This window comes from Domibacillus antri (assembly GCF_001936625.1).
GTDB classification, from domain to species: Bacteria; Bacillota; Bacilli; order Bacillales; family Domibacillaceae; genus Domibacillus; species Domibacillus antri.
Genome location: NZ_MSDU01000027.1, coordinates 1 through 57,671, shown reverse-complemented (window position 1 = coordinate 57,671; position 57,671 = coordinate 1). Strand labels below are relative to the sequence as shown.

Here is a 57,671-nt window from a genome sequence, read left to right as displayed (position 1 = left end):
CATAACTCAAAGAAAGGGTCCATTTATATTGTAAAGCCGAAAATGCATGGATCAAAAGAAGTTGCGTTTGCCAACGAACTGTTTGACCGGATTGAGGATTTGCTCGGCATGCCGCGCAATACGCTGAAAATTGGTGTCATGGATGAAGAAAGACGGACGTCTCTTAATTTGAAAAATTGTATCGAAGCTGTAAAAGAGCGCGTCGTCTTTATTAATACAGGTTTCCTTGACCGGACGGGCGATGAGATGCATACGTCGATGGAAGCAGGTCCGATGATCCGCAAAGGAGCTATGAAAACATCTACATGGCTTGCCAGTTATGAAAAGTCCAATGTTGTAAATGGACTTGCAGCCGGTTTCCAGCACCGTGCTCAAATCGGAAAAGGAATGTGGGCGATGCCGGATTTAATGGCGGACATGATTGAACAGAAAATCGGTCATTTGAAAGCCGGCGCCAATACGGCATGGGTTCCATCACCGACAGCAGCTGTCCTTCATGCCCTTCATTATCATGATGTAAACGTGTTTGATGTTCAAAATGAATTAAAAGAAGAGAATGCTGACTACCGTGACGATATTTTACAAATTCCAGTTGCGCAAGAAGCGAACTGGAGTGCAGATGAAATACAACAAGAGCTTGATAACAACGCGCAGGGTATTCTCGGTTATGTAGTCCGCTGGGTGGAGCAGGGCGTCGGCTGTTCGAAAGTGCCGGATATTAATAATGTCGGGCTGATGGAAGATCGTGCAACGCTCCGAATTTCGAGCCAGCATGTTGCCAACTGGCTGCATCACGGCATTTGCACAGAAGAGCAAGTAATGGAAACATTGAAACGGATGTCAAAAATAGTTGATGAACAAAATGCAGGAGATCCAGGCTATCGTCCGATGTCGCCGAATTACGATGATTCTGTTGCCTTCAGTGCCGCATGTGACCTTATCTTTAAAGGATATGATCAGCCAAATGGCTACACAGAGCCGATTTTGCATCGAAAACGTTTAGAAGCGAAAGAAAAATACAGCATCAAATCATAAAAGAAAAGGCTGGCCGCGGCCAGCTTTTCTTTATGGAAAGAAGGCGATTCAATTGGAACGTGAAAATGTAGTAAAGTCTGTTGCCCGCGCACTGGATATTATTGCGCTGGTCAGTGCTTCAAGGAATGGGCTCGGCGTTACGGAAATTGCGAATCAAATGGACATTAATAAAAGCTCCGTTTTCCGGACGCTCGCAACGCTTATGCAGTACGGATACATTGAGCAAAACGAAGAAACCGGACGGTATAGAATCGGGTACGCGTTTCTCGATGTCAGTTCCAGGCTGCTTGATTCACTTGATGTGCGTTCCGAAGCTCAGCCGGTTTTAAAGCAGCTGGAGGATGAAACAAATGAAGTGGTTCATCTTGTTGTCTATGATCGCGGGGAAGTCGTTTACATCGAAAAACTGGACGGTCATGAAGCGCTTCGAATGCATTCGAAAGTCGGAAAACGGGCACCCGTCCACTGTACATCGGTCGGAAAAGCGATACTTGCGCATTTGCCGGCAGCTGAAGTCATTGATATTCTTGACCGGAAAGGGATGCCGGTGCATACAGAACATACGATCACGTCAAAACAAACTTTTTTAGAGGAATTAACAAATGTCAAAAAGAACGGATATGCCCTCGATTTAGAAGAAAACGAACCGGGAATCCGCTGTATTGCCGCTCCAGTTTTTGATCATAACGGCAATGTCGCAGCAGCTGTTTCCATTTCCGGACCTACACTGCGCATGACAGATGATCGGATTAAAACGCTTCAGAAACGAATGATTGAAGCAGGTGCCCGAATATCGAAACGGCTCGGATTTTTTCGTTAAGAAAATATTCATATTTTGGAAAACAAGCCGATATTACTAGTAACGTTAAGAAAAGAAAGTAGTGATGATGATGACTGTGATGAATGCACTTGTGCAGGCGGCTCCGTATATCCATTTATTGATGAAAGAGGATATTAACCTTGGGATTGTTGATAAATCGTCTAATGCATTTTTATGTTATATGCCCTCTAAAGAAATTGATTTCCAGATAAAAGCGGGGGACCCGATTAATCCGGATGATCACAATGTGCAGACGGCCCTTCGCGGACAAGTCTCCCATACATACGTATCCGAAGATGTGTACGGTGTGCCGTTCGGTGCAGCAGCTTTTCCTGTATATGATGACCAAGGACAAATAGTCGGTGCCATTGCCGTCGGTTACCCGATGGACAAAGAGCAGAAATTGGATCAATATATGGAACGAATTGAACGGATTGTCACTGATTTGCAAGAGAAAATTCATACCGTTGCCTCGCATTCGGAAGAGCTGGCAGCGGCGAGTGACGAAGTAGCCGCACAATCGAAAAACGCGCTGGAAAACTCGGAAAAAACGCAGGATATCACGAATTTTATCCGCTCTGTTTCACGTCAGACAAATTTGCTTGGGTTAAATGCCTCGATTGAAGCGGCACGTGCCGGACAGTATGGTGCCGGATTTAATGTGGTCGCACAGGAAGTCCGCAAGTTGTCAAATGAAACATCCAATGCGACGGAATCCATTGAGCAGGCTCTGTCCATCATCAGTACGAACATAGGCAGTCTAATGGAAAATACTTCTCACATTCATCAGGCATCGAAACAACAGGCTGATCTTGTTCAGGATTTCAGTTATATAATGGACAGCTTGAGCACGGTCAGTGAAGAAATGAAGCAGTTTATGAAACAAGTGATGAGATCGTGAATACCGGGAAACCGTTTTTTTTTGAGAATATCAGGATATTGTGTCTATCGAAAAAAATAGTCTTGACAGTAGAGGGATTGAATGATAGATTTAATCAATCATGATAAACGTAACTTAGAACGTTTCATATAAAGAATTTTTGGCATTCTGCTAGTGTTGGTAAGGCTTATTCACACTGGAGCGGCTTCGGAGCCGCAAGGACTTAAGAGAAGGCAGGGCTTAGGTCGTTTAGGTACATCATAAACGACGATGTGGAATAGAACCGCGGCGGTTTATTTTAGATGAATGGTGTTTTCATTCTAAAAACGTTGTGAGTTACAAAATTAATGAACAAAACCGGACTGATTCATTAGTCCGGTTTTTCTATGCCCATTTTTGCATAGTATGTAGTAAAGGGGGCATGGAATGTGTACAACAGAGAGGCGGCTGTTGATTATGCACAGCAATGGTGGAACAGCTACAATCCCGGTTTTCCTCGTTTTGCAGTGGACTGTACTAATTATATATCACAATGTTTGCTGGCAGGCGGCGCACCGATGCGCGGGTATCCTAACAGAGGAAAAGGATGGTGGATCAGAGGAGGTACGTGGAGTTATAGCTGGAGTGTTTCTCATTCATTGAGGTGGTATTTGGAGGGATCAACGCTGGGCTTAAAGGCGAAGAAAGTATCATCACCGGATCTTTTAATGCCAGGAGACATTATTTTTTATGATTTCGCGGGGGACGGCCGTATAGATCATTCTACAATTGTCACGGGTAAACAAGGAAACTCTCTGCTTGTTAATGCGCATACGATGAATAGCCGCAATCGATTGTGGAGTTATGAAAATTCGACCGCCTACACGCCCAGTATCAAATATCTTTTTTTTCATATTGAAGATAACATGACATTGTAAGGCACCTTTTTCAGGTGCTTTTTTTTGTAACGTTCATGATACTATATTACAGTTTTGTTACCTCAAAAAATATGGATAAATTTTCATATGCTCTATGCGGCATTGGAGCAACGATTAGAAGGGTGGCGATTATAGGAAACTACCATTTTCAATTGGTAGGGAAATTTGCCATGCCAAAATCCATTGAGCCCAGAAAAAATTCATGCAACAATGAATGGGCAACCCGGGAAGACATTCGAATGCACCAATATAAACAACTACCTTTAGGAGGAATTTTCATCATGAAAAAGAATATTCGTATGGCCGCCATCGCCGGTGCCGTTACATTAGGACTCTTCACTGCAGGACAAGCTGAAGCTGCAGCACCTTCATGCAATGTCGACGTGTATAAGCAGACGCAAAATGTACAACAGGTCAATTTAGAAGAATTATTAAAGAAATATAATATTAAAATTCAACAGCCATCCGTACAAGCAAAAGCGCCTGCTGCTCAAGCAAAAGCACCAGCAGCACAGCCTTCACAGCCGAAAACAGAAACACAGCAGCCGCAGCCAGCTGAACAAAAAGCAGAAGCTGGCAGTGTGAGTGCTTTTGAACAGCAAGTGTTCGAACTAGTAAACAAAGAGCGCGCGAAGCAAGGGGTTAAACCGCTTCAGCTGGATAAGAAGTTGAGTGACGTTGCGCGTACAAAATCACAAGATATGAAGGATAAAGGCTATTTCTCTCATCAATCACCGACATACGGTTCGCCGTTTGATATGATGAAACAATTCGGCATTACGTACAAAACAGCCGGTGAAAATATCGCAAAAGGACAAAAAACGCCGGAAGAAGTAATGAATGCCTGGATGAACAGCGACGGTCACCGTAAAAATATTTTAAGCTCCGACTTCACACACATTGGTGTTGGTTATGTAGACGGGCACTGGACACAAATGTTTATAGGAAAATAATAACGAGGGCTCCCTTCCAATCTATTTGGAAGGGGCCTTTTTATCGTTAAAAATAGCTTCTCCAATAAGATGGACAGAGAAATTTTGAAAGACAGTATCGGGGACAAGTTTAAACAGTTCGCAGCCTGCTATCGCATTTAAAATGACTTAGTTGCGCCGGACCGATAAACCAAGATTCGTGGCGCCTGTTCCGGCAGCGAGTTCGAGGTTTGTCAAAGTGAATAGTTGATTCGGCCGGTTATCTTTAAACACGATTCGATAATCATCATGGATACGGAAGAATTTCTCATCCTCCCATTCTATTTCTTCCTTCATTGCCATCAGCCAATCCGGAAGATGTGGTTTGTATCCGGTCGCCATTACAACGCGGTCGACCGGGTATTGAAACGAAAGGTCTTCCTGCCATTGTCTGCAGTCGAGCAAATAGCCATCCCCATTACGGTGAATCCCATTTATTTCGGTCAACGGCTGTATCAGCACATCTTCCTTTTTCCCTTTAATAGACCGGTGATACATTTGATCATAGGTGGCTTTCAGCGTCGCCGGATCGACGCCATTTCGCAAATGCTCTAACTTTTCAAGCGATTTTTTGATGAAAAAGAATCCGAAAAACGTGAATCACACGTCCGTAAAGCGCTTGGCATCCCGTATGACCGCCGTATTTTAGCCGTTATCGGGATCGGTCATATCGGCGCGGAGCCAAAACAGAAAAAACATTTACCGTTTAATGAGATTGCTCATATTGGCCGCTTTGGTCATCACAATGATTAAATAATCAGAAAACCAGACAAGGCTGTCCCCGCAAGTAATGGGGGAAGGCCGATTCTGTGCGTCATTTAAGCCGATCTATCGATATGAAAGCCGGATTCCGCTTCTTGAAGACCGAATGGATAGGAATTCGGCCAAAAACTAGAAAATCCGGCCCAAAGTGTAAGAAATCCGGCTGAAAAATGAGAAAGGGGTCTGTCTCGATAATCTTTTGAGACAGACCCCTGTTTTTTTATCCGGCAGACTGTTGTTTGATTGGTTCTTTCGATGGAGTTACACGTTTCATAAAAAAAGAAAGGATCAGCGCGATAATGGCAATGAAAATGGAAATCGTGAATGAGAAGTTAATGCCGTTTAACATCGCTTTATTTGCGATATTTGCCATAGCGGCAGGGTCAGCAGCTGACTCGGATAACCTTTCCATTTCTGACTCGGTCCGATTTTGCATAAGTGTGACCAAGAAGGCAGAGCCGACCGCACCGGATACTTGCTGCAGCGTGTTATTCATCGCGGTGCCATGAGGGTTCATGCTTTGCGGCAGCTGGTTCAGCCCATTTGTCATCACCGGCATCATCACCATGGACATGCCAAACATCCGCAATGTGTAAATAAACATAATATAGCTGTATTCCGTATCCATTGTTAAATTGCTGAACATAAAGGTTGTGGCAATCATAATGGATAGACCGGTCACGGCTAAAATGCGGGCGCCGAATTTATCGAACAATTTCCCGGTGATCGGCGACATAATTCCCATTGCGAGCGCACCCGGCAGCATTAAGAGACCCGAATGAAGCGGTGAAATACCGCGGATGGTCTGCACGTAAATCGGCATTAAAAGCATCGCTGAAAACATCGCCATAGCCAGCACAACAGAAATGGCTGAAGATAAAGCGAACATGGGATACCTGTAAATGCGGAACTCAAGCAGCGGTTCGTCCAAACGCATTTGGCGCCAAATGAAGAGTACAAGACCAATCACGCCGGACGCAATCGCACCGTATACGTGAATAGAGTCCCAGCCCTTTTCACCAGCTGAACTGAATCCGTACAAAATACCGCCGAACCCGATACTCGATAAAATAAGCGAAGAGACATCTAATTTAATATGGCGCTGCGTCGTGATATTTTTTAATTTGAAAATGGCAAACAATAGCGTCATGACAGCAATTGGAATGACGACGTCAAATAATGTACGCCATGTATAATGTTCAATCAGCCAGCCGGACAGTGTTGGACCTATAGCCGGTGCTGTAATCATGACAAGACCGAAAATCCCCATGGCGGCCCCTCGTCGTTCTATCGGAAAGCTGGCAAGCATGACGTTCATTAAAAGCGGCATCATAATCGCTGACCCCGATGCCTGGATCATACGGGCTGCAAGCAAAACACCAAATGATGGCGCCAGTGTCGCGAGAACAGAGCCGAGAGTAAACAGCACCATCGCTGTAATAAACAATTTCCGATTCGTGAATTTTTGGATAAAAAATGCGCTTGCCGGAATTAAGACACCGTTGACAAGCATATAGCCGGTTGACAGCCATTGAACGGACGATGCGGATACATCAAAATCTTTCATAATCGATGGAAGTGCCACGTTCAATAATGTTTCATTTAAAAGAGAAACGAATGCGCCGACGAATAAAATGGCAATCATGGCGTATGGCGGCTTCCCCGTCATTCCCTGTGTATTCAATATAAGACCCTCCCATACCAGGTGTATAATTTTTGTACTGTTGTTTCAACAGGTACTTATATTATACCGATAGTATAAAAAAATCAACCATTAAATAAACGGATTTATCAAAGGTTGAAATAGAAGAGAATTTTAGATAATCTATACTTAGACTGATAGTCCAAATTAGAGGAAGTGTAGTCATTTGAATGAACGAAAACAAAAGGTGATGGCCGCCGCGCATGCTCTCTTTGTTGAAAAAGGGTATGCGGCGACGTCCGTACAGGATATTTTGGAGAAAAGCGGCATTTCCAAAGGGACGTTTTATAATTATTTCCCGTCAAAAAATGAGCTGCTGATGAGCATCTTTGAAAAAATCAATCTTGAAACGAATGAGCGGCGGGCTGAGGTGCTTGCAGGGCGGCCTGTTCACGATAAAGAAGCATTTGTAGAGCAAATTAAAGTGAAGCTGGAAGTGAATAAGGAGAATAATTTGTTTGTTCTTTTTCAAGGTGTGTTTGTGTCGGAGGATGCGGAACTGAAAAAATTTGTCAAACAGCATCATTTTAATGAACTGCGCTGGACGCAACGAAGACTCATTGAATTGTTTGGTGAAGATGTACGCCCGTATTCAGTGGATTTAGCCGTCACGTTGTATGGCGTTGTTCAAAACACGGTTCATTTTCTGATGGCGGCTGAAGAACAGGTGGAATTGAATGCGATTATCCGCTATGCAATGCGCCGCGTGGAAACGGCAGTAAGGGACATCGTGCAAACGAAAGACCGCCTCCTTGATTCACGCATACTCGAGAGGTGGCAGCCGGAAATGGCTTTGAACAGAGAAAAGAAAAAAAGTGTGCTGATGCAAAAAATCGGCGCCATGCAAGAAACAGCTGCAGATGATCAGCAGGAGCTTCTCTCGTTTTTGCAGGATGAACTGCGGGCGTCTTCTCCGCGCCTTAATATCATTCAAGCAGTACTTAATAATGTGACAGATAGGGAAGAACTCGTAACATTAATACACGATTTTGTAAATGATTAATGAAAAGGACGGTCCATGACGGGCGGTCCTTTCTTTTGGACAAATGACACCATCGCGCCGATAATAAATATAACGAAAGGGGAGATCGAATCATGGCTGAAATCAAGAAATCATGGAGTGTTCAATTTAATGAGAGGTCATTTCCTCATGTACAGCAGGCTTTTGTCCTGCCGCCTGATAGGATGCAGGAAATGGACCCGTTTATTTTGCTCGCAGAAGACTGGTTTAAGCGGGGTACATTCGGGGATCACCCTCATAAAGGGTTTCAAACGATTACCTATGTGATCGACGGCCGTCTTGAACATATTGACAATAAAGGCGGACGCGGCATTCTTGGTGCCGGCGATGTGCAGTATATGAATGCGGGATCGGGTGCGCGTCATGCGGAGGAGCCGGTGGAAGGTGATATCGTTCACTCACTGCAGCTGTGGCTCAATTTGCCCGCATCACAAAAAAATTCAGATCCTTTTTATCAGGACATTTATGCAGAAGATGTGCCGGTGCAAAAAATCGGCACGGCCCATGTACGCATCTTTGCCGGTGACGGTGGGCCGATGAAACCGCTTGTTCCTTTCACAATGGCCGAAATCAGCATGCCGGCGGATGGACAATATAACCATAAGTTAAATCCGGACCACAAGGCATTTGTATATATGCTTGACGGCCGCTGCGTCTTTGGAGAGAATGAAAGCGTGCTGGAAAAAGGACAGGCGGCAGTGTTAACGAAAGGGCATGCCATTCAAATGAAGGCAGAAGAACGCTCCAAAGTGCTTATTTATACCGGTGAACCGCATGGGGATCCCATTGTCGCCCACGGTCCATTTGTTATGAATACACAGGAGGAGATTCGCCAAGCTTTTTTGGACTATCAAGCTGGCAAATTTGGTCCGGAGGCAAAATAAATAAGACGGCCTGAGACAGCGGCTGTTAAAATAGCGTCGAAATTGACGCTTTTTTTACTATATTAATGGCTGTGTCGTTTTGTTTTGGAAGAAGTACTTAATTTTCACTTGTCAAACTAGTAAGTTTCCTGCTAATCTTGAACATAATAACAAAACTGCATATCGAACATTAAGAGTGCCCGGAGTGTTTACGTCCGGGATAATAGGGAAATCGGTGTGAATCCGATGCAGCCCCCGCTACTGTAAGCGCGATGAAATCATCCAATAACCACTGGCCTAAGAACCGGGAAGGGGATGAAAGTAAAGTGATACGCAAGCCAGGAGACCTGCTTTTAATGCCTGAACATCATTCTTCGGCGGGAAGAACGGGATGAATGCGCATTGCTGGCTCTTTTTTTGCGATTTATTGCCCCTGCTTCCACTGAAGAAGCGGGGGCTTTTTGCATTTTTAAAAAAGGAGTGATCGCATTGGCAACGTGGAATTTAACCGAAATGAACCGTCATGTATTAATTTGTAATGGCTCGACTTGCATGAGAAAAGGCGGCGAAGAGGTGACGCAGGCGATTCGGGATGAAATCACAAAACTCGACCTGGATGCAAAAGTACATACAACGAGAACACGCTGCAACGGGCGCTGCAAAGACGGCTGTGTCGTCATTGTATATCCGGAAGCGGACTGGTATTTTGAAATGGATGAAGAACGGTCAAAAGAGATGGTGGAAAGTCACTTGCAAAACGGCAAGCCAGTGAAAGAATGGATTGCTTATGAACGTTCAGGGGACGGCATGAAGCTGCTAAACAACCGTTTTAAAGGAACAGAAAAAGGTGAAAAGAAATGACGGGAACATTATATGTTGTCGGATTTGGACCTGGTCATGAAGACCACATAACCGATCGGGCAAAAAAAGCATTAAAAGACAGTGATTATGTCATTGGTTACAAAACGTACATGGAACTCGTTGCGCCTCTGATCGAAGGAAAAGAAGTGATCAGCACCGGGATGAGTGAAGAAGTAAGCCGCGCGCAGGCAGCAGTGAAACAGGCAGAACGCGGCAAAACCGTTTCGGTCATCTCAAGCGGCGACGCGGGGGTATACGGAATGGCCGGCCTCGTCTATGAAGTACTCGCTGAACAGGGCTGGAATCGGAAGACAGGTATTAAAGTTGAAATTATTCCGGGCATTTCTGCGATTAATTCCTGTGCATCGCTTCTCGGTGCACCTATTATGCATGATGCCTGTACGATCAGCTTGAGCGATCATCTGACGCCGTGGGAACTGATTGAACGCCGGATTGATGCAGCCGGCGCCGCTGACTTTGTCATCGCTTTGTACAACCCGAAAAGCGGCCGCCGCACAAAGCAGATTGAAGAGGCGCAGCGTATTTTACTAAAATACCGGTCACCGGAAACACCAGTCGGCCTTGTCAAAAGTGCGTACCGTGACCGAGAGGAAGTCACGATGACTACGCTGTCCGAGATGCTCGATCACGACATCGGCATGCTGACAACCGTTATTATCGGCAACTCCACGACATTCTTTTATGACGGACTGATGATTACACCGCGGGGCTACACACGCAAATATACACTGACGGAAGAAAATCAGCCGCTTCGTCCGCATGAACGGCTTCGTCCGGAAAATGAGCCTTGGGCGCTCCACGGCGGACAATCCGAATCGGCCGAAACAAAGAAGCCGTTGCAAGAACTTGGATTAAAAGCACTCGCGGCTGTTGAAAAACAAAAAAATGCGCCGCCGGAAGTGAAATCGATCTTTGAAGCGGCTGTTAGTCCGGGAGTGGTGAATAAGCACTTTTCTCCGCAGCAGTTAATCGCTTTGTCAGAAGCAGCAGGTGAACAAGGCACCATTGAATATACGCCGCACCATTACGTGATCCTGAAGACAGAAGTAAGCGATCCGGCGCCAATCATTAACAAATTACGTGAAGCTGGGCTTGATCTTGCACCGGTCGGTGATGTTGTGACGATTAAAGCATGTGATTTCTGTAACGGCGAAAAAAGCGATGCGATTCCTTATACAGAGCAGCTGCGGGAGGATCTCGGCGGCATGAGTGTGCCAAAAGAATTGCGCATCGGTGTGAATGGCTGCGGAATGGCCTGCTATGGAGCGGTTAATGAAGATATCGGCATTGTGTACCGGAAAGGCGCATTTGATTTGTTTTTAGGTGCAAAAGTCGTCAGCCGGACCGCGCATCCGGGCGTTTATGTGGCAGAAGGCATCGCGCCGGATAAAGTCGTGCCGATGCTGACGCGCATTGTTGAAGAATACAAAGAGTCAGGCCATCCGAATGAACGATTTTTCAAATACTTTAAGCGGGTTGGAGTGGTCGAAGGGTTTGAGCATAGAGAAACACCGGTGCCGGACGTTGAACCGATGCCGTGCGGTGAATAAGGGGGAGAAAAAATGAAAGCAGTACTATTTGTCGGACACGGAAGCAGAGACCCGGAAGGAAATGAGCAAATTTTACAGTTTGTGAAGGAGTTTTTGCCTGAATTGAATCCATTAGTCCTATACGAAACGTGCTTTTTGGAATTTGCGCGTCCGGGTATTGAAAAAGGCATCCAAAACTGTGTGGAAAAAGGGGCGACATCAATCGCGCTTATTCCGCTCATGTTATTGCCTGCCGGTCATTCGAAGATTCATATTCCGGCTGCCATTGATGCGGCGAAAGCGCAGTATCCTGATGTTGCCTTTACATACGGAAAACCGATCGGCATTCATTACGAAACATCGGTGATTTTGCGTGACCGCCTGCAGGATGCCGGGGTGAACCCGGATGAAGCAGCGGAAGATGATGCGGTCATTTTGCTTGGACGCGGTGGAAGTGATGCGGATGCGAACAGTGATTTATGCAAAATTGCCCGCATTTTGTGGGAAAAAACCTCCTTTGAAACCGTTGAGCCGGCTTTTTACGGTGTAACGAAGCCGTCACTTCCACAGGCGGTTGAAAAAGCAAATAAACTTGGTGTGAAAAAGATTACGATATTGCCGTACTTTTTATTTACAGGTGTGCTTATTAAAAGAATTGAAGAAGATATTGTCACATTTAACACACAATATCCTCACATCGAATTTACATTAGCGGATTATTTCGGCTTCCATCCAAAGCTGAAAACGATTATTGCGGACCGGATGGATGAAGCGCTCGGTGAGTCCGTTGCCATGAACTGTGATACGTGTCAATATCGCTTCGAAGCGGGTGAACACCACCATCACCACCATCATCATGATCACGACGGCCATGATCATCATCACCACGATCATGACCATGACCATCATCATGAGGAAGAGGCGGTTCGATGATTTTTCTTTTAGCCGGAACAAGCGATGCGCGTGCACTGGCCGTTACTCTGCAAAAAACCGGCCGGCACGTGACCGCATCGGTCGTGACGGAAAATGCGGCGGCAGAACTTGAATCAGCACGGATCAAATCCAGAACCGGCCGCTTAACGGCAGATGAAATGGCCGCGATGTTAGAAACAGGGTACACGGCTGTCATTGATGCCAGCCATCCGTTTGCAGAAGAAGCGTCGAAAAATGCGATTGAAGCAGCCAATAAAGCAGGGCTGCCGTACATCCGCTATGAGCGCGCCGGAACGGATATCGATGAGCATCCGCTTGTCACCCGTGTCGATACGTATGAGCAGGCGGCGGACGCCGCAGCGGAAAAAGGCGGCGTCGTGATGCTGACAACCGGAAGCAAAACATTGCAGGTGTTCACAGAAAAACTGCTGCCGCGCGAAGATATCCGGCTGATTGCGCGCATGCTGCCGCGTCTTGATAACATGGAAAAATGCGCGGCGCTCGGGGTCGCACAAAAAAATATCGTTGCGATGCAGGGGCCGTTTACGAAAGATCTTGATCTGGCTTTATACCGTCATTACAAGGTGACCACGACCGTTATGAAAGAAAGCGGGGCGATCGGAGCAGTCGCTGAAAAGATCGAAGCGGCCGTTTCGCTTGGAATCGAAACAATCGTGATTTCCCGCCCGCCGGTTGAATATCCGAATCAATGCGAAACATTTGAGGAAGTAATCGATACATTAACCCGTCTGGAGGAAAAATAAATGGATTTTAAAACAGCGTTTGTGCCGGAAACAGTCAAACCGATGGAAATTGAGTCGTTAAGTTTTTCAATGATTGATGAAGAATTTGGTCCGCACGATTTATCATCGGAAGAATATGCGGTTGTTCAGCGCGTCATTCATGCATCCGCTGATTTTGAGCTCGGAAAGAGTGTCTTGTTTCATCCGGATGCGATTGAATCAGGAATCCGTGCGATTCGAAACGGTGCCCGCGTCATCTGCGACGTGCAAATGATTCAGTCCGGTGTATCGAAGCCGCGCATTGAGCAGTTTGGCGGCTCTGTTAACGTGTATATATCAGATGATGATGTCATGAAAGAAGCGAAAGAACTTGGCTTAACACGGGCGATTGTGTCTATGCGGAAAGCAGCTGGACTTGGCGATGGCGGCATTTATGCAATCGGAAATGCACCGACGGCCCTTTTGGAAATTATCCGTCTGGCAAAAGAAGGACTTGCTAAACCGGATTTAATTATCGGCATGCCGGTTGGATTTGTTTCGGCTGCTGAGTCAAAAGAAGAATTGGCGAAACTTGATATTCCTTTTATTACGAATATCGGCCGTAAAGGCGGCAGTACGGTCACGGTTGCAGCACTGAATGCATTGTCGCTGCTGGCTGTAAAATGAAGCCTGTACCTGACAAACCGCTCCGTACCGGCTACACAACCGGCGCGTGCGCAACAGCGGCCGCCAAGCTGGCACTACAGACACTGATTACCGGTACCAGTCCGGAATCGGTGTCGATTTATTTGCCGGCCAAACAATGGGCCGTCTTTTCTCCGGAGTTTGTCGAAAGGAAAGAGAATAGTGTGAAAGCGGGCATAAAAAAAGATGCCGGCGACGATCCGGATGTGACGCACGGTGCGGTCATTTGTGCAGAGGTGGCATGGACGGATGAACTGGGTATTCATCTGGACGGCGGAGAAGGGGTCGGCCGCGCAACGAAACCGGGACTTGATGTGGAACCGGGAGAAGCGGCCATTAATCCGGTGCCGCGCCGGATGATAACAGAGGCGGTGAATGCACTGCTTCTTGAAAATGGAGCCGGCCGAGGGGTATCCGTCGTCATTTCGATTCCAGGAGGAGAAGAACTGGCGGAAAAAACGTTGAATGCCCGGCTCGGCATTATAGGCGGATTATCCATTTTAGGGACAAGCGGAATCGTTCGTCCGTTTTCGACGTCAGCGTTTCGGGCAAGCATTGTCAAAGCGATTGAAGTGGCCGTTGCTTCGGGATGCAAGCATGTCGCTGCCACAACAGGCGGACGGAGTGAAAAATTTGCGATGCAGCATCTATCGCATTTGCCGGAGGAGGCCTTTATTGAAATGGGTGACTTTGTCGGTTTTACGTTAAAGCACTGCAAGCGGCTTGGCATTGAAAAAGTGACACTTGCCGGTATGCCCGGGAAATTTTCAAAAGTGGCGCAGGGCGTCATGATGGTTCACTCGAAAAGCGCACCGGTCGATATGAACTTTTTAGCGGACATGGCAAAAGAAGCAGGGGCAGCGGAAGCGGAAATAGAGGCAGTAAGAGAGGCAAATACGGCGACTCATGCAGCAGATATCATGGCCGGTTATCCTGATTTTTTCACCATTTTTTGCCGAAACTGCTCGGAAAACGCGGTACGTGAAGTACGCGGGGGACTTGTCGTCGATACTTTGCTGTTTGCGATGAAAGGTCCTCTGCTCGGAAAGGCGGAATACAGTGAGTAACCTACATATTATGGGCATCGGCGCGGACGGGGCAGCGGGCCTGCACCCGCGCCAGATCGAAGTGATTAAGCAAAGCGATTTTTTAGCCGGGGGCGAGCGGCAGTTGTCGTATTTTCCGGAGTTTCAAGGAGAAACATTTGCGATTAAAGGCAATTTGCGCGAGTTAAAAGAACGGTTAAAAAAAGAAACGGGCCAGGCAGTCGTGCTCGCATCGGGCGATCCGCTTTTTTACGGAATCGGCGCTTATTTATCCGGCGAGATGAGTGCGGTCATTGAGCCGCAGCCATCAAGTGTACAGCTGGCTTTTGCCCGCATGAATGAATCGTGGCAAAACGCGAAAATCATTAGCGTGCACGGACGGCCGATGACAGGTCTGGCGCAAAAAATAGACGGGGAAGAAAAAGTGGCGCTGTTAACGGATGAAACGAACTCACCGGATACGATTGCCCGTTACATGCTCGATTTTGACATGACGGAATACGACGCATTTGTGGCGGAAAATATCGCCGCATCGGATGAGAGATGCCGTCATTTTACCCTTGATGAAATGGCGGAAGCGTCATTTTCATCTTTGAATGTCGTCATTTTGAAAAAGAACCGCCCGTCCAAAAAGTGGGCAACAGGCATTCCTGATGATGAATTTGATCAGCGCAAGCCGGATAAGGGACTTATTACGAAACGGGATATCCGCATTCTGACCATTGGCCGGATGAACATTAAACGTGACAGCGTTGTATGGGACATTGGTACATGCACCGGATCGATCGCCATTGAAGCAGCGAAAATCGCTCGGGATGGCGCTGTTTTTGCAGTGGAAAAAAATGAACCGGATCTTGCCAATGCCCGTGCGAATTTTAAAAAGTTTCGGACAGATGTCACCCTTGTTCATGCGAAAGCACCAGATGGATTGGCTGACTTTCCGGACCCGGACTGCGTCTTTATGGGGGGGACGGCCGGCAACATGGACAAGCTCATTCAAACGTGTGCGGATCGTTTAAAACCGGGCGGCACGATGGTGCTCAATGCCGTGACGATTGAAAACATGTCAAAAGCGTATCAGCTGTTAAAAGAAGCGGAATTTGATGTGGATATTGCGCTTGCGCAAGTGTCCCTTTCGAAACCGATTTTAAATATGACGCGCTTTGAGGCGCAAAATCCCGTCTACATTATTTGTGGAACGAGAAAAGAGGAACAATCATGACAGGTATTTTATATGGAATTGGAGCAGGACCGGGCGACCCGGAACTGTTGACTGTAAAAGCATTTCGCATTCTTTCCGAGAGCAAAGTGATCGCTTTTCCAAAAAAGCGCTCCGGAGAAAAAAGCTATGCAAGACAAATCATTGACGCGTATATCGACCCATCGGAAAAAGAGATGCTTGGTCTTGTCTTTCCGATGACGAAAGATCCGGTCATTTTAGATCGTGAATGGAATAAGGCCGCGGATGCCGTTGCGGAAAAACTGGAAGCCGGCCACAACGTCGCATTTGTCACAGAAGGCGATCCAATGTTGTACAGCACGTTTATTCATATGAAAAATGTGCTGCTGAAAAAAATGCCGGATGTAAAAACAGAAGTCATTCCTGGTATTTCCTCTGTAAACGGAGCGGCTTCAAGGCTGAACATCCCGCTCGCGGACGGCGACGAACACGTTGCCATTATTCCGGCAACCGATGACCGTGAGGCATTAAAAAAGGCGATTGAACAGCATGACTGTGTCATTTTCTTAAAAGTGGCGAAAGTGGCGCCGCTGATCTCCAGTGTGATTCGTGAACTCGGTCTTGAGCAGTACGCACATGCGGTCACGAAAGTAACGTCAAGTGAGGAAGTCATCTGGACATTGGATGAATTTGAACGGGCGGAACCAAATTATTTAACGCTGATGGTGGTGAAAAAGAAATGAAAATGTACATTGTCGGAGCAGGACCGGGGGCGCCGGATTTAATTACGGTGCGGGGCTTGAAATTAGTCCAGGAAGCAGATGTCATTTTATATGCGGATTCACTCGTCAATGAAGAGCTGATGAACGGCTGCAAACCGGGTGCGGTCGTGCTCAAAACAGCGGGCATGCATTTAGAAGAAATGGTCAGCACCATGACGGAATATGTGAAAGCGGGCAAAAAAGTCGTCCGTCTTCATACGGGTGACCCGGCTATTTACGGTGCTATCATTGAACAAATCGCACTCTTGCAGGAAGAAGGCATTGAAGCGGAGATCGTGCCTGGAGTCAGCTCTGTTTTTGCCGCTGCTGCTGCAGCGGGTGCCGAATTAACAATTCCAGATGTGACCCAGACCGTTATTTTAACACGTGCGGAAGGCCGTACACCGGTGCCGGAAAAAGAACAGCTGAAAGATCTCGCGAAACATGAATGCACGATCGCTTTTTTCTTAAGTGCGACACTGACAAAAAAAGTGACGCGTGAGCTTGTGGAAGCAGGCTGGTCAGAAGATACCCCGGTTGCTGTTGTATATCGTGCAACATGGCCGGATGAAAAAATCGTCCGCACAACGATCTCGGAGCTTGATACGGCCATGCGCGAAAACGGAATCCGCAAGCAGGCGATGATTTTAGCGGGCAAAGCACTCGATCCGGAAATCGGCCAATCAGGCCATCGTTCGAAGCTGTACGATAAAACATTTACGCATGGCTACCGGAAAGGCGTTTCACAATGAAGACCGCGATTGTGTCCATTACAAAACATGGAACGGAAACGGGCCGGAAACTAGCAGCGTCTATTTCAGATGCGGATCTGTATTACATGTCTAAATTTGAACATGGTGATGAAGCTGAAAAAGGAATTACACTGTTTGAAGGATCGGTCCGCCTTATTTTGCCTGAACTTTTTCAAAAATACGACGGTATCGTGCTCATTATTTCACTTGGTGCCGTCGTGCGGATGATTGCGCCGATTTTAAAGGATAAAAAAACCGATCCGGCTGTTGTTGTACTTGATGACCGGGCCGAACATGCGATCAGCGTCCTGTCTGGCCATATTGGCGGGGCCAATGAGCTGACACACAAGGTTGCGGCATTGACAGGAGCGCGTCCAGTTATTACAACCGCATCGGACGTGCAAAAAACAATCCCTGTTGATATGTTCGGCCGGGAATTTGGCTGGAAATTTGAATATGACCGGTATTTAACACAGGCGGCAGCGGCAGTCGTAAATGAAGAACCAGTACTGGTTGTGCAGGAATCGGGCGAAAAAAATTGGTGGAAGCACGAGAGAAAGATGCCGGCTCACATCGGCACCGTTTCATCCGTTGAAGAAGCGATTCGCACGGCTCATAACGCGGCACTGGTCGTCACGCACCGGCTATTGACAGAAGAGGAATTAACATCCCTTCGCTATCCTGTTGTCTACCGCCCGAAGTCGATTGTGATCGGCATCGGATGCAACCGCGGGACGGAGAAAGCGGAAATAGAAGCGGTCATTCATGAAGTGCTTGATACGTTATCATTTTCAAAAAGCAGTGTGAAAACACTCGCGTCCATTGAGTTGAAAAAGGATGAAGCAGGTATTTTAGAAATGGCAGAGCAAAATGGCTGGCCATTTGTCACGTACACACCGGAACAATTGAATGAGGCGCCAATGAGCGAAAAATCGGACACGGTCTATAAATTTACCGGTGCATACGGTGTGAGTGAGCCGGCCGCTTATCTTGCATCAAACGGCGGTGAAGTCGTTCTGCCTAAGCAAAAAAGCGGCAACGTGACGATTTCTGTCGCGGTGTATAAGGGGGACCCTGTAAGATGACAAAACGCATAGTCATTGCTGGAACGGGGAGCGGCTCGGGCAAAACGACGGTGACGCTTTCGCTGCTCGGCGCATTAAAACGGCGCGGGCTTGCTGTCCAGCCGTTTAAATGCGGGCCAGACTACATTGACCCGACGTATCATACGGCCATTTGCGGCCGTCAGTCACGCAATCTCGACAGTTGGATGGGAGATGCGGATACGATGACTGCTGTTTTTCAGCGTGCGTCGATCGATGCGGATATTTCAGTTATTGAAGGGGTAATGGGCATGTTTGACGGGAAAAATCCGTTGAAAGATGACGGGAGTACCGCACACATCGGCCAAATTTTAGATGCGCCGGTATTGCTCGTCATTGATGCGTCCGGAGCAGCGAGAAGTGCCGCCGCCGTCGTCAAAGGATTTCAATCCATGGCCCCGGGGCGCATTAAAGGTGTTATTGCCAACAAAACAGGCAGTGACGGTCATTTTAAAATGATCAAGCAGGCTGTTATGCAGGAGTGCGGCATTCCGGTTATCGGTCATTTAACGAAAATGCCAAATGTCAGCGTGCCGGAACGTCACCTCGGTCTTGTACCGGCTGTGGAACGCGGCGATCTTAATGAGTTGTTTGACACGCTGGCAGAAGCGGCGGAAAAATCAATTGATCTGGATCAGCTTTTAACCATTGCGCAGGCTGCGGAACTATCGCCCGCCCAGTCTTCTGTTTTCAGCCATAAACTTGGGTCCCCTGTCACGATTGCTGTCGCCAAAGATGCGGCTTTTCATTTTTACTATGAAGAAAATTTTGAGGTGCTTCGCTCATTAGGCGCAGACATTCACTTCTTTTCACCGCTTGCAGGAGAATGTGTGCCCGAAGAAGCGGATGCCCTTTATATTGGAGGCGGGTTCCCGGAAGAATTTGCGCCGGCACTCGCTGCGCAGTGTGCTGTCCGTAAATCGATTAAACAGGCCATTGAATCCGGCATGCCGGCACTCGCTGAATGCGGCGGCTTTATGTTTTTAACAGAAGAACTCATAACTGTCGACAATCACGTTTATCCGATGTGCAGCGTTATTCCGGGCCGCACAGTCATGAAATCGATACGCGCAGCGCTTGGTTACCGTGAACTGACGGCGCTTACCGGCGCTTGGCTGACGGATGGCCTGCAGGTAAAAGGGCATGAATTTCACTATTCCATCTTCAAGCCAAATTCAAACGTCGTTCCGGCTTTTCAATCAGCGGGACGGTTTGGAGCGAAACCGGACGGCTGTATTGCCCATAATGCCGTGACTGGCTACGCGCACTTTTATTTTCCGTCCAATACAGAATTTGCGGCCGCATTCGTTGAAGCTGCCCGCTTATTTAAACAAAAAGAGGTGACAGTTTGAATAAAATCATCCTTATTTTTTCGCTTTCTGTCTTTTTCTGGATTAATTCCTTCACCGAACCTGCAGCGATGCACATCATGGAAGGTTTTTTGCCGGTCTGGTGGACTGTTTTCTGGTGGATTGTGACCATTCCATTCATTATATGGGGATTCAAAACATTAAAAAAGGCTGTTGATGAAAATCCGGAAGCAAAGCTTATGATCGGCTTTGCCGGCGCATTTGCCTTCGTTTTATCCGCATTGAAAATTCCATCTGTGACCGGCAGCAGTTCACATCCGGTCGGAACGGCGCTTGGAACGATGTTATTCGGTCCCGCCGCGATGACGGTGCTCGGTACCATTGTATTGTTGTTTCAGGCATTGCTGCTGGCACATGGCGGTATTACAACGCTTGGCGCCAACGCTTTTTCCATGGCGGTTGCCGGTCCATTTGCGGCGTATGCGGTGTACCGTTTATTGAAAAAAGCGGGGGTCAAGCCGGGTGTAAACGCGTTTTTTACCGCATTTGCAGCCAACATTGTCACATACACGGTCACATCGCTTCAGCTGGCGCTCGCGTTTCCATCTGAAACGGGAGGAATTTATGCATCGTTTCTCGAATTTGCCGGCATTTTTGCGGTAACTCAAGTTTCGCTGGCCTTTTGTGAAGGGTTATTAACTGCGGTTGCAGTGAACTGGCTTGAAAAGCACCGCACATCGCTAAAAGGAGTGAATTTTTCATGAAAAATTTGTCATTAATTCTTTTAGCTGCGGCGATTGCCATCATTCCGCTGTTTATGTGGCAGGATAGCGAATTTGGTGGAGCGGACGGCCTTGCTGAAGAGAAAATTACCGCGATTCAAACAGACTATAAACCGTGGGCAGCTCCTATTTTTGAACCGCCCGGCGGCGAAACAGAAAGTCTTCTGTTTTCCTTGCAGGCGGCCATTGGAGCGGGCGTGATCGGATATGTGATCGGAACCGTTCGTGCGCGGTCGAAAAGGGATAAGTCATGAACGTCATTGACCGCACAGCGTATAATAGCCGGTTTGCCCGCATTCACCCTGCTGAAAAAGCAGCTGTTTGTCTGCCGCTGCTTTTTCTTTCAATCATATGGAGAGAACCGGAAGCGGCTTTTTTTACGGTGATAGCGGCCTCGTTATTTGCTTTTTTAGGCGGTGTATCGCCTTTTTTATATATTCGTCTTTTATTAGCGCCGGCCGCCTTTATTTTGGCCGGCGTTTTGCCGATTGCTTTCTCATTTGCCGGCTGGCTGTCTGTTTATGCTGACAGCTATTCCATTGATAAAGCAGTCACGACGGCATGTGCGGCATTTGCCGGTGCTGCTTCTCTTTATGCGTTTATTTTAACGACACCTTTTACACAAATCATCTGGCTCATGAAAGCATGCAAACTGCCTGCACTCTTTATCGACATTCTGGCACTTGTGTACCGGTTTATTTTTCAGCTCTGGGAAAAAAAGAACGAGGTGATCATCGCTCAGACACTTCGTTCGGGCCGTCCCGGTGTTCAAATGGCTGCAAGAACCGCTGTCCATATTTTTACCCAGACTTTAATGGAAATGAATGAGCGTCAGCACGCCGTGGATATGCGGGGCGGTCTTGACTATATCGCAGCGGCTGAGTGGCAATCGTTTTGGAGGAAAAAGAATGATTGAACTAAAAAACATCCACTCTTCGTATCCGGATGGTACGGAAGCGTTGAAAAGAATTGATTTAACCATCCAAGCAGGCGTCAAAATAGCGCTTCTTGGTGCGAGCGGCTCTGGAAAATCGACCCTTTTTCATCATTTAACCGGTTTAATGAAACCGGATGAAGGCACGATTTTCATGAATAAAGAGCTGCTCACCTACAAAAAGAAGCAGCTGCGGGAATGGCGGAAAAAAATCGGCTTTGTCATGCAAAATCCGGATATGCAGCTGTTTGCACCGTCCGTAGAGGAAGACGTCATGTACGGGCCGCTTCAGCTCGGATGGTCGATGAACGAGGCGAAAAAAGCTGCACAGGATGCCATGGATAAGTGCGGAATTTTACCGCTTCGCCATAAACCGCCGCACGCGCTCAGCATGGGGGAAAAAAAGCGTGCGGCGATTGCGGGTGTAGCCGCGATGAATCCGGACGTGTTTATTTTGGATGAACCGGAAGCTGGACTGGACCCGGCTAACGTAAAAAAGCTTATTGCATTGATCAATGATTTTCACAGCAGGGGTAAATCGGTTATTGTCTCCACACACCATGTTGATTTTGCATATGAGTGGGCGGAGGAATTTATTATTTTAGACAAAGGGGAACTTGTAAAACATGCAAATTCCGCTGTCGTATTCAACGAGCCGCTTCCAAACGGACTGGAGGTTCCATGGGCATTTGAAATCGGCCGTCTCACTGGAACAAGACCTTTTACAAAAAAGGACGCTTTTCGTATTTTCGGGGAATTAATGTCCAAAATGTAACATTATTTTTATAAAAAGGGTTGTGCTCTTCTTCATGTTTGATTACACTTAATAAATGGAAGTAACCACCAATATATATGCTTATTAGCAGGGGATACAACATGAAGCAGAGAAAAATGGTTTTTGCTGTGCTTGCTAGTCTGACCATGTTTATCCTTGTTCTTGCGGTCAATTTGATGGTGACTGCGGTGAACAAGGATGATCAGACGATTGTATGGGCGACGGATGTAAAAAAATCAAAGTATAATGGTGTAGACATTAAAACAAGAGTGGCAGAAGAAGCGCTCTATAATATGGCTGTTCATTATCCGGTTTTTTCCGAAGCGGAATTAGATGAGCAAATTGAACGGTATGTACGGACAAAAGAAACACAGTTTTTTGCGGAGTTGGACTCCATCGGCACAGAAGCATTGTCACAACAGCCGGCATCGTTTTCACTCACGTTTCGACTTATCCCGGCGGGTGAAGGGTTTTATTGCATTACGTTCATGACCGATACATATACGGGAACCGGAGAAAACAGCGTTACACAGGATACAGTGATGGCTGATGCGGCGTCGAAAAGGTTTGTCTCCGGGCGCGAGTTGTTTATCAATCCCGACAAAGCGGCCCGTGCTTTGCAAAAGCCGGTATGGGATTCACTTTCGGAGGAGGAAAGTGAAAATGAACAAATAGCCCAACATTTTATGGGAGAACAGGCCCTTTCAAACGTGTATATAGAAGAAAATAATGTGATATTTGCGTTTCCTCATGGCCAGACAAAACAAGTAAGGCTGCCGCTTAAAAAAATATCGCCTTATATGAAAAAAGAATGGCGGGAGCGTTTTGCATCGAATGTGACAAAAGAGAAGCCACAAGCACCGGAAACAGCTGAGGCATCAAGCAGCGGCCAAAAGAAAAAAGCTGCCCTGACTTTTGATGATGGACCGAATCCGGACAGTACAGCCGCTATTTTAAACGTCCTGAAAAAATATAATGTAAGAGCAACATTTTATGTGCTCGGCAGCCGCGTTGACTTTTATCCGGATCTGGTCGAACGAATGGTACTCGAAGGACATGAAATTGGCAGCCATTCGTGGAGCCATAAAGATTTTACGAAATTGTCACCGGAAGAGATCAAAATGGAACTTGACAGGACAACTGCGGCAGTTGAAACAGCGGCCGGTGTTTCGCCTTTATCCGTCCGCCCGCCTTATGGGGCGACAAACGAACGTGTCAATCAAATCATTGGTACATCGCCGGTTCTCTGGTCAGTGGATACACTAGACTGGAAAAACCGTGACCCAAAAGCCATTACGGAGATCGTCAAACAGAATGTACGAAACGGCTCTGTTATATTAATGCATGATATTCATAAAACAACGGCCGATGCGCTTGAAGAAGTGATTATCTATCTTCAAAAGCAAGGATACGAACTTGTCACCGTAGATGAACTTTATTAACCGTCCGGTTCAGCATGTGCTGAGCCGGACTTTGTGTTAAATGGAAAACGAACGTGGTATGATAAGAAAAAAAGCCTGTTTATTTCTACATATAGGAGGTGTTTGCTCCGTTTAATCGGAGCTGGCCATTGGAGATCATCAATTTACTCGGTATTGTCTTATTAATTGCGCTGACAGCTTTTTTTGTGGCGGCGGAATTTGCCATTGTAAAATTACGTTCATCGCGAGTGGATCAGCTTGTCGCAGAAGGAAAACCGGGGGCATCGGCTGTGGAGCGCGTGACAACGCACCTCGACGAATATTTATCGGCCTGTCAGCTTGGGATTACCATTACCGCTCTTGGGCTTGGCTGGCTTGGAGAGCCGACTGTGGAACGGCTGCTACATCCGCTGTTTGAACGATTTGAACTGGCTTCCTCCCTGGCGGCTGTTTTGTCGTTTGCGATCGCCTTTTCCCTCGTCACGTTTTTACATGTGGTCGTCGGTGAATTGGCGCCTAAAACCGTTGCGATTCAAAAAGCGGAAGAAGTGACCTTGGCGCTCGCGGTTCCGTTAATCTGGTTTTATCGCATGATGTATCCATTCATTTGGCTGTTAAATGGTTCGGCCCGTGTTTTTGTCGGCCTGTTTGGGCTGAAGCCGGCATCTGAACACGATGTCGTTCACACGGAGGAAGAGTGGCGGCTGCTGTTATCAGAAAGCTACAAGAGCGGCGAAATTAATCAAAATGAGTTGAAATATGTCAACAATATTTTTGAATTTGATGAGCGGACTGCAAAAGAAATTATGGTGCCGCGGACGGAAATGGTCAGTCTCTCGATTGAAGATGCGAGGGCGGATGTATTTTCGGTGATTAAGGAAGAAAAATATACGCGCTATCCGGTCATTGACGGCGACAAAGATAACGTCATCGGGATGGTAAACTTTAAGGAGATTTTAACGGCTGCTGTGAGAGAAGAACGGCTTCCGGACATGGAACCGCTCCGTCAGTTTATAAAACCTGTTATCCGTGTATTTGAAAACATCCTTATTCACGATTTGCTTGTGAAAATGCAAAAAGAACGGACACATATGGCGATTTTGATTGATGAATACGGCGGCACATCCGGCCTCGTTACGGTTGAAGATATTTTAGAGGAAATTGTCGGAGAGATTCGTGATGAATTTGATGCAGATGAAATTGCCGAAGTGCGCAAAGTGAAAGATGGACATTATTTATTTAACTCCAAAGTACTGATCAGCGAGGTGAACGATCTTCTCGGAACGAATTTGAATGATGAAGATGTTGACACGATCGGCGGATGGTTTTTAACAAAGAACATTGATACGAAAGTGCATGATGTGATAGAAATAGATCAGTGGCTGTTTGAAATTTTGGAAATGGATGGTCATCACATCCTGTATATAGAAGCAAAAAAACTCGCATAATGCGGGTTTTTGTTTGTTCACGGCGCAAATTGTCCCGGAAACGGTTGCCGGAGCGCGTAAAAAGGTGTAAGATGACAAGAATGAAGTGCGATGGAAAAGCAAAGGGAGTATAGAAATATGTCACGATATGAAGACGACAGTCTTGCCTTGCATACCGACCTTTATCAAATTAATATGGCTGAAACGTACTGGCACGACGGCATTCATACAAAAAAAGCAGTGTTTGAATTATATTTTCGTAAAATTCCGTTCGGTAATGGGTACGGTATTTTTGCAGGACTTGAAAAAATTGTGGATTATTTGGAAAATTTTCGTTTTACAGAAAGTGATATTGAGTATTTACAGAGTCTTGGATATGAAGACGATTTTTTGTCGTTTTTAAAAGAGATGCGTTTTACCGGGACATTGAAGAGTATGAACGAAGGTGAACTCGTTTTCGCAAACGAGCCGATTTTACGTCTCGAAGCACCATTGGCAGAAGCGCAGATTATTGAAACGGCACTTTTGAACATTGTGAATTACCAAACATTGATTGCGACAAAAGCATCGCGGATTAAGCAGGTGCTTGGTGAAGAACCAGCGATGGAGTTCGGTTCCCGCCGTGCGCATGAAATGGATGCGGCGGTATGGGGGACAAGGGCGGCATACATCGGCGGTTTTGACGCGACAAGCAACGTCCGCGCCGGTAAACTATTTGGCATTCCGGTATCTGGCACGCACGCTCATGCATTAGTACAGACGTATAAAGATGAATATACGGCGTTTCATAAATATGCACAGCGGCACCGAGACTGCGTTTTTTTAGTCGACACATATGATACGCTGAAGTCGGGTGTTCCGGCTGCTATCCAAGTTGCCAAAGAACTTGGTGATCAAATCAATTTTATCGGCATTCGGCTTGACAGCGGCGACATGGCCTATTTATCAAAAGAAGCCCGAAAAATGCTGGATGAAGCGGGATTTCCCGATGCACATATTGTCGCATCGAATGATCTCGATGAATATACGATCATGAATTTAAAAGCGGAAGGCGCAAAAATTGATATTTGGGGAATCGGTACAAAGGTGATCACGGCTTACGATCAGGCGGCACTTGGTGCAGTGTACAAACTCGTGTCGATTGAAGACGAAGCGGGGGAGATGAGCGACACCATTAAATTGTCAGCGAACCCTGAAAAAGTGACAACACCGGGGCTGAAGCGGGTGTACCGCATCATAAATAAACTAAACGGGAAAGCGGAAGGCGATTATATTGCGCTCGATCATGAAGAGCCGCAAAAAGCGGACAAGCTTAAAATGTTCCATCCGGTGCATACATTTGTCAGTAAATTTGTGACAAATTTTGAAGCACGCGAACTGCACGATCTTATTTTTATAAACGGTGTCCGCGTGTACGATCTGCCGAATATTGAATCGATCCGCCGGCTCGTCAATGATAACCTCGAATTGCTTTGGAATGAATATAAACGAGCATTAAATCCGGAAGAATACCCGGTTGATTTAAGCCAAAACTGCTGGGATAATAAGATGAAAAACATTGAAGCTGTCAAAGCGAAGCATCAACGTCTGGTGTAAAAAAAATGACCCCTTGTGCGGGTCATTTTTTTGTTGTAACCTTTGCCGATATAAGCGGTAACGATTATAATAGAAGATATTCACGATTTAGGGAGGTGCTTGTTGTGCAACAAGAATTGAGTGAATTTCACAGCATTTTCACCGGAACAAAAAAAGACATCGAAAGCTTTATGGAGATGTTGGATCCGGTCATTCATAATGCGAGTGACGACCATGAACGGCTTTATTATCACCATATTTATGAAGAAGAAGAACAGCGGCTTGCCCGCCTTGCCGAGCTTATTCCGCTTATTGAAACATTTCAGGCAGGAAAAGGCGGTGATTTTTCCCCATCCAATAACACATTTAACCGGCTGCTGCAGGAGCTGAATTTAGAAAAGTTTGGTCTGCACAATTTTGTCGAGCATCTTGACCTGGCTCTGTTTCAATTTAAAGATGCCGAAAGACAGGCGAAATTGTCTGAAATGCGCGGAGCGAACCATACGAGTTATCAATTCGTAAAAGAGAAATTAGCCGATATTAATGAACGGTTTGATACCGGTTACACAGATCCGCACGCACATCACGATGAACATGGTGATCATTTAGCCGAGCATTCTCACGCAGCACCGGCCGCAAAAGCAGTTATTCAAAAACCAAAACGTTCATTTACAGTTGGATCACTCATTTCAAAATAAGGAGAGATTTTTATGAATAAAGCTCAATTATATCCGGATGCGCCACTATCAGCAGGTGATTTTGACGAATTGGACCGCGTCATTATCGATGCGGCGAAAAAACAGCTGACAGGACGACGCTTTATTGAATTGTACGGTCCGCTCGGCCGTGGCGTACAAAGCATCCACACAGATATTTATGCTGAAAAAAGCGAAGCCCATATGGACTTTCAAGGATCGTTTGATACGGAAATCGAATCAGCGAAACGCGTTAATTACACGATTCCGCTTTTGTATAAAGATTTTGTTTTATACTGGCGCGATATTGAACAGGCAAAAACGCTGGATATTCCGATGGATTTTTCCTCCGCTGCGAACGCGGCGCGCGATGTGGCTCTTCTGGAAGATGAAATGATTTTCCACGGCGCAAAGCAGTTCGATATTCCGGGACTGATGAATGTAAAGGGCCGCCAGACACATTTAATCAGCAACTGGTATGAATCCGGCACTGCATTCCAGGATGTCGTAGAGGCGCGTGGAAAGCTAATGGAAATGAACCATAACGGCCCATATGCGCTCGTGCTGTCACCTGAGCTATATGCATTGCTGCACCGGGTTCACCGCGATACGAATGTGCTGGAGATTGAACATGTGCGTGAGCTTGTGACAGACGGGGTTTTTCAGTCACCTGTGCTGAAAGGCAAGACAGGTGTACTGGTAAACACAGGCCGTAATAATCTTGACCTGGCGATTTCAGAAGACTTTGAAACAGCTTACCTTGGCGAAGAAGGAATGAACCATCCATTCCGCGTGTTTGAGACGGCTGTCCTTCGCATTAAGCGTCCGTCTGCGATCTGCACATTCGCTGATCCGAAAGACGATGAATAAAAAATGGACGGTCGGCTCCCTCATCCCAGGAATGGAAACAGTGAGAGAAATGACCGATCACGCTGTTATAACAGATCATGTGGCGCCTGCAGCTGCTGCGCCGGAAAAGACGGCTGTTGAAATCCGGCAGGGAACAGTCACTTGTTCTTTCCCGGTTCAGACAGGTGTCCTGCTCCTCGATGCCGCTCTTGAACGGGGATGCGGCATTCAGTATAAGTGCCGGAAAGGAACGTGCGGCGCCTGCACAGTCGATGTTGTGTCAGGCAGTGAGCATTTATCGGCCCGTAACCGTGCCGAGCAAAAAAAGCTTGGGGCGGCTGCGAAACGACTCGCCTGCCAGGCTGTAATGAAATAAAGAAAATCCGCCTTTTTTACCCGGGCGGATTTTTATGATGATGAGGAAAAGATCAAAGGCTAAGAAAACGGCGTCCTGATCATTAAAAAAAAGCCCCCAAATTGGCGGCTGTCAGGCATATCGGCGTTTATCCATTATGACGAGATTGTTCTCGATCGTAAATGGAAGGATGACTTCCCGTTTTTCAATTTCACGGACACTCACATCGCGGACGATTTTAAGCGCTTCTTTTTTGAAAGATGATGTAACAAATCCTTCATTCACCTCGCAAAGCTTGCGCAAGTACCGGAGTGTTTCTTCTGTCATCATTTCACGCACAGACACGTTCTCAAGCTGGCAAATGAGCTTGTGACGAAGCCCTCTCATCACACCAATTTGATCCACGTGCGCCGTGACATTTTCGCCATTATCATCAATAAAGCTGAACGAAATGTATCTTCCCTGTGACAAATCGACATTAGTAAAGACCGGATTCTTGTATGTTTCACCGGATGCAAGTGTGATGGACTCGGCTTCCGCAGCACCGCCCAGCTTGCGGCTGTTCGCAATGACCATGTGGATATCCTTGAGTCCGTGCAGCATTCCATTCATCAATCTTCCCTCTTTCCTCGTCGTTGTTACCCTTATTTTAAAGGGAATGAGAATCATTGTCAACAAGAAAAAAAGAAAGGCATAGCATACTTTATTCTTCAATAATATCTTTTAGAACGGTTACATTTGCTGAATGCATAGAACTTCAATATAAAATAAACAGTGAATCACGTTTTTCACTGCTTGTTTTTTCATAAACCTGTTATTCGTTCCGGGTCTGAGAAATGTTGCGAGCTGCCTATAATCAACATGTGTTACAAGGGATGCAAGGATAATTTCTTCATATAAAAAGGCGGCAGGCAATAGATTTCGCCGCATGGCTCCACTATTCTGCCGTTCTTCCATACACTTCTCAAATTCATTATTTTTTGCTAATTATGCTTGTATTTCCCTTTTATTATTTATTAATCTGAAAATTCCTTCTTTATTCAAAAGTTTATTCAATTTAACACAAAAAATCACGAAAATATGTCGATAATCATGAATATTAATGCATAAAAATAAATTTTTCGACAAAATCTATTGAAATTCGATTGGCAGCACGCTATTATCTTAGTATATAAAAAAGCAGAGGAGTTTTTATCATGACATTTACAATCAAAAAAGCGGCAGCTGCTATGGCTGTCAGCTGTGCACTGCTTTTATCTGCCTGCGGCGGCAGCGGAGAAGAACAAAGCACGGGTTCTGAAGATAAAAAAGTATTAAACGTTGGTACGGAAGCGACTTTTGCACCGTTTGAATTTATGGATAAAGGAGAAGTGTCCGGTTTTGATGTGGATCTTCTTCAGGCAGCAGCGGCAGAGGCAGGTTATGAAGTGAATATTCAAAATACAGGCTGGGATGCCATGCTTGCCGGTTTGCAAAGCGAACAGCTGGATATCGGGATGTCCGGTGTGACCATTACCGATGAGCGAAAAGAAACGTACGATTTTTCCGTTCCTTATTTTGAATCAGTGAGTATGATTGCTTTCAAAGAGGGTACAGATATAAAAACAGCAGAAGACTTAAAGGGCAAGAAAATCGGTGTTCAAAATGGGACAACAGGTCAAATTGCGGCAGAAGCGATTGTCGGCAAAAATGACAGCTCGATTTCCAAATACAAAACATCCGCACTTACGTTCCAGGCTCTTCAAAGCGGTGATGTCGAAGCAGTTGTAACAGATATTGCCGTAGCGTATGAATTTGCGAAAAACAATCCGGATGCGGGCATTCAAACTGTCGGCGATGACCAATTTGTCCCGGAATATTACGGAATTGTGTTCCCGAAAGGCAGCGAATTGAAAGCGGAATTCGATGAGGCATTAAATACCCTTTATGAAAATGGAACATACGCAGAGATTTATAAAAAATGGTTCGATGAAGAACCGAACATCGATTCATTAAAAGCGGCACAATAAAAAATAAAAACGGCTGTCCGATGATTAAAGGACAGTCGTTTTTCGCGAAAGGAGAAATATGTTATGGATTTTCATTTTGAAATCGTCCAGGATTACATGCCGTTTTTCTTAAAAGGGATGGCGTTAACCGTTGGTGTGTCACTTGCGGGCGTTCTCATCGGTCTTCTTTTGGGCTTGCTGATCGCCCTTGGAAAAATGTCGTCGAATCAATGGGTTCGTCTCCCGTTCAACATATATATTAATGTTTTCAGAGGTACGCCATTACTTGTTCAACTTTTAATCATTCATTTTGGTATTGTCCCGTTATTTATGGCGCAGTCCAATCCCGTCGTATCGCTTGTAATTGGACTTTCATTGAATTCAGCAGCTTATATCGCCGAAATTTTCCGTGCCGGTATTCAGTCGATTGATAAGGGGCAAATGGAAGCGGCTCGCTCTCTTGGCATGACACGTGTGCAGGCAATGAAGCTCGTTATTTTGCCGCAGGCGGTCAAGCGAGTCATACCGCCGCTTGGAAATGAGTTTATTGTGCTATTAAAAGAATCATCGCTCGGATCGGTCTTGGCAGCACCTGAATTGATGTACTGGGGACAGGCGGCGGCCGGTCAGTATATCCGGGTATGGGAACCGTATTTGACAGTCGCGCTCATTTATTTAGTATTAACACTTTCACTGACGTATTTGATGAATTACATTGAAAGGAGAATGAAGACTGATGATCTCCGTTAAACATTTGAAAAAATCGTTTGGTGATAATGAGGTATTAAAAGATATATCCATTGATGTCAACCCGCAGGAAGTCGTTGTGGTCATCGGGCCGTCCGGTTCGGGGAAATCAACGTTCATCCGTTGTTTGAATATGCTGGAAAGCATTAATGGAGGGCATGTCGTGATTGACGGAAAAGATTTGACAGATAAAAAAACCAATATCAATGAAATCCGCACGAATGTTGGGATGGTCTTTCAGCATTTTAATTTATTCCCGCATAAAACCATTCTTGATAATATCACATTGGCCCCGATAAACGTTCGTGGCATGAATAAAAAAGAAGCGGAAGAAAAAGCAATGGTTCTCCTCGCCAAAGTTGGCCTTGCGGAAAAAGCATCAGCCTATCCGGATTCGCTTTCCGGCGGGCAGAAACAGCGTGTAGCGATTGCCCGCGCGCTGGCAATGGAGCCGAAAGTAATGCTGTTTGACGAACCGACATCTGCTCTTGATCCGGAAATGGTCGGAGAAGTTTTGGAAGTCATGAAGCAGCTGGCGAAAGATGGCATGACGATGATTGTCGTCACCCATGAAATGGGTTTTGCGCGTGAAGTAGGCGACCGTGTTGTATTTATGGACAACGGCTATATTGTGGAAGAAAATGAACCGAAAGCGCTGTTTGATGATCCAAAGCATGAGCGGACCAAAGCTTTTTTAAGTAAAGTATTATAATTAACATTCAGCAGAATTGGCGGAGGCTGTCCCGAAACTCAGTGGAAATGGACGGCGGGGCAGCCTTATTTTTGCACACACAAAAACCGCCGGACCGTAACAGTTCATCATATGCAGGATCATCATGGCCGGTTTTAAAGAAAAATAATTGTTGTTCTTATATAAAATAGATTGACTTAAAACCTACTTAACATATAGGATTAATATAGGTGTCGAAAGCATAATCGTTAAATGTTGTTTTGCAGAGTAGTTTCCTCTTGTTTCAGCGTTCAGTAAAATGGTAAAACAATGATGTCAAAAGATCAAGTATCGATCCGCTGGCTGCCATAAACAGAAGCAGTATGGATCAACTATTCTATGCACATACGAGAATGTACCAATATATTTTTTGTGAGGTGGATATTGTTGCAACTTCAGGTAATGAACAGTCCGTTTAATCAGGAGCAGGCAGAGCTCCTCAATCGTCTTCTGCCGACGCTGACAGAGTCACAGAGGGTTTGGCTCAGCGGGTATCTTACCGCTTCGCTGGCCGTTTCCTCTTCCGCAGCACCTGCTGCTGCCATTATGCAGGAAGCGCCGGCGGCAGAAATTCCTGCGGCGAGCTCCGGGCAGACAATTTCGAAAGAAGTGACCATTCTTTATGGATCACAAACAGGAAACGCGCAGGGTCTTGCGAATAAAGCAGGCAAGACACTTGAAGGGTACGGTTTTCAAGTAACCGTCTCATCCATGAGCGATTTTAAACCGAATAATTTGAAGAAAGTTCAAAACCTTCTTATTGTTGTGAGCACGCATGGAGAAGGCGAGCCGCCGGATAATGCGCTGTCGTTTCATGAGTTTCTTCATGGCAGACGGGCGCCGAAATTGGATGATCTTCGGTTTTCTGTATTGTCTCTTGGTGACAGTTCTTATGAATTTTTCTGTGAAACAGGAAAAGAATTTGATAAGCGTCTTGAAGAGCTTGGCGGCGAACGCATTGCACCGCGTGTCGATTGTGACCTTGATTTCGAAGAACCGGCAGCGAAATGGATTGAAAGTGTCCGAAATGGTTTAAGCGAAGCACAAGCGGCTGTGGTCGCTGCTGCTCCGTCTGCAAAAACAACCGCAGCGGCTGGCGAAACCGTTTATTCGAGAAAAAATCCGTTCCACGCGGAAGTGCTCGAAAACCTAAATTTAAACGGACGCGGCTCGAATAAAGAAACGCGTCACCTTGAAATTTCACTTGAAGGCTCTGGCCTTACCTATCAGCCGGGCGATGCACTTGGCATTTACCCGCAAAACGATCCGGAACTCGTGGACAAACTCATCCAGGCATTAAATTGGAATCCGGATGAAACGGTTACGGTTAATAAGGAGGGTGACGTTCTTTCATTGCGGGATGCCTTTACATCGCATTATGAAATTACCGTTTTAACAAAACCGCTGATGGAAAAAATAGCTCAATTGACCGGCATCGATAAACTGCATGAATTAATCGGTTCCGGCAATGGAGAAAAACTGAAAGAATATATAAAAGGACGCGATTTGCTTGATGTTGTCCAAGACTTCGGTCCATTTGGCGTGTCCCAGCAGGAATTTCTGAATCAATTGCGCAAAATGCCGCCCCGTCTTTATTCAATCGCGAGCAGTTTATCCGCAAATCCGGATGAAGTCCATTTGACGATCGGTGCTGTCCGTTACCATTCGAACGGCCGTGACCGGAACGGTGTATGCTCGATTTTATGCGCAGAACGTCTGGAGCCAGGTGCTACGCTGCCGGTTTACATTCAGCCTAACCAAAACTTCAGGCTGCCGGAGAATCCGGATACGCCTATCATCATGGTTGGTCCAGGCACAGGTATCGCTCCGTTCCGTTCCTTCCTGCAGGAGCGTGAAGAAGCAGGAACAGAAGGGAAGTCGTGGCTGTTTTTTGGCGATCAGCATTTCGTGACGGATTTCCTTTACCAGACGGAATTACAAAAATGGCTGAAAGACGGCGTGCTGACTAAATTGGATGTTGCCTTCTCACGTGATTCGGAGGAAAAAGTATACGTTCAGCACCGTATGCTGGAGCATAGTAAAGAATTATTTGAATGGCTTGAACAAGGCGCATCATTCTATGTCTGCGGCGATAAAACAAATATGGCGCGCGACGTGCATAATACACTGATTGATATTATTGAAAAAGAAGGCCAGATGAGCCGCGAAAAAGCGGAAGCGTATGTTGCGGAAATGAAGAAGCAAAAACGTTATCATCGTGATGTATACTGATTTTGGAATGAAAGGAGTTTTTTCAACATGGTGAACCCAATATTAAAAGCGCCGGAAGGCCCCCCGAGTGATGTCGAGCGCATTAAAAGAGAAAGCAATTATTTACGCGGCACACTGAAGGAAGTAATGCTGGACCCGATCAGCGCCGGAATTCCCGACGATGACAACCGCCTGATGAAGCACCACGGCAGCTATTTACAGGATGACCGGGATCTTCGCAATGAGCGTCAAAAACAAAAATTGGAGCCTGCTTATCAATTTATGCTGCGCGTCCGCTTGCCGGGCGGTGTGGCAACGTCAGCTCAATGGCTTGTCATGGACGACCTCGCCCAAAAATACGGCAATGGCACGTTAAAACTGACAACACGTGAAACATTCCAAATGCATGGCATTTTAAAATGGAACATGAAAAAGACGATTCAGGAAATCCATTCGACGATGCTTGATACGATTGCGGCTTGCGGTGACGTAAACCGGAACGTTATGTGCGGATCTAATCCTTATCAATCCGAGCTTCATTCCGAAGTATATGAATGGTCGAAACAATTGAGTGATTATTTATTGCCGCGCACAAGAGCGTATCACGAAATTTGGCTGGATGAAGAAAAAGTGGCCGGCACACCGGAAACGGAAGAAGTCGAACCGATGTATGGACCGCTTTATTTGCCGCGGAAGTTTAAAATCGGTATTGCTGTTCCGCCATCAAATGACATTGATGTCTTTTCACAGGATCTTGGCTTTATTGCGATTGTGGAAGAGGGCAAGCTTGTCGGCTTTAACGTGGCGATCGGCGGCGGCATGGGTATGACGCATGGCGATAAAGAAACGTATCCGCAGCTTGCAAAAGTAATCGGCTTCTGCACGCCGGATAAAATCCTTGATTTGGCGGAAAAAGTCATTACGATTCAGCGCGATTACGGTAACCGCTCAGAGCGTAAAAATGCCCGGTTCAAGTACACCGTTGACCGTCTCGGACTGGAAACGGTAAAAACTGAACTGGAAAACCGCCTCGGCTGGAGCCTGGATGAAGCGAAGCCGTATCATTTTGATAATAACGGCGACCGTTATGGCTGGGTAAAAGGCATGAAAAATAAATGGCACTTCACATTATTTGTTGAAGGAGGCCGAATCACAGATTATGAAAACTACAAGCTTATGACAGGTCTTCGTGAAATTGCCAAAGTTCATACCGGCGAATTCCGTCTAACGGCTAATCAAAACTTGATCATTGCCAATATTTCAAGTCAGAAAAAGAAAAAAATCAGTGAGCTGATGGAGCAATACGGGTTGACGGATGGCAAGCAGCACTCAGCGCTCCGCCGCAGTTCTATTGCCTGTGTGGCTCTTCCGACATGCGGACTCGCTATGGCGGAAGCAGAACGTTACCTTCCGACGCTGATTGATAAAATTGAAGAGATCGTCGATGAAAACGGTCTTCGTGATAAAGAAATCACGATCCGCATGACCGGATGCCCGAACGGCTGTGCACGCCATGCGCTCGGAGAAATCGGCTTTATCGGCAAAGCGCCGGGCAAATACAACATGTACCTTGGCGCTGCGCACGACGGAAGCCGCTTAAGCAAAATGTACCGTGAAAACATTGGTGAAGCAGAAATTTTAAGCGAACTGCGCGTGCTGCTTTCCCGCTACGCAAAAGAACGGGAAGCAGGCGAGCATTTCGGTGACTATGTAATCCGGGCCGGCTTTGTCAAAGCTGTTCATTCCGGACTGGATTTTCATGATTAAAATAATGATTGAAAATAAATAAGTTGAGAAAGCTCCAGAACGGAAACAGACAGATTCATCGACAAACAGGGCATGTGCCGCTGCGATGGACTTTATAAAGAATATACTATGTATGGGTCAGAGATGGCCCCCTCACATTTACTACACCTGAAAAAGGTGTAGTTTTTTTATTGCAGTCTTTTTGCTCTTTTAAAAGTAATCGGTTCATTATCAAAAAGAGGGAGTCGTCATTAGTCAATAAAGTAGGAAAACTATGTTATGATGGAAGCAAGCGGATGAGGAGGTATAGTGTTTTTTGATGCTCCATACAAAAAGGCATCTGTACATACCGGCTTCCACTCTGCGATGAAGGAAAACACTCGTTTAGTGTTCCAGCGCTTTAATTGTGAGTGAAAAAATTCGAGGTTTCCAGGGGGATGAAAACATGAATTTACCACTTGTGTTAACACAGTTTCTTGATCGTGCGGTGACTTATTATGGAGACAAAACAGCGGTGATCACAGGAACAGGTTCCATCACGTACCGTGAACTAAATGGAAGAGTGCAGCGTTTGTCACACGGTTTGCAATCGGAAGGGATTCAAAAAGGCGACAAAGTGGCGTACCTTGCACCTAATTCTCTTGAAATGCTGGAAGGGTTTTATGGCTTGTTTCAAGCAGGTGCTGTGATGGTTCCGCTGAATACCCGATTAAAGCCGGAAGATAATTTATTTATTTTGGATCACAGTGAAGCAAAACTTCTTTTTGCGGACGAGGAACTGTATTCGCTTATTAAACCCATTAAGGACAAGCTCAAAACAGTCCGAAAAATAATCGTACATGCCAAGTCGAAAGAATGTCCGGAGACCGGTTATGATGAGTGGATCATGAAATTTCCTGAAACCGCTTACCAAAGGGCGGGCGTTGATGAGGAGGATCTTGCCAGCCTTCTTTATACGAGCGGGACAACAGGAGATCCAAAAGGTGTTATGCTCACGCACCGCAATAATTACCTGCATGCAATGTCATCCATGCATGCGCTCCGTGTTTCTGATCGGGATGTATATTTACACGTGCTGCCGATGTTCCATGTAAATGGATGGGGTTCTCCTTTTTATTACACTGCCAATGGAGCAACGCATGTTTGTTTGAAAAAAACGGACCCGAAAACGATTTTTGATGCATGTGCAGTGTACGGTGTAACCGTGATGCATATGGCACCGACTGTTTTAAACAGCTTACTTCAATATAATGACGAAAATAAACCGGAAATTCCGAAAAATGTGCGTGTTATGATCGCCGGATCAGCGCCGCCTCCTTCTTTTGTTGAACGTGTAGAGACGGAACTTGGCTGGGAGTTTATACAAGTATACGGGATGACTGAATCATCCCCGTACAGCACGTATTCAGTCATTCGCCCGCAGTTGGATGATCTTTCATCGAAGGAACAGTATCGCCTGAAAGCGAAAGCGGGTTTCGGCATGATTGGCAGTGAAGTGCGGATTGTAAACGAATTTGGAGATGAAGTGCCTCATGATGGAATCTCGATAGGAGAAGTGACAGTACGAAGCCATGGCGTAATGAAAGGCTATTGGAAAAATGAACAAGCGACAAAAGAAGCCATTCAGAACGGGTGGCTTTACACAGGAGATATGGCTACTGTAGATGAACATGGGTATATCGATATTCTAGATCGGAAAAAAGATATCATTATCAGCGGTGGTGAAAATATTTCCTCCATTGAAGTGGAAGGCGTTTTATACGAGCATAAAGATATTGTCGAAGCCGCTGTTATTGCTGTTCCGCATGAGAAGTGGGGAGAAACACCGCACGCCTTTGTTGTAAAACGGCCATCTTCTGAAATCAGCGAACAGGAAATCATTGATTTTTCAAGAAGCCGCCTTGCACATTTCAAAGCGGTAACAGGTGTGACTTTTGTGAAGGAGCTGCCAAAAACGGCTTCAGGGAAAATACAAAAAGTGCATTTGCGAAATGAATATTGGGACAAAGCAGGAAAAACGGGGCGTTTTGTTAATTAATTGTGATCGGTATTCACCCCAAAAGGATCGTTCTAAACGTATGATTGACGAAAAGGAACGATCCTTTTTCTCGGCGGTGGATCATAAGCAATGAAGAAAAAGATGTATAGTAGGAAAAAAGAGAGATCTTATCAAGTATGTATATGATCCGAGCATGTCTTTTTTTTGTTTTAGGTTATAATTTAATCATTACAGTATTAAGGGTGTGGGAAAAATGGCGTCGATGTCCAAGGTTGCTGATTACTTAAATAAAAACGCGAAATTTTTGTCTGTTGAAATTGTTGAAGCTGTTCTTCAAAAAATGAATTTACAGATTCCTGATTGGGAAAAAGAGCAGGCAGTGAATATGTATATTGATTTTATTGGTTTTTTGGGAAAATCCATTATTTCTGAAAAAGAGACAATGCCTAAGGAACTTATTACATGGAGTAAACAAAATGGAGAACGTGAAGCCTCTTCAGGTGGAAAGATATCAGAGATTATTGTCCGTTATCCGCCCACCCGAATGATCTTTACTGAAATCATAACGAGAATTAGTTTGGAGAATAGGCTATCCATTGAAGGAACAGCTTTTCTTATTAAGCGGGTGAACGCCATGCTGGATATAAGCATCAATGAAACGCTTTTTGCATTTGAGAGACTTAGTGAACAACTGAAACAGGAGACGCAAAAAGAGATGGCTGAATTATCCGCACCTGTAGTGCCGATTCAAGATGGTTTAGCCGTTCTCCCATTGATCGGTACAATTGATTCGTATAGGGCTGCCTATATTTTAGAAAAGGTTGTACCGAAAATTGCCGATTTTCAGCTTAACTATCTGATTGCTGATTTTTCGGGCATTTTTACAATTGATACAGAAATCGCCCAATATTTATATAATATTGAGAATATCCTTCGTTTGCTGGGCGTTCAGACAATTGTAACAGGTTTACGCCCTGAAATCGCTCAAACGATTGTGAAGGCGGGAATTGATATGTCACCGATTATGACTTTTGCCCATGTAAAGCAAGCATTAGAAAGCCTAAAAGCAAAATCTGTGTGAATGTCTTTCAGATTAATCGTACGATCTCCTATTGCTATGATAAGGCTCCAGTGAATAGTGCATAAGAAGCATCAAAAATTCTCCATCCTCATAATTTAATAAACGGCGGGCATAGACCCATGCGTTTGTTTCAATACGCAAAGCGATCCGTTTTTTCTCCAAAGGGTCTATGCTCTGGTCGAATTGGCCGGCCAGAAGCGTTAACTCTTTATCTTCTGCATGGCCAAGTTCGTGAGCAAAAACAGCGGCAAGGTGCTTTTCAAACGGCTTAAGGGAGCCGTACAGCACTTTGCATTGCTCTTGAATGCCTTCAAGATAAAGGGTGATACGATGATGCAATAAACTGTATTTTCCGCCGGCAATGGTTTTTCCGCTCAGTGCCTGCCCGATTTCAACGGAAACGGAGCTGCCTGAATGGGCAAGCAATTGCTGAACAACAGGCGGGAGAGAAATCGTTTTTACTGTATCAGTTTCTTTGAGCTGGTCCTCATCAGTTAATGTTCTTTTCACTTTTTCTCCTTTTAATAGATCGTTTTACATGTTAAATAGACAAATAAAACCCTTCTAGTATGGGTCGTTAAAATGGAAACTCATTTTGTACCGTAGTAAGAAGGAATCAACCATTAAATCCATTATACAACAATTTTTCCCCGCAGCACCTGCGATATATGTATTCTTTAAAGAATGATAATTTAGTCCTTATTTTTCAATAAAATAAAATACAAATTAAAAATAAATAATTATTAGGAATTTATTACTGAATTTCAAAAAAACGTTTACTTTTCCTCGGAGCGGGAAATCAACCAGTGTGTCACAATCATACCCATAAGGAGGAATGCAAGATGGCAAACAGAAATAACGACAATGGTGGAAAAATGAGCCGTGAGGAAGCAGGACGCATGGGTGGAGAGGCAACTGCAAAAAAACATGATAAAGAATTTTTCCAGGAAATCGGTGAAAAAGGCGGAGAAGCAACAGCAAGAAACCATGATAAAGAATTTTATCAGGAAATTGGCGAAAAAGGCGGAAAGTCTAACAATAACCGGAACAACAACTAATTGAACCATCAAGATGTGAGTAATTTGATAATGGCACCCCCGAATAGCGGACATTACCTATTCGGGGTTTTCGTTTTTCAGCGGCCAATCTGCCTGCGATGAATAACGGAGTATGCAGAAATAGCAATCATCTATTACTTTCGGGTGTTATAAAGAGACTGGACGCGGCGGGTATATTGTTCAAAGCGAAGTGCAGCAAAGGATGGTTCAACACCAAATATTTCGGAGATGACCAGGATCGCCGCTTGTTTTTGAAAAGGGAGATTGATTCGTTCAAGCATAAAAGAAGGTATACAAAAATGGAGAGCAAAATTATTTGCCTGCCGTTCCTGCAATTCGAGGAAAGCGGAAGGGAGAGCATGCTGATTTCCGGCATGGAGAAGGAGGTGGCACAGTTCATGGGCAAATTCCTGCCATTGTGCATGAGGAGAGAGATGCTGATTAAGCAGAATGACGGAACAGCACTCAATCTTAAAGCATTTGCTGACACCATCTACATAATCAACAATAACACCCATTCGTGCAGCGATTCTTTCAATGCCAAGCTCATTAGGATCTTGAATGCCGATTGAGGTGTAAAATGTTTCAATAAAATCTTCTAAATGTGTTTTTGTGAAATCCAAACAGATCCCCTCTTTCCAAATGACTGGAACAGAATATAAGATTGGAATTAGTTTAAAACAAAGCTCTGCCAATTGGAAGACAGAGCTGCTGCAAAAAGGAAATTATTTTTTGTACGATCGTCCTTAGGCGATCAGCAGGGAGATCCCCTGTATTTATTTTGTCAGTCCGCGTTTTTTAATAATCTCCCAAATTTGACGCATTTCCTCAAGCTGTTCCTCTTTAGATTGAGCCATTTCTTTAAAGAAAAGGTTCAATTCAGGGTTTTTAAAGAAAGCCAGCATTTTTTTTTCATCATCGGATAGGTCAGTGTCCGTCACATTCCTTTCTTTACCCTTAATTAAATAATCCGTCGTTACCTCAAAAAAATCGGCTAATTTTTCAATCGTAGAAAGGTCAGGCTGCCTGCTTCCGTTTTCATAATGCCCGTAGGCTTGTCTTGTAATACCGAGAAATTCAGCCATTTCCTTCTGCGTCTTTTGTTTATTTTTGCGCAATCTCTTTAAAATATCAGGGAACATAACAATACCTCGCTATCCGTTGCTATATAAGAATTATACAGCAACAATAAGTTGCTTAAAGAGAAAGATACAAATTGTTTCGCTCATACATTGACAGAAACATTATGTTTCGTATAATGGGAAATATAAGGAAACGAAATGTTGCTTATCGGCAGGCAAGGAGGTGATGATGATGAGAATATTTTTGATCGATGCCAGAAAATCTTTGAACTTGACTCATCAGGATGTAGCGGATTATGCCAAGATTAAAAGACAGTATTATGGAATGATTGAAAGCGGTGATCGTAACCCAAGTGTAAAAGTGGCGAAGAAAATTGCGGAATTATTAAAGGTGGACTGGGCTCTTTTTTTTGAAGAAAAAGGAACCAAAACGTTTCGTTAAACAAATTCAGCCGAAAAGAAGCCGATGAAGGAGGCAATGATTTGAAAAGGAACTTTATTCTTTTACCTGACGTACAGATGATAGATGAAGTGAGTATTTATATTGATGACATTCAGTTAAAAGCGGAACATGCTGGCGGTATTGTCGAACTTGATTTTCTGGATAAATTGTCTTCATATGAAAATGACTCGCTGGGTGGTTTCGCTACAGACATCGATAATATTAAAGCAATTGGAGAAGCCTTGCTGGAGTTTTATAGCCGCATGACAAAAAATAGATGCCCTTAAAAAGATTTCAGTAAAAGGAACTGAAAAATGACATGGAAATAAAACATGTAAAAAACAATAGTTATATAATGGCGAAAGCCTCAGCTTATGCTGGGCTGTTTTTTTGCATATAGAAATAAATTTTTTTTTTACAAAGGATAAAAATTCATTTATTATTTCGTAACTTGATATCTTACAACCTTTTTTGATAATTTATATCATTTTTTCAAAAAAAGTATTGAAATTTATTTTTTAAAAATTATAATCGTATTAAGTTTAAAATTAATGATATTAATTATCGAAATTACGTTTTTTATTTTTCGAACGGTATGAAACCGTTTTCTTATTGGTGGTTCTAATGAAGGAGAGGGGAAGATGGAATATCGGCCATTACATGAGGTTGAATCGAAGACGGCAACAGACTTTTGGAATGCTCATCTCTCACAAAGCTTTCCGATGACAGAGAGATTATGGGAGCAGAATACGAAGAAAAATAAAAATCTGCTGAGACATGGTTCCATGGCATTGTATGAGAAAGAACGGATCATTGGCTTTGTGTCTGTTAAAGTTGTCCATGATCCATTAACCGCTGACATGGATCAAGGAGCCGGTTCTATTCAAGCGCTTCTAGTAGATAAAGAGTATCGTCATCGATCTATTGGTTCGAAACTGCTCGCTCATGCAGAAAAAGAATTGTTTTCCTGTCATATTAGTGAAATCCGATTGGGAAGAGATGTGGAGCATTATTTTCCCGGGATTCCAGTAGAACAGACAAAAACGACAGAATGGTTTAAGAAAAAAGGGTATATTCCGCAATCGATTGAAACAGATTTAACCAAGCATGTATCCGATGCCAACTTTTATACGCTGCATAATAACGAAATTGAACAGATAGAATTTCGTGTGTTAACAGAAAAAGACCTTGATGCTCTGATTTCTTTTTTACGTTATTCATTTCCGGGGCGCTGGCATTACGAGGCGGAATTATACAGAAGATCGGGCGGGACAGGCCGTGACTTTATGGGGCTGTTTGTAACTGGTGAATTGAAAGGCTTTTGCCGGATCAATGACGGGACATTTCCTATAATCCCTCAAAACATTTACTGGGCCCCGCTTCTTAAAGGAAAAGCAGGAGGAATGGGACCTCTTGGTATTTCAACGGATATACGCGGGAGCCATATGGGATTAGATCTTGTCAAAGCCGCTGCTAATGAATTAATAAGGCGGCACATGGATCATCTTGTTATTGATTGGACGCAGCTTGTAACCTTTTACGAAAAGCTTGGCTTTAAACCTTGGAAATCATATGTTTCTATGAAAAAAATAAACACTTGAGAGGGGGGATGCACGATTTCATGCAACACATTTGTACATAAAAACAGGGAAGGGGAGGAAGTTAAATGAAAAAATTTAATTTATTTGTCTTTTTGCTTACGTTCATTCTTATTTTAACGGCATGCAATGGAAATGAAGGGGATCAAACAGGCGCGGGGACAGATAGTGAAGGAAATGCTGACGAAGATGTAGTAACCGTTTGGACATATCCTCATTATGAGGGGAATGAGGAAACCGGACAGCAGTCGTATGAAGAAGATTTGAAAGATTTGATTGCTGAATTTGAAGCGGAAAATCCAGGAGTCAAAGTAAAGCACGAAATTTTATCTTGGGCGGAAGGCGGCAAGAAATTCACAGCCGCGCTAAACTCTGGTAATCCGCCGGATGTTTTCTTTAGCTTATTTGATGAAAAATATGTCAATACAGGCCTTGCTGTACCGCTTACAGACTATGTAACAGAAGAAGATTTAGCAGATTTAAATGATTTCGGCGAACAAATGTACACATATGAAGATCAGCTATGGGGATTCCCGCATTATATCTCTGTTCACACGTGGGGTGGAAACCGTGCCATGCTTGAAGAAGCAGGGGTTGATGTAGAAAAAATTCAGCAAGAAGGCTGGACATGGGATGAGTTCTACGAGATTGCGAAAAAAGGAACAAAAACAGTTGAGGGCAAAGAAGTGTACGGATTTGTTACTCAAGGTCAAAATGAAGAAACATATACGCAGCTAATGATGCAAAACGGAGTGCGCAACATGGTTTCTGAAGATGGCGAGTTTATGTTTAAAGGTGATAAAGCGCTGGAAACACTTTCTTTCTTAGAAAGGCTTCGAAATGACGGCATCATGCCGAAAGAAACGGGAGGAATTGATCCGGCGAAGGCTGACGTAATGTTTAACAATGGCCAAGCGATGATTTATGGACGTACAGGACCTTACAAAATTCGTGAAAATGAAAACCGTAATGCAGATATCGACGCGGGTAAAGTAGATGGCGAGAAGATCGACTTTGTGCTGCTTCCGCTTCCGCATAACGATGGTGAAAAAGAAAATGCTTTCGGTGGTGCAGGCGGCTTAATGTTATTCAAGCAAAAGGATGACAAAGGCGAGGCGCATACTGAAAATGCGGCGAAACTATTATTAAAATTGACAAGCACAGAGTCAGGAAAATTAGGCGCGACATTGTTCATTCCGCCTTCTCGCCAGTCCGGTCAAGAGATGTACAAAGAAGAATTGAAGTTAGATACACCAAACGGTCAATTTGTTCAGCGATATATTACAACGTTAACTCCGGGAGCGAAACTTCCTGAAGCTATCGTGCAAAATGCAGGGAAATTAAAAACAGAATCGGTGATTCCTAACTATCAATCATTCATTATTGGCAATGCAACAGCTGAGGAGACAGTAAAAGCATGGGAAGACTATGCCAAAACCCTTGGCTTTAAGTAAATCACTATGTCCAGGCCTTTATAAAGAGGTCTGGATCCTCTAAATAAAATTCAGGAAAGGAGATGAAGGTATGATTGAATCAAGTCAATCATCGGGAATAAAGACAAAGCGGTTCACTTGGGAAAACACGAAGCAATTTTTTAGAGATTACGGCTGGTGCTATGCGTTTATTTTGATTCCTTTAATCTTGTTTGTACTATTCACGGTATATCCACTTGTAATGGCGTTTATTTACAGCTTTCAACGGTATAGCGTATTAGGATCAGAATGGATTGGTCTTGATAACTATAAAAGCTTAATGAACAGTTCTGTTTTTTGGACGGCAATGAAAAACACACTTATTTATACAGCGGCCACTGTTCCTGTTAACATATTGATTACGCTGTTCCTCGCTTTGATGATTTTTCCGTTGAATAATAAATCACAGACCTTCTTTAAAGCGGCATTTTATTTACCGGGTGTAACGTCAGGTATTACGATGTCACTTATTTGGCTCTGGATTTTTGACCCGACAGGTGCAGGGCTTTTGAATGCTATATTCAACTTATTTGGCCTTGATTCGGTTATGTGGCTTGCCAACCCGGATACTGCATTGTTTTCATTGATTTTAATGACGTATTTAGGCGCGCACGGAGCAGGGATTCTGCTTTATTTGGCAGCAATGGGCGGCATTCCGAAATCCCTTTATGAAGCCGCAGATATTGATCATGCCGGCTGGTGGTCCAAATTAAAGAACATTACGTGGCCGTTATTAAAGCCAACAACGCTTTATTTGCTTGTGATGGGAATTATTAGCTCCTTTCAAGTTTTTGAGCAGGCATATGTCATGACAATGGGCGGTCCGAACCTGGCGACTACAACGATTGCTTATTTAATTTATGACCATGCTTTTCAATCATTTGATTTTGGACTGGCTGCTGCTGAATCGTTTGTATTGGGATTCATTATTATTGTTATATCTGTCATTCAATTTAAATTTATGTCAACAGATATTGAGTACTAGGAGGTACAGACATGACGACAAATCAACAGCAGATCCAACTCCAGCTGGATGAGAAAAAAGATAAACAGCGGAATCTATGGAAAAAGACAGGTCTGGCCCTCATTTATGTCGTGCTCATCATTTGGGCTGTCTTGACGTTTATCCCGCTTATTTGGATGTTTGTATCCTCACTAAAAGATTCAACTGCCATCACACAAGTGCCTCCTCAACTCATACCAAAACAACCGACGTTGGATGCGTATCAACGAGTATTCGAAGTAGGTGGATTTGCACGCTGGTTTTTGAATAGCTTAATTGTCTCAACGATTTTAACCATCTCAAACGTTGTATTGGCTTCGTTGGCTGGCTATGCTTTTGCTAAGTTAAAATTTCCAGGTCGTCATACAATCTTTTGGATTTTGTTAGGGTCCATGATGATTCCAGGACAAATTACGCTCATTCCGCTTTATATTTTGATTGTAAACACTTTCCAAATTGCGGATACATATTTCGCGCTGGTTATTCCAACTATTGTTACAACAGCTAATATTTTCTTGGCACGTCAGTTTATGGCTTCCCTTCCATCTTCATTAATTGATGCTGCAAGGATTGATGCCTGTTCAGAACCGAAAATCTTTTGGAAAGTCATTCTTCCGATGGCGAAACCGGGTCTTGCTGTGCTCGGTATCTTCACATTCGTAGCTAATTGGAATAGTTTCTTCTGGCCATTTCTTGTTACAAGCTCGAATGAAATGCGTACATTACAAGTCGGGTTAACAAGCTTCCGTTATCAATATACAGCTGATTATGGAGCGATGATGGCAGGTGCTGTCTTGACGGCAATTCCAATGTTTATTGTCTTTTTAGTATTGCAAAAATATTTCCTGAAAGGCATCACAATAGGTGCTGTAAAGGGGTAAGGAGGACGAATCCATGTCTGAAGTTCGATTTGTGCAAGTTTCAAAAGAATTTGAAGACAACAATAAAGGTAAATTTATGGCAGTCAAAAATGCGGATTTTACGATACGGGATAAAGAATTTATGGTGTTTGTCGGACCTTCAGGATGCGGAAAAACGACATCACTGCGTATGATTGCAGGTCTTGAAAGGCAGACATCAGGGGACATTTATATTGGTGACCGGATCGTGAATAAAGCACATCCGAAAGATCGCGATATTGCGATGGTATTTCAAGACTATGCGCTCTATCCGCACATGACAATACGTGAAAATATGTCATTTGGACTGAAAAATTTAAAGCGTCCGAAATCAGAAATTGATGAAAAAGTAACAGAGGCTGCGCGCATTTTAAGCTTGGAAACACTGCTTGACCGCAAACCGCGTGAACTAAGTGGAGGACAGCGTCAGCGTGTTGCTGTAGGACGTGCCATCGTCCGAAATCCAAAAGTGTTTTTATTTGATGAGCCGCTAAGTAATTTGGATGCGAAATTACGTGTGCAAATGAGAATTGAACTTTCAGAGCTTCATAAACGGTTAGGTGCTACCATTGTCTATGTCACACATGATCAGGTGGAGGCTATGACACTTGGGACAAGGATTGTGGTCATGAATCAAGGAGAGATCCAGCAGATTGATACACCGGAAGAATTATATAAAAATCCTAAGAATATGTTTGTCGCCGGTTTTATCGGTTCTCCGCCAATGAATTTTGTGAAAGGACGGCTTGAAGGTAATACCATTCAAACTGCAGAGCATGTTTTTTTTGTGCCTGAGCACATGCTTAGCACCTATAAAGCTTATCAAGGAAAAGAGGTTACTCTGGGGATTCGCCCTGAAGATATTCTAAATCTTGAACAGCTGACGGTCCAGCCGGCGCATAACATCATTGAACCTGTTATAAAAGTAGTAGAGCATTTAGGTTCTGAATTTCTTGTCTACTTTTCGATTGGAGAAGAAACGATTGTAGCGAAATTTAACGCAGATTATCCTGTAAAAGCATTTACGAAGCAGCAGTTATACGTAAACATGGATAAAATGACATTGTTTGATCCGGAAACACAATTCAGAATCAGCTGATTTTGTACTGAAAAGAGGGTGGTTTAGATGAAATCTGTAAGCCAAATCCTGCTTAAATCAGGAAGCTTAATTTATCTCCATATAGTCGAAGTACTGCTTGTCAGCTTGATGTGGTCTGTGCTTATAATTCCCGCTGTTGTCATTTTGCCGATTCAAACAGCCATTCTCTATTTAGCTGTTATGGTCATTCCGGCAACAACAGCTGCCATTTATGCCATAAATGAACGCTTCCATCATAAGAAGAAGCTGGTTAAGCTCTTTTGGAAAGGATTTTTCACTCTTTATCGTAGAAGTGTTGGAGTAAGTTTGATATTAAGTTTAGCCATTTTGATTCCTGTATCCACATGGTGGTATTACATACAGTTTAACAGCGGATACGGCTTTTTCTTGTTCGCTGTCTTCCAAACATACCTTTGTGTTATGTTTTTACTGACGCAAATGTACGCACCAGCACTCGTAGCTGTGCACGGAATGAAAACGATTGAAGCGATGAATCAGTCCATTCGCTATTTCTTAAAATATCCATGGTATACAGTGGTCTTTTTTATTCAGGTCCTCTCCATTACAGGATTGCTTGCTTTAACTTTTATTGGATTTTTTCTGCTTTATGCTGGAATGATTTCTATCCTTATTCGAACCAGTACATTCAATATCCAAGAAGGTTCTCAAGAAAATAAAAGAAAACAAGAAGAAAAAACCTTCGTAAATCATACGCTTCATACATAGAAAGGAGCGTGAAAAGGTGGTGTTCAATCAAGTGATCTCAGAATTGCAGACAGAACGAAGAAATACGCAGTCGATGAATCTTGATCAGTTAACGACAGATGAAATTGTCCGTTTAATGAATCAGGAAGACCAGACAGTCGCTCAAGCTGTTCAGAAAGTGCTTGATTCGATTGCGAAGGCCGTGGAATTAGCTGTAAAAGGAATGAAAAACGGAGGACGACTTATTTATATTGGTGCCGGAACGTCAGGTCGAATCGGCATAATGGATGCGGTAGAATGTCCGCCTACCTTCAGTACATCTCCATCATTTGTTCAAGCTGTAATTGCAGGCGGTGAAGGGGCTATTAAAAGAGCTGTAGAAGGTGCCGAAGATCGTGATTTTGAAGGTGCCGAAGATTTGAAAAAGATGGGGATCGGGCCGAATGATACAGTCGTTGGAATCGCAGCAAGCGGTCGGACACCATACGTAAAAGGTGGTCTTCTTTACGCTAAAGAAGTAGGAGCAGGGACGATCGCGATTTCAAACAATGCGCAAGCGGGGATCAGTCAATGCGCTGAAATTGCCATTGAGGCTGTGACAGGACCAGAAGTTTTGACAGGTTCAACGCGCTTAAAAGCAGCAACGGCTCAAAAGATGATTGTTAATATGATTTCAACAGCTGCTATGATTCAGCTTGGCAAAGTCTATGAAAATTTGATGATTGATGTAAATGTGAGCAATTATAAGCTGAAAGAGCGAGCGAAGAAAATGCTGTCCACCATTACACATATAAGCTTGGAAGAAGCAGAAACTCTGCTGGAACAAGCGAATTTTAAAGTGAAAACAGCCATTATCATGCACCATTTAAATATTTCGTGTGAAGAAGCAGAACGAAAGCTGGCGTCTTCTGATGGCTTCGTGCGGCAAGCGTTAAATCATGAGTAATAAAAAGCCAGATATATTCTTGCATTCGCAAGAACTGTCTGGCTTTTATGTATTTAGAGCGGAGGGAAACCATGTCTTATGTCATCGGAATTGATGGAGGAGGAACGAAAACAAAAGCTATTTTGGCTGATGAAACGGGATGTGTTTATGCGCTCTCCGTTACGGGACCAAGTAATCTGAGTGCCGGTTCCTGTGAACATATAAAAAATACCTTACGTGTTTTATTAATGGATCTTTATCGCCAGGCACCGGATAAATATGATGAAGTATCCTATGGTTTTGCAGGAATGTCGGGTGCCGGTGAAGATAAAAGCTGGTCATTTTTAAATGACATTTTTAACGAACTGACGCAAGGAAAATATACGATGCGCGTACATAATGATGCGGTCAACGCTCTCTATGCGGGTACGCTGGGGAATCCGGGTATGCTGCAAATTGCGGGTACGGGCACGATAACATATGGAGTAAACACGAAAGGACAGTTTGAACGTGTCGGCGGCTGGGGATACTTGTTCGATGATAAAGGAAGTGGCTATCATATTTCAGCTCAAGCGTTGTCCGCTGTCATGCAGGCCCATGATGGTAGAGGCGAACCAACGATGTTAACGAAATTATTTCTGTCGCATTTTGCGATCCAACAAGTTACACAGCTCATTCCAGCCATTTATCGATCTGAAAATCCGAAAGTGGTGATTGCCGGATTAGCTCCTCTTATCGTGCAGGCCGCCAATGAAAATGATAATGCCGCAATGCGAATCTTAGAAGAAGCTGCATGTCACATAACGGATGCAATGGTGGCTTTACAAAAGAAATTATTTTGCAATTTGAAAGAACAGACAGTAATTTTAAGTGGCGGTTTGCTAACACATTCTCTTTATTTGCAAGAAAAAATAAAAGAACAAAGCACCAAGTTAGGCTACTCATTTGACTATCAGTTCCCAATCATTGATCCGGCTGGCGGCTCTGTCATTATGGCTTTGCACGACTTACATGAAACCGTGCATCCTGATTTTGTGACAAATTTCCAATCAACTTCAGCTATATTTGAACAAGGAGGGCGTCATGGTTAATCAAAAAATAGTGGGCCGCATGTTCATTGTTGGTTTTGCTGGAAAAGAAGTAACACCTGAAATAAAAGAGTTGATTCATGACTTTCATGTCGGCGGTATTATTTTATTTGGACGTAATATTGGAACGCCGGCTGAATTAAAGAGACTAACGTCTCAATTACAAAACGAAGCTCAAAGGGCAGGCTACGATCATCCTCTTTTGATTTGTACCGATCAAGAAAATGGGGCCGTAAGACGATTGGGTGAAGGCACAACGATTGTACCGGGTTCTATGCTGCTTGGCGCTTCGCAAAACCCGTCTTTTGCGTATGAAGCTGGTATTGTAACAGGCAGGGAATTACGGGCGCTGGGGGTGAATTGGAATTTAGCTCCTGTAGCTGACATTAATAATAATCCAGATAACCCGGTTATCGGCATCCGATCATTCGGAGAACATCCAAACCATACGGCCGATTTTGTGGAACAATCGATGAAAGGGATGCAGGCTGGCGGTGTTCGAACAACCTTAAAGCACTTTCCGGGTCATGGAGACACACATGTCGACTCTCACATAAGTCTTCCTGTTATTACACATGACATGGAGAGGCTTCAAAGGGTGGAGCTTGTTCCTTTTATCCGCTGTATTGAAGCGGGAGCAGACGCCGTGATGACTGCACATGTTTTTTTTCCGGCACTTGAATCGGATAAAGACCGTCCTGCTACTTTATCAAAAGCCATCATAACAGGTTTACTCAGAGAAACTCTTCAATTTAACGGTGTCATTACAACAGACTGTATGGAAATGGAGGCAATTAAGAATGGGGTTGGCACAGTCACTGGTGCTATAGAAGCACTAAAAGCCGGGGTTGATTTTGTCATGATTTCCCACTCTTATTCCCTTCAAAAGCAAGCTATCCTTCAAGCTGTACAAGCGCTTAAACAAGGAGATTTATCAATTGAACAAATAGAGAAGTCGGCAATAAGAATTAAAGATATGGCTAAAAAAACGTTTTTTGAAACCGGTCCCTTTTTAAAACAAGAAGAAGTGGAAGAACACCAGCGTAAAATGAAAAATATTTACCGAAAAGGGATTACGGTGTTTGGAGGACACAACATTGTTCAAATTGAAAAAGAAGAGCGGGTGTTAGTGGTTTGTCCTCAAAACGAATATGCATCTCTTGTAGAAGACCGCCGCTTTGAAACACGTATTTTTGCAGAAGTTTTAAAAAGCCATCATTCTTTAACCGGCATGATTGAGTTGGCAAATCCTATTATGAAGACTGACGTTCAAGCGGTCATAGAAAAAAGCAAAAAATTTGATCGTATCATTGTAATGACGATTAACGCATCGTCGGATGAAAGCCAGCAGCACCTTATCAAATCTTTATTAGCTTATCATGGAAAAGTCGATGCGATTGTATTGAGAAACCCATATGATGCTTCATTTTTATTGGGTGCTCATCAAGTTATTTTCACATATGAAATTACTGAAACCGCCTACGAAACGGTGGCGGAAGCTTTTACTGGCAGCACTGTTTTATCAGGAAAGCTTCCAGTCACGGTTGAAGGAAGGGGCTTTTTATGAAAAACCATGTTAAACCGGGTATTGAAGTGTTTTTAGAATTCCATGCGGAGCATTACGAAGGAAAACGCATTGGCTTAATTACGAATCAGACAGGAACAAACCGGGATTTGGTGACCACCATTCAATTGCTTCACGAAGACCGCCGTATGAATCTCACTGCTCTATTTTCACCGGAACATGGCATCATGGCATCCGCAAAAGAAGGAGAAAAAGTGGCCGATATGGTTCACAAAGAAACAGGGCTGCCTGTGTACAGTTTGTATGGAGCTACGAGGAAGCCTACTGCCGAAATGATGGACACCTTTGATGTCGTCTTATTTGATTTACAGGATATCGGAAGCCGTTATTATACGTATATCTACACGATGGCTTATATGATGGAAGCATGTGCAGCCTGTCAAAAAGAAATGGTGGTGTTAGACCGGCCAAATCCAATTGGCGGTGAAAAAGTAGAAGGTAATTTTGTTGAAGAAGGATTTCAATCATTTGTCGGCTTGTACCCTCTTCCTAATCGGCATGGGATGACTGTAGGAGAGCTGGCAGGCTATTTTAATAAAGAGTTTCATATAAATTGCCGGTTAAATGTCATCAAAATGTCAGGGTGGAGCCGTAATCAAACCGTTTTAACGACAGGTCTGCCATGGGTTCCGCCTTCACCGAATACAACGAATTACCATATGATGCTGCTTTATACGGGTACATGTTTGTTAGAAGGAATCAATGTATCGGAAGGACGCGGAACAACACAGCCGTTCGAAGTCGCAGGAGCTCCATTTATTGAAGGTATCGCCTTACAAAATGCATTTAATAAACATAATATTCCAGGAGTAAAAGCACGTGCTTTATCGTTTACACCTTCCTATCAAAAATATAAAGATGAAGTGTGTCAAGGGATTCAACTGCATGTAACAGATGAGGCAAAACTAGAACCATTAAAAACAGGAATATATTTAATCAAAACGATTTACGATTTATATCCACACCACGTTACATTTGTTCAAAATGATGACTTCGGACAGCTTATGTTCGATTTAATCAGCGGAACCGATAAACTAAGAAAAGCTATTCAAAGAGGGGAAATCGATGCGTTTTTAGAAAAAATAGACAATGACGCCTCTATCTTTGAAGAAAAGCGGAAACCATACTTATTGTATGAATAACGATGTTCGGAAGGGAATGGATAATAATGAGTATTTCCAGCGGAGCATTAGTTTTGCTTGAAGAAATGAAAGAGCTGCTGCCTCCTTCTGAGCAAAAGATTGCAGAATTTATTCTACAAAAACCTGAAAAAGTTGTTCGTATGACCATTTCTGAACTCGGAGAAGAAAGTCAGACGAGCAGTGCGGCTGTAACAAGACTCTGTAAATCATTAAAGTTAAAAGGGTTTCAAGATTTAAAGGTACGAATCAGCGGTGATCTTGGGCGAAAAAAAGAGGTTGGGACTCGCGATATTAAGCCAAATGAGCCTGTAGAGGCTACGATTCATAAAGTGACGGATTTAGCAGTTCAGACATTACTTGAAACAGCAGAGCTTCTTGATAGTGAAGAAATGCTGCGTGCTGTTGAAACGGTATTAAATTGCCGCTCTATTCACTTTTTCGGTGTTGGTGCCTCCTCTATTCCTGCAATTGATGCTCAGCAAAAATTTTTACGTATTCATAAATCATCAACCGCATTTACCGACTCTCATATGGGAGCAACCATTGTCGCAAATGCGAACCAGGAAGAGGATGTGGTAGTAGGCATTTCTTTTTCCGGTGAAACAATTGAAGTTATTAAAATTATCGAATTAGCTAAGAAAAAAGGGGTTAAAACGATTAGCTTAACGAGATATGGACAGTCCACGTTGGCAGATTTGGCAGATATTTCATTGTATACTTCTCCAACAAAAGAAGCGAATTTTCGAAGCGGAGCGACATCGTCAAGACTCGCGCAGCTTCATGTATTGGATATCTTATTTATGTCCGTTGCATCGAAGCAATATGAATCAACGATCGGCTACTTGGATGCGACGCGTGAAGCGATTGAAGCGATACAATCTTCCTCTTTTCGAAGAAAGAAAAAATAATGGAACATTATCGATATTTATATTTCCTTTATTTGAAGGCCTCTTTCAAACAAAGAAGGAATGGTAAAACGTGCTTTCAATCTGGAAAGCACGTTTTTATGTGACTGCAGAGATTCGTTTTAGGATGCATGACAAAGGGCGGACTATGTTCATTTATGCTGTATTTGCCATCATAAAGAAAAACAAAAATTTTCTTCATTACCGGTTAATATCAACCGTCAATTTGTACCGGTCAGCTCGATAGAACGATTTTACATGTTCAAGTGGTGTTCCGTTAGTTAAGTACGTATTTCGTTCAATGAACAGAACCGGCGCACCCTTTGGTACAAGCAGGTGTTCTTCTTCATTTTCAGTTGCCAGCACAGCTTCCATGGATTGAGCTGCGCGGCCGATGCTGAGTGATAATTCATTTTCAATATAGGTATAAAGCGATGCCGAAACCAGTTTTTCCGTGAGGTCTTTGACAAGGTTCACCGACATATATACTGTTTCAAGGGCCATCGGGACTTCATCAGCCAGCCTCACACGTATAATTTCATAAACGGACGCATAATCTTGAATTTGCAGCCGCTCCGCTGTTTTCACATCCGCTGGGATAATTTTAAAGGACAAAAGTTTGCTTGCAGGCGTTAGACCACGCATCCGCATATCTTCCGTGAAACTCGTCAATCCGGATAATCTCTGTTCCAGTTTTTTTTCGGACACAAATGTCCCACGCCCTTTTTGACGGTACAAAAACCCTTCGTTCACAAGGTTGGTAATGGCCTGACGGACAGTCATCCGGCTGATTCCAAGCTTTTCGGCAAATTCACGTTCGGAAGGCAGCAGTTCACCGGGCAGCAGTTCACCGTCTTCAATTTGCCGGCGAAGTGAATGCTCTAATTGAAAATATATCGGCGTCGGTGAATGTTTATCAATCATCATTGTCTTCCTTTCCAATAGCTGCTGATAGAGCTTCGTTATCTGCTAATAGTATGACATGCGGATGGTGATTCAGAATGGATGCGGGAAATGATTCCTTTATGTCTCCATCCAGCAGCCGGCGGATCGCATTTGCTTTTTTCGGCCCGGATGCCAGCAGCAAAATTTTACGGCTTTTCATAATAGAGGCAATGCCCATTGTTATGGCCTGCTTTGGCACTGAATGAATAGAGTCAAAAAAACGGGCATTTGCCTGGCGGGTCGACTCTGAAAGTGTCGTGACATGCGTTTGTGACGCAAAGGATGTGCCTGGCTCGTTAAAGCCGATGTGCCCATTTTCACCGATGCCAAGAATTTGGAGATCGATTCCTTTTGCGTCAATGAGCGCTTCATAGTGCATGCATTCCTGCTCTATTCTGTCCGTTTCACCGTTTGGAAGATGCCTATTGTGAGGCTGAATATTAATGTGCTGGAAAAGCTGTTCATCCATAAACGAATGATAGCTGTTTGGATCATGTGCCGGCAGTCCAATGTATTCGTCCAGGTTGATAGAAGAAACATGTTCATATGTAGTGCCGTTTTGGCTGTGATCGGCGATAAGCTGTTTATAAAGCCCTTTTGGCGTGGAGCCGGTTGCCAGTCCAAGTATAATATCAGGCTGCCTTCGCACATTTTTAATGACATATTTCGCTGCTTTTTGACTCATTTCCTGATAATCGCTGGCTTGGATCACCTTCATTTTTTTAGCTCCTTTCCATATGCTTTTACACCGCGGCATATTGTCATATGTACCTTCATATGATCGTCATAAATGACAATGTCCGCATCTTTCCCTGTTTTAATACTGCCGACCCTGTCGAATAACCCTGCCTGTTTTGCTGGGTTTTCGGCAGTCATTTTCACAATTTCGCGAACGCCGCAACCGGTGTATGTCATCATGTTTCGGATAGCCTCCTGCATCGACAGCGTACTGCCTGCCAACGTTCCATCTTCGAGCATTGCTTTTCCACCGACGACAGAAACGGCCTGACCGCCTAAATCGTATATACCATCCGGAAGGCCTTTTGCCCGCATGGAATCCGTAATTAAAATCGTTCGTTCGGCGGTTTTTTGACAGTAAGCAAGACGAACCATAGCTGGATGAACATGAATGCCGTCCGCGATCATCTCTATATACAGCGAATCAAGAAGAAAGGCGCCTCCCGCCGTGCCTGGTTCGCGATGGTGCATACCGCGCATGCCATTATATAAATGGGTGATGTGCGTCAATCCGGTCTGCTCCGCCTGCTTCAGCTGTTCATAAACGGCATCGGTATGTCCGGCTGAAGCCGTAATGCGCTGCTTATGTAAATAGGCTATAAGTTCGAAACTGTTATCTTCTTCAGGTGCCAGCGTGACAAGACGAATTCTTTCGCCTGACAGTTCGTTCCAGTGTTTAAACAAGGATATATCCGGTTTGATAATCGCATTAGCCGGCTGTGCACCAGGGTGTTTTCTTGAAATAAACGGACCTTCAAGATGCACACCTGCCATGAATGCCTGATCAGGGCGGCTTGTAAAAGAGGAGGCGGCTTGAAGGGCATGCTCAATCTTTTCTTTTGACTGTGTCATTGTTGTTGCCAAAAACGTGGTCGTTCCTTCTCCTGGAAGAAAAGAAGCTATTTTTGAAAGTGATTCTTCTGAAGCATCCATTGTGTCCGCGCCAGCAGCTCCATGAATATGAATGTCAACCGCACCCGGTAAAATTGAATACGATTCCGGTACTGTAATAGAAGGAATGTTTTCAGATATAGGACATTCACTGATTGGACCCAACGCGGCGATTTTCCCGCCTTTTATGTGCACAAAGCCAGGTGAATACACGTTTTGTTCAGCAAAAACAGATCCGCCTTGGATGATATTCTCATTCATTTCAGTCCCTCATTTCTTTTTATTCGTTATACTAAGTGTAACGGTGATAGGACTAGTTGTCTATACCAGTTAGGTGGAATTATTGAGAAACCATCATCATTTTTACAAAAATAATCGACATATAGTAATCAAAAAATAAAAAGGGTTGTATTTTTTTATGTAATCGATTACACTTGTTTCGTAAACAATATACTGATGTAAACAGAAAAATGTAAGGTTTAAGCTCCTATCTTTATGTAATAAAGGGAATTCCTTTGGTGATTCATTAAATAGATTACATCTTTAAAAAGTTTTTTAAAAGATATGTATGTAATCGATTACATTAATATTGAATGGATAAGGTACATAGTAAAATCCTAAATCTTAATATTGTTTGAAAAAAAATTTTAATCTATATGTAATCGATTACAACGGGTTTAATTTCTTTTACTGTTTATTTTTGCGTATATAGTTCTATTTAATGATGTAATTGTGTGGAATCATTTACTAATTGCGTGCTTACAAAAAACAAAAAAAATGGAGGAAAAAATAATGAAAAAGTTAAACGTAGGAATGATCGGCGGAGGATTTATGGGGAAAGCACATGCACTGGCTTACGCTGGGATGCCAATGTTTTTCTGGCCA

The 57,671-nt window shown here is 44.1% G+C and carries 58 protein-coding genes and 1 riboswitch (1 of these 59 running past the window's edge); of the genes, 49 read left to right on the top strand and 9 right to left on the bottom strand.

The window, feature by feature from the left end; genetic code table 11:
• The 5 genes from BTO30_RS12275 to BTO30_RS12255 all read left to right on the top strand — a co-directional run.
• Nucleotides 1-1,035, top strand: partial view of a malate synthase G gene (locus BTO30_RS12275; protein WP_075399015.1) — the final stretch only. The gene continues 1,122 nt to the left of window position 1, outside the view; only the last 1,035 of its 2,157 coding nucleotides appear in the window; its start codon lies beyond the left edge, outside the window; the stop codon is at nt 1,033-1,035.
• 52 nt (nt 1,036-1,087) lie between these two features.
• Nucleotides 1,088-1,855 carry an IclR family transcriptional regulator gene (locus BTO30_RS12270; RefSeq protein ID WP_075399014.1) on the top strand — a complete coding sequence of 256 codons (768 nt, stop codon included), beginning with the start codon at nt 1,088-1,090 and terminating at the stop codon, nt 1,853-1,855.
• Between the two features lie 67 nt (nt 1,856-1,922).
• Entirely contained in the window at nt 1,923-2,756 is an 834-nt protein-coding gene (locus BTO30_RS12265) for a methyl-accepting chemotaxis protein (RefSeq protein WP_342743410.1), read from the top strand.
• Between the two features lie 407 nt (nt 2,757-3,163).
• On the top strand, nt 3,164-3,652 hold the full coding sequence (locus BTO30_RS12260; protein WP_075399013.1) for an amidase domain-containing protein: 489 nt from the start codon (nt 3,164-3,166) through the stop codon (nt 3,650-3,652).
• Nucleotides 3,653-3,933: 281 nt separating this feature from the next.
• Nucleotides 3,934-4,605 carry a CAP domain-containing protein gene (locus BTO30_RS12255; RefSeq protein WP_075399012.1) on the top strand — a complete coding sequence of 224 codons (672 nt, stop codon included), beginning with the start codon at nt 3,934-3,936 and terminating at the stop codon, nt 4,603-4,605.
• Nucleotides 4,606-4,752: 147 nt separating this feature from the next.
• On the opposite strand, the gene BTO30_RS12250 is transcribed toward BTO30_RS12255, so the two are convergent.
• Both BTO30_RS12250 and BTO30_RS12245 read right to left on the bottom strand, forming a co-directional pair.
• Nucleotides 4,753-5,199 carry a SidA/IucD/PvdA family monooxygenase gene (locus BTO30_RS12250; RefSeq protein ID WP_083632407.1) on the bottom strand — a complete coding sequence of 149 codons (447 nt, stop codon included), beginning with the start codon at nt 5,197-5,199 and terminating at the stop codon, nt 4,753-4,755.
• A gap of 406 nt (nt 5,200-5,605) precedes the next feature.
• The gene (locus BTO30_RS12245) at nt 5,606-7,054 is read right to left on the bottom strand and encodes a DHA2 family efflux MFS transporter permease subunit (protein WP_075399032.1); all 1,449 of its coding nucleotides are present in this window, start codon (nt 7,052-7,054) and stop codon (nt 5,606-5,608) included.
• Nucleotides 7,055-7,253: 199 nt separating this feature from the next.
• Here BTO30_RS12245 and BTO30_RS12240 point away from each other — a divergent pair, with 199 nt between their 5' ends.
• The 23 genes from BTO30_RS12240 to BTO30_RS12130 all read left to right on the top strand — a co-directional run bounded on the left by BTO30_RS12240 (nt 7,254) and on the right by BTO30_RS12130 (nt 28,728).
• Nucleotides 7,254-8,090, top strand: coding sequence for a TetR/AcrR family transcriptional regulator (locus BTO30_RS12240; protein WP_075399010.1), 837 nt, complete (start codon nt 7,254-7,256; stop codon nt 8,088-8,090).
• A gap of 92 nt (nt 8,091-8,182) precedes the next feature.
• Complete coding sequence (locus tag BTO30_RS12235; RefSeq protein ID WP_075399009.1) at nt 8,183-8,992, top strand: pirin family protein; 810 nt, start codon at nt 8,183-8,185, stop codon at nt 8,990-8,992.
• Nucleotides 8,993-9,148: 156 nt separating this feature from the next.
• A riboswitch (cobalamin riboswitch) is annotated at nt 9,149-9,340 on the top strand.
• Between the two features lie 120 nt (nt 9,341-9,460).
• Entirely contained in the window at nt 9,461-9,832 is a 372-nt protein-coding gene (locus BTO30_RS12230; RefSeq protein ID WP_075399031.1) for a (2Fe-2S) ferredoxin domain-containing protein, read from the top strand.
• Nucleotides 9,829-11,403, top strand: coding sequence for a precorrin-3B C(17)-methyltransferase (gene cobJ, locus BTO30_RS12225; RefSeq protein ID WP_075399008.1), 1,575 nt, complete (start codon nt 9,829-9,831; stop codon nt 11,401-11,403). The genes BTO30_RS12230 and cobJ overlap by 4 nt, the downstream gene beginning before the upstream one ends.
• 12 nt (nt 11,404-11,415) lie before the next feature.
• A complete protein-coding gene (locus tag BTO30_RS12220) occupies nt 11,416-12,315 on the top strand; it encodes a sirohydrochlorin chelatase (protein ID WP_075399007.1) in 900 nt (299 codons plus the stop codon).
• Nucleotides 12,312-13,079, top strand: a complete 768-nt coding sequence (gene cobK / locus BTO30_RS17075; protein WP_075399006.1) for a precorrin-6A reductase — start codon at nt 12,312-12,314, stop codon at nt 13,077-13,079. Before BTO30_RS12220 ends, cobK begins: the two co-directional genes overlap by 4 nt.
• The gene (locus BTO30_RS17070) at nt 13,080-13,724 is read left to right on the top strand and encodes a precorrin-8X methylmutase (RefSeq protein ID WP_075399005.1); all 645 of its coding nucleotides are present in this window, start codon (nt 13,080-13,082) and stop codon (nt 13,722-13,724) included. It abuts the gene before it with no gap.
• Entirely contained in the window at nt 13,721-14,809 is a 1,089-nt protein-coding gene (locus tag BTO30_RS12205) for a cobalt-precorrin-5B (C(1))-methyltransferase (protein WP_075399004.1), read from the top strand. The genes BTO30_RS17070 and BTO30_RS12205 overlap by 4 nt, the downstream gene beginning before the upstream one ends.
• Nucleotides 14,802-16,010, top strand: coding sequence for a precorrin-6y C5,15-methyltransferase (decarboxylating) subunit CbiE (gene cbiE / locus BTO30_RS12200; RefSeq protein ID WP_143331964.1), 1,209 nt, complete (start codon nt 14,802-14,804; stop codon nt 16,008-16,010). Before BTO30_RS12205 ends, cbiE begins: the two co-directional genes overlap by 8 nt.
• Complete coding sequence (gene cobI / locus BTO30_RS12195; RefSeq protein ID WP_075399002.1) at nt 16,007-16,711, top strand: precorrin-2 C(20)-methyltransferase; 705 nt, start codon at nt 16,007-16,009, stop codon at nt 16,709-16,711. Before cbiE ends, cobI begins: the two co-directional genes overlap by 4 nt.
• Nucleotides 16,708-17,481: a precorrin-4 C(11)-methyltransferase gene (gene cobM, locus BTO30_RS12190; RefSeq protein WP_075399001.1), complete on the top strand. Its 774-nt coding sequence runs from the start codon at nt 16,708-16,710 to the stop codon at nt 17,479-17,481. The genes cobI and cobM overlap by 4 nt, the downstream gene beginning before the upstream one ends.
• The gene (locus tag BTO30_RS12185) at nt 17,478-18,566 is read left to right on the top strand and encodes a cobalt-precorrin 5A hydrolase (protein WP_075399000.1); all 1,089 of its coding nucleotides are present in this window, start codon (nt 17,478-17,480) and stop codon (nt 18,564-18,566) included. Before cobM ends, BTO30_RS12185 begins: the two co-directional genes overlap by 4 nt.
• Nucleotides 18,563-19,936 (top strand): cobyrinic acid a,c-diamide synthase CobB, encoded by a 1,374-nt coding sequence (locus BTO30_RS12180; protein ID WP_075398999.1) that lies wholly within the window; start codon nt 18,563-18,565, stop codon nt 19,934-19,936. Before BTO30_RS12185 ends, BTO30_RS12180 begins: the two co-directional genes overlap by 4 nt.
• 5 nt (nt 19,937-19,941) lie before the next feature.
• On the top strand, nt 19,942-20,658 hold the full coding sequence (locus BTO30_RS12175; protein WP_245796451.1) for an energy-coupling factor ABC transporter permease: 717 nt from the start codon (nt 19,942-19,944) through the stop codon (nt 20,656-20,658).
• Nucleotides 20,655-20,930 (top strand): energy-coupling factor ABC transporter substrate-binding protein, encoded by a 276-nt coding sequence (locus BTO30_RS12170; RefSeq protein WP_075398997.1) that lies wholly within the window; start codon nt 20,655-20,657, stop codon nt 20,928-20,930. Before BTO30_RS12175 ends, BTO30_RS12170 begins: the two co-directional genes overlap by 4 nt.
• Entirely contained in the window at nt 20,927-21,592 is a 666-nt protein-coding gene (locus tag BTO30_RS12165) for an energy-coupling factor transporter transmembrane component T family protein (protein ID WP_075398996.1), read from the top strand. The genes BTO30_RS12170 and BTO30_RS12165 overlap by 4 nt, the downstream gene beginning before the upstream one ends.
• Complete coding sequence (locus tag BTO30_RS12160; RefSeq protein ID WP_075398995.1) at nt 21,585-22,385, top strand: energy-coupling factor ABC transporter ATP-binding protein; 801 nt, start codon at nt 21,585-21,587, stop codon at nt 22,383-22,385. The genes BTO30_RS12165 and BTO30_RS12160 overlap by 8 nt, the downstream gene beginning before the upstream one ends.
• Before the next feature lie 101 nt (nt 22,386-22,486).
• On the top strand, nt 22,487-23,827 hold the full coding sequence (locus BTO30_RS12155; protein ID WP_075398994.1) for a polysaccharide deacetylase family protein: 1,341 nt from the start codon (nt 22,487-22,489) through the stop codon (nt 23,825-23,827).
• Nucleotides 23,828-23,955: 128 nt separating this feature from the next.
• The gene (locus tag BTO30_RS12150) at nt 23,956-25,254 is read left to right on the top strand and encodes a hemolysin family protein (protein WP_075398993.1); all 1,299 of its coding nucleotides are present in this window, start codon (nt 23,956-23,958) and stop codon (nt 25,252-25,254) included.
• 117 nt (nt 25,255-25,371) lie between these two features.
• Nucleotides 25,372-26,829, top strand: a complete 1,458-nt coding sequence (locus BTO30_RS12145; RefSeq protein ID WP_075398992.1) for a nicotinate phosphoribosyltransferase — start codon at nt 25,372-25,374, stop codon at nt 26,827-26,829.
• 104 nt (nt 26,830-26,933) lie between these two features.
• The gene (locus tag BTO30_RS12140; RefSeq protein ID WP_075398991.1) at nt 26,934-27,506 is read left to right on the top strand and encodes an IMEF encapsulin system ferritin-like cargo protein; all 573 of its coding nucleotides are present in this window, start codon (nt 26,934-26,936) and stop codon (nt 27,504-27,506) included.
• A 12-nt stretch (nt 27,507-27,518) separates the two neighbouring features.
• Nucleotides 27,519-28,373 (top strand): family 1 encapsulin nanocompartment shell protein, encoded by an 855-nt coding sequence (locus BTO30_RS12135; RefSeq protein WP_075398990.1) that lies wholly within the window; start codon nt 27,519-27,521, stop codon nt 28,371-28,373.
• The gene (locus tag BTO30_RS12130) at nt 28,366-28,728 is read left to right on the top strand and encodes a 2Fe-2S iron-sulfur cluster binding domain-containing protein (RefSeq protein ID WP_143331963.1); all 363 of its coding nucleotides are present in this window, start codon (nt 28,366-28,368) and stop codon (nt 28,726-28,728) included. The genes BTO30_RS12135 and BTO30_RS12130 overlap by 8 nt, the downstream gene beginning before the upstream one ends.
• Nucleotides 28,729-28,839: 111 nt before the next feature.
• Here the strand turns inward: BTO30_RS12130 and BTO30_RS12125 are convergent, their stop codons facing one another.
• The gene (locus tag BTO30_RS12125; RefSeq protein WP_075398989.1) at nt 28,840-29,319 is read right to left on the bottom strand and encodes a hypothetical protein; all 480 of its coding nucleotides are present in this window, start codon (nt 29,317-29,319) and stop codon (nt 28,840-28,842) included.
• A gap of 584 nt (nt 29,320-29,903) precedes the next feature.
• On the opposite strand from BTO30_RS12125, the gene BTO30_RS12115 reads away from it, so the two are divergent.
• The 7 genes from BTO30_RS12115 (at nt 29,904) to BTO30_RS12085 (ending at nt 39,209) form a co-directional block, all read left to right on the top strand.
• Entirely contained in the window at nt 29,904-30,716 is an 813-nt protein-coding gene (locus tag BTO30_RS12115) for a basic amino acid ABC transporter substrate-binding protein (protein WP_083632404.1), read from the top strand.
• Between the two features lie 63 nt (nt 30,717-30,779).
• Nucleotides 30,780-31,445: an amino acid ABC transporter permease gene (locus BTO30_RS12110; protein ID WP_075398987.1), complete on the top strand. Its 666-nt coding sequence runs from the start codon at nt 30,780-30,782 to the stop codon at nt 31,443-31,445.
• Nucleotides 31,432-32,154, top strand: coding sequence for an amino acid ABC transporter ATP-binding protein (locus BTO30_RS12105; protein WP_075398986.1), 723 nt, complete (start codon nt 31,432-31,434; stop codon nt 32,152-32,154). Before BTO30_RS12110 ends, BTO30_RS12105 begins: the two co-directional genes overlap by 14 nt.
• Nucleotides 32,155-32,559: 405 nt before the next feature.
• Nucleotides 32,560-34,404 carry an assimilatory sulfite reductase (NADPH) flavoprotein subunit gene (locus BTO30_RS12100; RefSeq protein WP_143331962.1) on the top strand — a complete coding sequence of 615 codons (1,845 nt, stop codon included), beginning with the start codon at nt 32,560-32,562 and terminating at the stop codon, nt 34,402-34,404.
• A 27-nt stretch (nt 34,405-34,431) separates the two neighbouring features.
• Nucleotides 34,432-36,150 (top strand): assimilatory sulfite reductase (NADPH) hemoprotein subunit, encoded by a 1,719-nt coding sequence (cysI, locus tag BTO30_RS12095; protein ID WP_075398985.1) that lies wholly within the window; start codon nt 34,432-34,434, stop codon nt 36,148-36,150.
• 424 nt (nt 36,151-36,574) lie between these two features.
• Nucleotides 36,575-38,167, top strand: coding sequence for a long-chain-fatty-acid--CoA ligase (locus BTO30_RS12090; RefSeq protein WP_075398984.1), 1,593 nt, complete (start codon nt 36,575-36,577; stop codon nt 38,165-38,167).
• Between the two features lie 223 nt (nt 38,168-38,390).
• Nucleotides 38,391-39,209, top strand: coding sequence for an STAS domain-containing protein (locus tag BTO30_RS12085; protein ID WP_342743409.1), 819 nt, complete (start codon nt 38,391-38,393; stop codon nt 39,207-39,209).
• Between the two features lie 12 nt (nt 39,210-39,221).
• On the opposite strand, the gene BTO30_RS12080 is transcribed toward BTO30_RS12085, so the two are convergent.
• Nucleotides 39,222-39,719, bottom strand: a complete 498-nt coding sequence (locus BTO30_RS12080) for a hypothetical protein (RefSeq protein WP_083632403.1) — start codon at nt 39,717-39,719, stop codon at nt 39,222-39,224.
• 332 nt (nt 39,720-40,051) lie between these two features.
• Between BTO30_RS12080 and BTO30_RS12075 the strand changes: the two genes are divergently transcribed.
• Complete coding sequence (locus tag BTO30_RS12075) at nt 40,052-40,267, top strand: KGG domain-containing protein (RefSeq protein WP_075398982.1); 216 nt, start codon at nt 40,052-40,054, stop codon at nt 40,265-40,267.
• Nucleotides 40,268-40,401: 134 nt separating this feature from the next.
• Here BTO30_RS12075 and BTO30_RS12070 read toward each other — a convergent pair whose 3' ends face one another.
• Nucleotides 40,402-40,890, bottom strand: coding sequence for an ImmA/IrrE family metallo-endopeptidase (locus BTO30_RS12070; RefSeq protein WP_075398981.1), 489 nt, complete (start codon nt 40,888-40,890; stop codon nt 40,402-40,404).
• A 153-nt stretch (nt 40,891-41,043) separates the two neighbouring features.
• Nucleotides 41,044-41,409 (bottom strand): helix-turn-helix domain-containing protein, encoded by a 366-nt coding sequence (locus tag BTO30_RS12065; RefSeq protein WP_075398980.1) that lies wholly within the window; start codon nt 41,407-41,409, stop codon nt 41,044-41,046.
• Between the two features lie 169 nt (nt 41,410-41,578).
• Here BTO30_RS12065 and BTO30_RS12060 point away from each other — a divergent pair, with 169 nt between their 5' ends.
• The 13 genes from BTO30_RS12060 to BTO30_RS12000 all read left to right on the top strand — a co-directional run bounded on the left by BTO30_RS12060 (nt 41,579) and on the right by BTO30_RS12000 (nt 54,215).
• Nucleotides 41,579-41,791 (top strand): helix-turn-helix transcriptional regulator, encoded by a 213-nt coding sequence (locus BTO30_RS12060; protein ID WP_075398979.1) that lies wholly within the window; start codon nt 41,579-41,581, stop codon nt 41,789-41,791.
• A gap of 41 nt (nt 41,792-41,832) precedes the next feature.
• On the top strand, nt 41,833-42,078 hold the full coding sequence (locus tag BTO30_RS12055) for a hypothetical protein (protein WP_075398978.1): 246 nt from the start codon (nt 41,833-41,835) through the stop codon (nt 42,076-42,078).
• Between the two features lie 354 nt (nt 42,079-42,432).
• Nucleotides 42,433-43,392, top strand: a complete 960-nt coding sequence (locus BTO30_RS12050; protein WP_075398977.1) for a GNAT family N-acetyltransferase — start codon at nt 42,433-42,435, stop codon at nt 43,390-43,392.
• 65 nt (nt 43,393-43,457) lie between these two features.
• Nucleotides 43,458-44,843: an ABC transporter substrate-binding protein gene (locus BTO30_RS12045; protein ID WP_075398976.1), complete on the top strand. Its 1,386-nt coding sequence runs from the start codon at nt 43,458-43,460 to the stop codon at nt 44,841-44,843.
• Nucleotides 44,844-44,913: 70 nt separating this feature from the next.
• Complete coding sequence (locus BTO30_RS12040) at nt 44,914-45,846, top strand: carbohydrate ABC transporter permease (protein WP_075398975.1); 933 nt, start codon at nt 44,914-44,916, stop codon at nt 45,844-45,846.
• Nucleotides 45,847-45,857: 11 nt separating this feature from the next.
• Nucleotides 45,858-46,745 (top strand): ABC transporter permease subunit, encoded by an 888-nt coding sequence (locus BTO30_RS12035; RefSeq protein WP_083632402.1) that lies wholly within the window; start codon nt 45,858-45,860, stop codon nt 46,743-46,745.
• Between the two features lie 13 nt (nt 46,746-46,758).
• Nucleotides 46,759-47,862: an ABC transporter ATP-binding protein gene (locus BTO30_RS12030; protein WP_075398974.1), complete on the top strand. Its 1,104-nt coding sequence runs from the start codon at nt 46,759-46,761 to the stop codon at nt 47,860-47,862.
• 27 nt (nt 47,863-47,889) lie between these two features.
• A complete protein-coding gene (locus BTO30_RS12025) occupies nt 47,890-48,588 on the top strand; it encodes a hypothetical protein (RefSeq protein ID WP_075398973.1) in 699 nt (232 codons plus the stop codon).
• A 16-nt stretch (nt 48,589-48,604) separates the two neighbouring features.
• Nucleotides 48,605-49,513 (top strand): N-acetylmuramic acid 6-phosphate etherase, encoded by a 909-nt coding sequence (gene murQ / locus BTO30_RS12020; RefSeq protein ID WP_281248616.1) that lies wholly within the window; start codon nt 48,605-48,607, stop codon nt 49,511-49,513.
• A gap of 71 nt (nt 49,514-49,584) precedes the next feature.
• Nucleotides 49,585-50,583, top strand: a complete 999-nt coding sequence (locus tag BTO30_RS12015; RefSeq protein WP_075398972.1) for an N-acetylglucosamine kinase — start codon at nt 49,585-49,587, stop codon at nt 50,581-50,583.
• Complete coding sequence (gene nagZ / locus BTO30_RS12010) at nt 50,576-52,147, top strand: beta-N-acetylhexosaminidase (protein WP_075398971.1); 1,572 nt, start codon at nt 50,576-50,578, stop codon at nt 52,145-52,147. Before BTO30_RS12015 ends, nagZ begins: the two co-directional genes overlap by 8 nt.
• Nucleotides 52,144-53,307 (top strand): exo-beta-N-acetylmuramidase NamZ family protein, encoded by a 1,164-nt coding sequence (locus BTO30_RS12005; protein ID WP_075398970.1) that lies wholly within the window; start codon nt 52,144-52,146, stop codon nt 53,305-53,307. The genes nagZ and BTO30_RS12005 overlap by 4 nt, the downstream gene beginning before the upstream one ends.
• 26 nt (nt 53,308-53,333) lie before the next feature.
• The gene (locus tag BTO30_RS12000) at nt 53,334-54,215 is read left to right on the top strand and encodes a MurR/RpiR family transcriptional regulator (RefSeq protein WP_083632400.1); all 882 of its coding nucleotides are present in this window, start codon (nt 53,334-53,336) and stop codon (nt 54,213-54,215) included.
• Between the two features lie 198 nt (nt 54,216-54,413).
• Here the strand turns inward: BTO30_RS12000 and BTO30_RS11995 are convergent, their stop codons facing one another.
• Genes BTO30_RS11995 through nagA form a run of 3 tightly spaced genes read right to left on the bottom strand, consistent with a single transcriptional unit; the run spans nt 54,414 to nt 57,047 of the window.
• Nucleotides 54,414-55,136 carry a GntR family transcriptional regulator gene (locus BTO30_RS11995; protein WP_075398969.1) on the bottom strand — a complete coding sequence of 241 codons (723 nt, stop codon included), beginning with the start codon at nt 55,134-55,136 and terminating at the stop codon, nt 54,414-54,416.
• Nucleotides 55,129-55,875 (bottom strand): glucosamine-6-phosphate deaminase, encoded by a 747-nt coding sequence (nagB, locus tag BTO30_RS11990; RefSeq protein WP_075398968.1) that lies wholly within the window; start codon nt 55,873-55,875, stop codon nt 55,129-55,131. Before nagB ends, BTO30_RS11995 begins: the two co-directional genes overlap by 8 nt.
• Nucleotides 55,872-57,047 carry an N-acetylglucosamine-6-phosphate deacetylase gene (nagA, locus tag BTO30_RS11985; RefSeq protein WP_075398967.1) on the bottom strand — a complete coding sequence of 392 codons (1,176 nt, stop codon included), beginning with the start codon at nt 57,045-57,047 and terminating at the stop codon, nt 55,872-55,874. The genes nagB and nagA overlap by 4 nt, the downstream gene beginning before the upstream one ends.
• Between the last annotated feature and the right edge of the window lie 624 nt (nt 57,048-57,671).

Coding starts and splice junctions, on each gene's coding strand:
- BTO30_RS12265 (WP_342743410.1), top strand. CDS start 1,923: ATGATGACTGTGATGAATGCACTTGTGCAGGCGGCTCCGTATATCCAT.
- BTO30_RS12255 (WP_075399012.1), top strand. CDS start 3,934: ATGAAAAAGAATATTCGTATGGCCGCCATCGCCGGTGCCGTTACATTA.
- BTO30_RS12245 (WP_075399032.1), bottom strand. CDS start 7,054: ATGACGGGGAAGCCGCCATACGCCATGATTGCCATTTTATTCGTCGGC.
- BTO30_RS12235 (WP_075399009.1), top strand. CDS start 8,183: ATGGCTGAAATCAAGAAATCATGGAGTGTTCAATTTAATGAGAGGTCA.
- cobJ (WP_075399008.1), top strand. CDS start 9,829: ATGACGGGAACATTATATGTTGTCGGATTTGGACCTGGTCATGAAGAC.
- BTO30_RS12220 (WP_075399007.1), top strand. CDS start 11,416: ATGAAAGCAGTACTATTTGTCGGACACGGAAGCAGAGACCCGGAAGGA.
- cobK (WP_075399006.1), top strand. CDS start 12,312: ATGATTTTTCTTTTAGCCGGAACAAGCGATGCGCGTGCACTGGCCGTT.
- BTO30_RS17070 (WP_075399005.1), top strand. CDS start 13,080: ATGGATTTTAAAACAGCGTTTGTGCCGGAAACAGTCAAACCGATGGAA.
- BTO30_RS12205 (WP_075399004.1), top strand. CDS start 13,721: ATGAAGCCTGTACCTGACAAACCGCTCCGTACCGGCTACACAACCGGC.
- cobI (WP_075399002.1), top strand. CDS start 16,007: ATGACAGGTATTTTATATGGAATTGGAGCAGGACCGGGCGACCCGGAA.
- cobM (WP_075399001.1), top strand. CDS start 16,708: ATGAAAATGTACATTGTCGGAGCAGGACCGGGGGCGCCGGATTTAATT.
- BTO30_RS12185 (WP_075399000.1), top strand. CDS start 17,478: ATGAAGACCGCGATTGTGTCCATTACAAAACATGGAACGGAAACGGGC.
- BTO30_RS12180 (WP_075398999.1), top strand. CDS start 18,563: ATGACAAAACGCATAGTCATTGCTGGAACGGGGAGCGGCTCGGGCAAA.
- BTO30_RS12170 (WP_075398997.1), top strand. CDS start 20,655: ATGAAAAATTTGTCATTAATTCTTTTAGCTGCGGCGATTGCCATCATT.
- BTO30_RS12165 (WP_075398996.1), top strand. CDS start 20,927: ATGAACGTCATTGACCGCACAGCGTATAATAGCCGGTTTGCCCGCATT.
- BTO30_RS12160 (WP_075398995.1), top strand. CDS start 21,585: ATGATTGAACTAAAAAACATCCACTCTTCGTATCCGGATGGTACGGAA.
- BTO30_RS12155 (WP_075398994.1), top strand. CDS start 22,487: ATGAAGCAGAGAAAAATGGTTTTTGCTGTGCTTGCTAGTCTGACCATG.
- BTO30_RS12145 (WP_075398992.1), top strand. CDS start 25,372: ATGTCACGATATGAAGACGACAGTCTTGCCTTGCATACCGACCTTTAT.
- BTO30_RS12135 (WP_075398990.1), top strand. CDS start 27,519: ATGAATAAAGCTCAATTATATCCGGATGCGCCACTATCAGCAGGTGAT.
- BTO30_RS12130 (WP_143331963.1), top strand. CDS start 28,366: ATGAATAAAAAATGGACGGTCGGCTCCCTCATCCCAGGAATGGAAACA.
- BTO30_RS12125 (WP_075398989.1), bottom strand. CDS start 29,319: ATGAATGGAATGCTGCACGGACTCAAGGATATCCACATGGTCATTGCG.
- BTO30_RS12115 (WP_083632404.1), top strand. CDS start 29,904: ATGACATTTACAATCAAAAAAGCGGCAGCTGCTATGGCTGTCAGCTGT.
- BTO30_RS12110 (WP_075398987.1), top strand. CDS start 30,780: ATGGATTTTCATTTTGAAATCGTCCAGGATTACATGCCGTTTTTCTTA.
- BTO30_RS12105 (WP_075398986.1), top strand. CDS start 31,432: ATGATCTCCGTTAAACATTTGAAAAAATCGTTTGGTGATAATGAGGTA.
- cysI (WP_075398985.1), top strand. CDS start 34,432: ATGGTGAACCCAATATTAAAAGCGCCGGAAGGCCCCCCGAGTGATGTC.
- BTO30_RS12090 (WP_075398984.1), top strand. CDS start 36,575: ATGAATTTACCACTTGTGTTAACACAGTTTCTTGATCGTGCGGTGACT.
- BTO30_RS12085 (WP_342743409.1), top strand. CDS start 38,391: ATGTCCAAGGTTGCTGATTACTTAAATAAAAACGCGAAATTTTTGTCT.
- BTO30_RS12075 (WP_075398982.1), top strand. CDS start 40,052: ATGGCAAACAGAAATAACGACAATGGTGGAAAAATGAGCCGTGAGGAA.
- BTO30_RS12065 (WP_075398980.1), bottom strand. CDS start 41,409: ATGTTCCCTGATATTTTAAAGAGATTGCGCAAAAATAAACAAAAGACG.
- BTO30_RS12060 (WP_075398979.1), top strand. CDS start 41,579: ATGATGAGAATATTTTTGATCGATGCCAGAAAATCTTTGAACTTGACT.
- BTO30_RS12050 (WP_075398977.1), top strand. CDS start 42,433: ATGGAATATCGGCCATTACATGAGGTTGAATCGAAGACGGCAACAGAC.
- BTO30_RS12045 (WP_075398976.1), top strand. CDS start 43,458: ATGAAAAAATTTAATTTATTTGTCTTTTTGCTTACGTTCATTCTTATT.
- BTO30_RS12040 (WP_075398975.1), top strand. CDS start 44,914: ATGATTGAATCAAGTCAATCATCGGGAATAAAGACAAAGCGGTTCACT.
- BTO30_RS12035 (WP_083632402.1), top strand. CDS start 45,858: ATGACGACAAATCAACAGCAGATCCAACTCCAGCTGGATGAGAAAAAA.
- BTO30_RS12030 (WP_075398974.1), top strand. CDS start 46,759: ATGTCTGAAGTTCGATTTGTGCAAGTTTCAAAAGAATTTGAAGACAAC.
- BTO30_RS12025 (WP_075398973.1), top strand. CDS start 47,890: ATGAAATCTGTAAGCCAAATCCTGCTTAAATCAGGAAGCTTAATTTAT.
- BTO30_RS12015 (WP_075398972.1), top strand. CDS start 49,585: ATGTCTTATGTCATCGGAATTGATGGAGGAGGAACGAAAACAAAAGCT.
- nagZ (WP_075398971.1), top strand. CDS start 50,576: ATGGTTAATCAAAAAATAGTGGGCCGCATGTTCATTGTTGGTTTTGCT.
- BTO30_RS12005 (WP_075398970.1), top strand. CDS start 52,144: ATGAAAAACCATGTTAAACCGGGTATTGAAGTGTTTTTAGAATTCCAT.
- BTO30_RS12000 (WP_083632400.1), top strand. CDS start 53,334: ATGAGTATTTCCAGCGGAGCATTAGTTTTGCTTGAAGAAATGAAAGAG.
- BTO30_RS11995 (WP_075398969.1), bottom strand. CDS start 55,136: ATGATTGATAAACATTCACCGACGCCGATATATTTTCAATTAGAGCAT.
- nagB (WP_075398968.1), bottom strand. CDS start 55,875: ATGAAGGTGATCCAAGCCAGCGATTATCAGGAAATGAGTCAAAAAGCA.
- nagA (WP_075398967.1), bottom strand. CDS start 57,047: ATGAATGAGAATATCATCCAAGGCGGATCTGTTTTTGCTGAACAAAAC.